Origin of the sequence: Aminobacter sp. BE322 (assembly GCF_050433525.1) — a bacterium.
Classification (GTDB): Bacteria; Pseudomonadota; Alphaproteobacteria; order Rhizobiales; family Rhizobiaceae; genus Aminobacter.
In genome coordinates this window covers 165,511-206,336 of record NZ_JBNPXB010000007.1, presented here as the reverse complement: position 1 = coordinate 206,336, position 40,826 = coordinate 165,511, and the positions used below count along the sequence as shown (strand labels likewise).

Annotated in this window: 50 protein-coding genes and 1 pseudogene (1 of these 51 running past the window's edge); 38 read left to right on the top strand and 13 right to left on the bottom strand. The window is 63.9% G+C overall.

Annotated features, from left to right (window positions below; translation table 11 throughout):
• Positions 1-90: 90 nt before the first annotated feature.
• The 17 genes and pseudogenes from J2X50_RS13260 to J2X50_RS13180 form a co-directional block, all read left to right on the top strand.
• A pseudogene (locus tag J2X50_RS13260) lies at positions 91-318 on the top strand (zincin-like metallopeptidase domain-containing protein); the annotation flags it as partial.
• Positions 315-686, top strand: coding sequence for a DUF2958 domain-containing protein (locus tag J2X50_RS13255; protein WP_429095549.1), 372 nt, complete (start codon positions 315-317; stop codon positions 684-686). The pseudogene J2X50_RS13260 and the gene J2X50_RS13255, both read left to right, overlap by 4 nt.
• Positions 687-902: 216 nt before the next feature.
• Complete coding sequence (locus tag J2X50_RS13250) at positions 903-1,301, top strand: hypothetical protein (protein ID WP_429095547.1); 399 nt, start codon at positions 903-905, stop codon at positions 1,299-1,301.
• Positions 1,302-1,377: 76 nt separating this feature from the next.
• Positions 1,378-1,719: a hypothetical protein gene (locus J2X50_RS13245; protein WP_429095545.1), complete on the top strand. Its 342-nt coding sequence runs from the start codon at positions 1,378-1,380 to the stop codon at positions 1,717-1,719.
• A 119-nt stretch (positions 1,720-1,838) separates the two neighbouring features.
• The gene (locus J2X50_RS13240; RefSeq protein WP_429095544.1) at positions 1,839-2,243 is read left to right on the top strand and encodes a response regulator; all 405 of its coding nucleotides are present in this window, start codon (positions 1,839-1,841) and stop codon (positions 2,241-2,243) included.
• Positions 2,244-2,357: 114 nt separating this feature from the next.
• Positions 2,358-4,505, top strand: coding sequence for a ParB/RepB/Spo0J family partition protein (locus tag J2X50_RS13235; protein ID WP_429095542.1), 2,148 nt, complete (start codon positions 2,358-2,360; stop codon positions 4,503-4,505).
• Between the two features lie 103 nt (positions 4,506-4,608).
• A complete protein-coding gene (locus tag J2X50_RS13230; RefSeq protein WP_429095540.1) occupies positions 4,609-5,085 on the top strand; it encodes a hypothetical protein in 477 nt (158 codons plus the stop codon).
• Between the two features lie 68 nt (positions 5,086-5,153).
• A complete protein-coding gene (locus J2X50_RS13225) occupies positions 5,154-5,420 on the top strand; it encodes a DUF6117 family protein (protein ID WP_429095539.1) in 267 nt (88 codons plus the stop codon).
• Positions 5,420-5,713 (top strand): hypothetical protein, encoded by a 294-nt coding sequence (locus J2X50_RS13220; protein ID WP_429095536.1) that lies wholly within the window; start codon positions 5,420-5,422, stop codon positions 5,711-5,713. The genes J2X50_RS13225 and J2X50_RS13220 overlap by 1 nt, the downstream gene beginning before the upstream one ends.
• Before the next feature lie 426 nt (positions 5,714-6,139).
• Positions 6,140-6,304, top strand: coding sequence for a hypothetical protein (locus tag J2X50_RS13215; RefSeq protein ID WP_336741421.1), 165 nt, complete (start codon positions 6,140-6,142; stop codon positions 6,302-6,304).
• 176 nt (positions 6,305-6,480) lie between these two features.
• Positions 6,481-6,849, top strand: coding sequence for a thermonuclease family protein (locus tag J2X50_RS13210; RefSeq protein ID WP_429095533.1), 369 nt, complete (start codon positions 6,481-6,483; stop codon positions 6,847-6,849).
• A 127-nt stretch (positions 6,850-6,976) separates the two neighbouring features.
• Positions 6,977-7,534: a hypothetical protein gene (locus tag J2X50_RS13205; RefSeq protein WP_429095530.1), complete on the top strand. Its 558-nt coding sequence runs from the start codon at positions 6,977-6,979 to the stop codon at positions 7,532-7,534.
• Positions 7,535-7,603: 69 nt separating this feature from the next.
• Positions 7,604-8,020 carry a hypothetical protein gene (locus J2X50_RS13200; RefSeq protein ID WP_429095527.1) on the top strand — a complete coding sequence of 139 codons (417 nt, stop codon included), beginning with the start codon at positions 7,604-7,606 and terminating at the stop codon, positions 8,018-8,020.
• A complete protein-coding gene (locus J2X50_RS13195) occupies positions 8,013-8,657 on the top strand; it encodes an antitoxin of toxin-antitoxin stability system (protein WP_429095526.1) in 645 nt (214 codons plus the stop codon). The genes J2X50_RS13200 and J2X50_RS13195 overlap by 8 nt, the downstream gene beginning before the upstream one ends.
• A gap of 159 nt (positions 8,658-8,816) precedes the next feature.
• Positions 8,817-13,166: a strawberry notch-like NTP hydrolase domain-containing protein gene (locus J2X50_RS13190; RefSeq protein ID WP_429095523.1), complete on the top strand. Its 4,350-nt coding sequence runs from the start codon at positions 8,817-8,819 to the stop codon at positions 13,164-13,166.
• Positions 13,166-14,206 carry a DUF7146 domain-containing protein gene (locus J2X50_RS13185; RefSeq protein WP_429095521.1) on the top strand — a complete coding sequence of 347 codons (1,041 nt, stop codon included), beginning with the start codon at positions 13,166-13,168 and terminating at the stop codon, positions 14,204-14,206. Before J2X50_RS13190 ends, J2X50_RS13185 begins: the two co-directional genes overlap by 1 nt.
• A gap of 328 nt (positions 14,207-14,534) precedes the next feature.
• The gene (locus J2X50_RS13180) at positions 14,535-15,470 is read left to right on the top strand and encodes a DUF2493 domain-containing protein (RefSeq protein WP_429095572.1); all 936 of its coding nucleotides are present in this window, start codon (positions 14,535-14,537) and stop codon (positions 15,468-15,470) included.
• A gap of 119 nt (positions 15,471-15,589) precedes the next feature.
• Here the strand turns inward: J2X50_RS13180 and J2X50_RS13175 are convergent, their stop codons facing one another.
• Positions 15,590-17,485 carry a DUF4209 domain-containing protein gene (locus tag J2X50_RS13175; RefSeq protein WP_429095518.1) on the bottom strand — a complete coding sequence of 632 codons (1,896 nt, stop codon included), beginning with the start codon at positions 17,483-17,485 and terminating at the stop codon, positions 15,590-15,592.
• A gap of 309 nt (positions 17,486-17,794) precedes the next feature.
• On the opposite strand from J2X50_RS13175, the gene J2X50_RS13170 reads away from it, so the two are divergent.
• The 20 genes from J2X50_RS13170 (at position 17,795) to J2X50_RS13075 (ending at position 32,039) form a co-directional block, all read left to right on the top strand.
• Entirely contained in the window at positions 17,795-18,211 is a 417-nt protein-coding gene (locus J2X50_RS13170; protein WP_429095516.1) for a hypothetical protein, read from the top strand.
• Between the two features lie 726 nt (positions 18,212-18,937).
• Complete coding sequence (locus tag J2X50_RS13165) at positions 18,938-19,339, top strand: single-stranded DNA-binding protein (protein WP_279676833.1); 402 nt, start codon at positions 18,938-18,940, stop codon at positions 19,337-19,339.
• A gap of 308 nt (positions 19,340-19,647) precedes the next feature.
• A complete protein-coding gene (locus tag J2X50_RS13160) occupies positions 19,648-19,896 on the top strand; it encodes a helix-turn-helix domain-containing protein (RefSeq protein ID WP_429095513.1) in 249 nt (82 codons plus the stop codon).
• A 96-nt stretch (positions 19,897-19,992) separates the two neighbouring features.
• On the top strand, positions 19,993-20,268 hold the full coding sequence (locus tag J2X50_RS13155) for a DNA -binding domain-containing protein (RefSeq protein ID WP_429095510.1): 276 nt from the start codon (positions 19,993-19,995) through the stop codon (positions 20,266-20,268).
• A gap of 111 nt (positions 20,269-20,379) precedes the next feature.
• The gene (locus J2X50_RS13150) at positions 20,380-20,601 is read left to right on the top strand and encodes a transcriptional regulator domain-containing protein (protein WP_429095507.1); all 222 of its coding nucleotides are present in this window, start codon (positions 20,380-20,382) and stop codon (positions 20,599-20,601) included.
• Entirely contained in the window at positions 20,585-21,145 is a 561-nt protein-coding gene (locus J2X50_RS13145; RefSeq protein ID WP_429095571.1) for a DUF2285 domain-containing protein, read from the top strand. The genes J2X50_RS13150 and J2X50_RS13145 overlap by 17 nt, the downstream gene beginning before the upstream one ends.
• Positions 21,146-21,285: 140 nt before the next feature.
• Positions 21,286-21,570, top strand: a complete 285-nt coding sequence (locus J2X50_RS13140) for a helix-turn-helix transcriptional regulator (protein WP_279676837.1) — start codon at positions 21,286-21,288, stop codon at positions 21,568-21,570.
• Between the two features lie 18 nt (positions 21,571-21,588).
• On the top strand, positions 21,589-22,764 hold the full coding sequence (locus J2X50_RS13135; protein ID WP_429095503.1) for a replication initiator protein A: 1,176 nt from the start codon (positions 21,589-21,591) through the stop codon (positions 22,762-22,764).
• The gene (gene parA, locus J2X50_RS13130; protein ID WP_429095500.1) at positions 22,761-23,414 is read left to right on the top strand and encodes a ParA family partition ATPase; all 654 of its coding nucleotides are present in this window, start codon (positions 22,761-22,763) and stop codon (positions 23,412-23,414) included. Before J2X50_RS13135 ends, parA begins: the two co-directional genes overlap by 4 nt.
• Positions 23,411-24,154 carry a DNA-methyltransferase gene (locus J2X50_RS13125; protein ID WP_429095498.1) on the top strand — a complete coding sequence of 248 codons (744 nt, stop codon included), beginning with the start codon at positions 23,411-23,413 and terminating at the stop codon, positions 24,152-24,154. Before parA ends, J2X50_RS13125 begins: the two co-directional genes overlap by 4 nt.
• Positions 24,151-24,405: a hypothetical protein gene (locus tag J2X50_RS13120; RefSeq protein ID WP_429095496.1), complete on the top strand. Its 255-nt coding sequence runs from the start codon at positions 24,151-24,153 to the stop codon at positions 24,403-24,405. The genes J2X50_RS13125 and J2X50_RS13120 overlap by 4 nt, the downstream gene beginning before the upstream one ends.
• Entirely contained in the window at positions 24,402-24,887 is a 486-nt protein-coding gene (locus tag J2X50_RS13115; RefSeq protein WP_198475940.1) for a DUF2840 domain-containing protein, read from the top strand. The genes J2X50_RS13120 and J2X50_RS13115 overlap by 4 nt, the downstream gene beginning before the upstream one ends.
• Positions 24,884-25,429, top strand: coding sequence for a S26 family signal peptidase (locus J2X50_RS13110; protein WP_198475939.1), 546 nt, complete (start codon positions 24,884-24,886; stop codon positions 25,427-25,429). The genes J2X50_RS13115 and J2X50_RS13110 overlap by 4 nt, the downstream gene beginning before the upstream one ends.
• A gap of 67 nt (positions 25,430-25,496) precedes the next feature.
• A complete protein-coding gene (locus tag J2X50_RS13105; RefSeq protein ID WP_429095494.1) occupies positions 25,497-25,832 on the top strand; it encodes a DUF736 domain-containing protein in 336 nt (111 codons plus the stop codon).
• On the top strand, positions 25,829-26,599 hold the full coding sequence (locus J2X50_RS13100; RefSeq protein ID WP_429095492.1) for a lytic transglycosylase domain-containing protein: 771 nt from the start codon (positions 25,829-25,831) through the stop codon (positions 26,597-26,599). Before J2X50_RS13105 ends, J2X50_RS13100 begins: the two co-directional genes overlap by 4 nt.
• Before the next feature lie 243 nt (positions 26,600-26,842).
• A complete protein-coding gene (locus J2X50_RS13095; protein WP_037092212.1) occupies positions 26,843-28,582 on the top strand; it encodes a relaxase/mobilization nuclease domain-containing protein in 1,740 nt (579 codons plus the stop codon).
• Between the two features lie 24 nt (positions 28,583-28,606).
• On the top strand, positions 28,607-30,592 hold the full coding sequence (locus J2X50_RS13090) for a conjugal transfer protein TraG (protein ID WP_012092636.1): 1,986 nt from the start codon (positions 28,607-28,609) through the stop codon (positions 30,590-30,592).
• Between the two features lie 4 nt (positions 30,593-30,596).
• Positions 30,597-31,046: a CopG family transcriptional regulator gene (locus J2X50_RS13085; RefSeq protein ID WP_012092637.1), complete on the top strand. Its 450-nt coding sequence runs from the start codon at positions 30,597-30,599 to the stop codon at positions 31,044-31,046.
• Between the two features lie 140 nt (positions 31,047-31,186).
• On the top strand, positions 31,187-31,471 hold the full coding sequence (locus J2X50_RS13080) for a hypothetical protein (protein WP_036749074.1): 285 nt from the start codon (positions 31,187-31,189) through the stop codon (positions 31,469-31,471).
• A gap of 91 nt (positions 31,472-31,562) precedes the next feature.
• Positions 31,563-32,039 (top strand): hypothetical protein, encoded by a 477-nt coding sequence (locus J2X50_RS13075; protein WP_147307258.1) that lies wholly within the window; start codon positions 31,563-31,565, stop codon positions 32,037-32,039.
• 152 nt (positions 32,040-32,191) lie between these two features.
• Here the strand turns inward: J2X50_RS13075 and J2X50_RS13070 are convergent, their stop codons facing one another.
• Genes J2X50_RS13070 through J2X50_RS13045 form a run of 6 tightly spaced genes read right to left on the bottom strand, consistent with a single transcriptional unit; the run spans position 32,192 to position 36,578 of the window.
• Positions 32,192-33,388, bottom strand: a complete 1,197-nt coding sequence (locus J2X50_RS13070) for an MFS transporter (RefSeq protein WP_429095569.1) — start codon at positions 33,386-33,388, stop codon at positions 32,192-32,194.
• Between the two features lie 26 nt (positions 33,389-33,414).
• Entirely contained in the window at positions 33,415-34,131 is a 717-nt protein-coding gene (arsH, locus tag J2X50_RS13065; RefSeq protein ID WP_012092640.1) for an arsenical resistance protein ArsH, read from the bottom strand.
• Positions 34,128-35,216, bottom strand: coding sequence for an ACR3 family arsenite efflux transporter (arsB, locus tag J2X50_RS13060; RefSeq protein ID WP_012092641.1), 1,089 nt, complete (start codon positions 35,214-35,216; stop codon positions 34,128-34,130). The genes arsH and arsB overlap by 4 nt, the downstream gene beginning before the upstream one ends.
• Before the next feature lie 27 nt (positions 35,217-35,243).
• A complete protein-coding gene (gene arsC, locus J2X50_RS13055; RefSeq protein WP_012092642.1) occupies positions 35,244-35,669 on the bottom strand; it encodes an arsenate reductase (glutaredoxin) in 426 nt (141 codons plus the stop codon).
• Positions 35,670-35,677: 8 nt separating this feature from the next.
• Positions 35,678-36,226: an arsenate reductase ArsC gene (locus J2X50_RS13050; RefSeq protein ID WP_012092643.1), complete on the bottom strand. Its 549-nt coding sequence runs from the start codon at positions 36,224-36,226 to the stop codon at positions 35,678-35,680.
• Positions 36,219-36,578 (bottom strand): ArsR/SmtB family transcription factor, encoded by a 360-nt coding sequence (locus tag J2X50_RS13045; RefSeq protein WP_012092644.1) that lies wholly within the window; start codon positions 36,576-36,578, stop codon positions 36,219-36,221. The genes J2X50_RS13050 and J2X50_RS13045 overlap by 8 nt, the downstream gene beginning before the upstream one ends.
• 46 nt (positions 36,579-36,624) lie before the next feature.
• Here J2X50_RS13045 and J2X50_RS13040 point away from each other — a divergent pair, with 46 nt between their 5' ends.
• The gene (locus J2X50_RS13040) at positions 36,625-37,122 is read left to right on the top strand and encodes a DUF6428 family protein (RefSeq protein ID WP_012092645.1); all 498 of its coding nucleotides are present in this window, start codon (positions 36,625-36,627) and stop codon (positions 37,120-37,122) included.
• 105 nt (positions 37,123-37,227) lie between these two features.
• On the opposite strand, the gene lspA is transcribed toward J2X50_RS13040, so the two are convergent.
• From lspA to J2X50_RS13010, 6 genes are all read right to left on the bottom strand, one after another.
• Positions 37,228-37,692, bottom strand: coding sequence for a signal peptidase II (gene lspA / locus J2X50_RS13035; RefSeq protein ID WP_012092646.1), 465 nt, complete (start codon positions 37,690-37,692; stop codon positions 37,228-37,230).
• Positions 37,693-37,717: 25 nt separating this feature from the next.
• Entirely contained in the window at positions 37,718-38,461 is a 744-nt protein-coding gene (locus J2X50_RS13030; protein WP_012092647.1) for a cytochrome c biogenesis CcdA family protein, read from the bottom strand.
• A complete protein-coding gene (locus J2X50_RS13025; protein ID WP_012092648.1) occupies positions 38,461-39,081 on the bottom strand; it encodes an SCO family protein in 621 nt (206 codons plus the stop codon). Before J2X50_RS13025 ends, J2X50_RS13030 begins: the two co-directional genes overlap by 1 nt.
• Entirely contained in the window at positions 39,078-39,581 is a 504-nt protein-coding gene (locus tag J2X50_RS13020) for a copper chaperone PCu(A)C (protein ID WP_028034400.1), read from the bottom strand. Before J2X50_RS13020 ends, J2X50_RS13025 begins: the two co-directional genes overlap by 4 nt.
• Positions 39,574-40,191 carry a cation transporter gene (locus J2X50_RS13015; RefSeq protein WP_012092650.1) on the bottom strand — a complete coding sequence of 206 codons (618 nt, stop codon included), beginning with the start codon at positions 40,189-40,191 and terminating at the stop codon, positions 39,574-39,576. Before J2X50_RS13015 ends, J2X50_RS13020 begins: the two co-directional genes overlap by 8 nt.
• A 66-nt stretch (positions 40,192-40,257) precedes the next feature.
• Positions 40,258-40,826: the end of a heavy metal translocating P-type ATPase gene (locus tag J2X50_RS13010; protein ID WP_028034401.1), read on the bottom strand. Its footprint extends 1,564 nt past the window's final position; only the last 569 of its 2,133 coding nucleotides appear in the window; the start codon falls outside the window, past its right edge — the gene reads right to left on this strand; the stop codon is at positions 40,258-40,260.

Sequence of the window (40,826 nt, the reverse complement as noted above, 5' to 3'; positions counted from 1 at the left end):
GTCTCACCCGTTCTAAAACCGCGCAACGCCGCCAGATCGGCTGGTTTCGGCTGATGAAAGTCCGCTGAGACAGCTTGACTGTTCAGATAAGTCGCTGAGATGAGCGCCGCGTTCTGCTGCGCCTCACTCGGCATCGTGCCGACCGTGCGCCATGCCGACTACATCGGCGCCTGGCTCGAAGTGCTGCGCGAGGACAACCGCGCAATCGTCCGTGCCGCCTCGCAGGCGAGCAAGGCGGCCGACTGGATCTTGTCCTTCCTGCTGGACGATGAGGCTTCCGACACCGACGCAGATGCAATCGACAGGAGGGCGGCATGATCCTCCTGACCGACGAGTTGCGCGCGCAGCTTCTCGCCAATGGCCGCCAACGCGACACCGACCATGTGCCGGTCGTCAAATTCTTCAATCCCCTCGGCGAAGGCGTCTGGCTCGCCACCGAACTCGACGCCGACGGCGATACGATGTTCGGGTTGGCCGACCTCGGCGAGCCGGAACTGGGCTATTTCTCGCTCGAGGAGATGACGTCGGTGCGCCTGCCTTTCGGGCTCGGCATCGAACGCGACATTCTCTTTACCAGCGACTTCCCGATCTCGGTCTGGGTCGAGGCCGCGCGGGAAGCCGGCAGTATCCGCCGCGCCGAGCGGATCATTCGCACAGTGCGGCAATCGCGATGGGAGGGTGTGTGATGATGGGCCGCTCTGGCGGACGCTCCGCGCCGCCGATCCCGACCGCCGCCTTGCGCGGGTCGCGTTCCTCTCCGCCCGCCTTGGCTTTCGGGGCGCCGATACGCCGATCAAGCTCTATGACGCGCGCATGACCGCCGAGATCAATGGCCCGATCGGCCACATGCGTCGGGATCGGGCGCTAGCTGCTGGCCGGAAGGACCGGTGCGGGAGGCCGACATGACCGGACCTGCCAAACCCGGCCACAATGGCGGGCCGCCGCTCGACGATCCGGTGCCGGATCGGCCGGGCCGCTGCCGCGACTGCCGTCATTGGTCGCCGCCGCCCGAAAACCTGGAGCGCGACTACGAGCTGTTCCGGCTCGGCCGCTCCCGCCGCCGCGTCAGGAAACCCGCCGGAACATGCGACCGCGTGCTGCTCGGCAACTCCACTATCCCCGCCTTCTCGGGGACGGCTGGGAATTTCAGTTGCCGCAATTTTGAGCCCGCGCCGCCGAAGCCTGCTCCCAAGGGCGGCGGCTTCGTCACCATTTGGCGCGGCGACCGCGTGCTCTGGCAAGGCCCGGAGGACGAGATACCGCCGCGCTTCCGTGACGACGACGATCCGGCCGGTCCCTGACGGCCGGCCGTCGCTTTCCACGCAACCGCGCCGCACCCACTCGGCGAGCCGGCGTCCCATCGACATGGAGATCATCATGATGACCCGCGACGCGCTGCGCGCCGCCCTGGCACGCATGGAAGACGCGCTGGCCCAAACCCGGCGCAACATCGCCGGCATCGAGCGCCGCATGCGCGACCATGCCGAGGCCGAGACGATCCGCAGGCGGCCGAAGGCACGTTACTACCATCGCCGCATGAGCCGCTGGACCGGCGCCGACGAGGCCGAATACCAGCGCATCCTCGAAGCGCTCGCCGGCATCACCTCCGCCGAACTGACGCGGCTCGACCGCAAGGCCGAGCGGCAGGATCGCGCCATCGAGGCGCTGCGCCGCAAATACGGCGTCAATGCACCTCGACCGCGCATCGTAATCGGCTAAACGCCGATTTGCCGGAACTTTTATCTGTTTCGGCAGTTGCTGTTCATAACCGAAGAACGACTATTGCAGTCGTCGGTGGCGCAAGTGATCGGAGGTGGGCAATAGCGGGGGGAGCACGCTTGCCTACGGCATCAGACCAACCACAAACCATCCTCGTCGTCGAGGACGACTTTCCTATTCGCATCGACATCGCAGGCTATCTGCGCGGCTGTGGCTGGCATGTCATCGAGGCGGGCAATGCGGCCGAAGCGGTTGCTGCCCTTGAATCCGATCAGATTATCGATCTGTTCTTCTCCGATATCCAGATGCCGGGCGCCATGGACGGCTTCGGCCTCGCCGCATGGGTCCGTGAATACCGGCCGGGCGTTCGTATCATCCTCACCTCCGGCGTCGTCCAGCAAATCGAGGCTGCCATGTCGCTCTGCGACGAGGGGCCGATCGGCAAGCCTTACGACCACCAGCGCCTTGCCGAGCGCATACGTCATCATCTCGGATCTGCCGCCACGGGACCGGCTGGGAGGTAAACCGCCGGCCACAGCTTGCCGCCACGGCGGCGAGAGTGAGAGAGCGGAAGGGGTTTTCGTGACGGATTAAGGGTCGAGAGAGAGGCTCTCGGCGTCCGTCGCGGAGAAACCACCATGGCTCGTGCCAAGAAGAAGCCCGCCCTCCAGATGATCGAGTTCTCGCGGGCGCGTGACATTCCCTTCAACCGTATTCGCCTATCCGCCGACAACGTGCGCGAGATCGACGTTGAGGCCGGACTGGACGAACTCACCCATGACATCGACCGTCGCGAGGATCTCGTCCAGGGCCTCAATGTTCGTGCCATCCTCGATGAGGACGGCAACGAGACCGGCGATTTCGAGACCCCTGCCGGCGGCCGGCGATACAGGTCCATCGCGCGCCTCGTGGAAGCCGGTCGCTTCCCGGCCGATGGCCTCGTTCCCTGCATCGTCAAGAAGGCCGATGCCAAGACCTCGGCCGTCGACGACTCGCTGGCCGAAAACCTGCTGCGCCTTGCGCTGCATCCGCTCGACCAGTTCAAGGCGTTCAAGCGGATGTTCGACATGGGCATGTCCAAGGAGGAGATCGCCGACGCCTGGCGGACCACGCCGCGTTACATCATGCAGCGTCTTCGTCTTGCGACCGTCGCGCCGTCCCTGCTCGACGCCTATGCGCGGAATGAAATGACGCTGGCGATGCTGGAAGCCTTTACCGTAAACCCCGACCATGAGCGCCAGCAACAGGTTTGGGAGCGCGTCAGCAATTCCTGGCAGAAGGAGCCCTGGCAGATTCGCAACATGCTGACCGAGACCACGGTTCCGGCCGCCGACAAGCGCGCCCGCTTTGTCGGCGTCGAAGCCTATGAAACGGCAGGCGGCCCGATGCTGCGCGACCTCTTCTCCGACGAGAACGGCGGCTGGTTGCAGGACGTCACGCTTCTCGATCGTCTGGTCGACGAGAAGCTGCGCACCGTTGCCGACGAGATTGCGGGTCAGGGCTGGAAGTGGATCGACGCCGCGGTCGAGCTTCCCTACGGCTACGCCAACGGCCTGCGCAGGCTGGTCGGCGTGACCCAGGAGCTGACCGACGAGGAACGCGCCACCCGCGAGGCGCTGCGCGACGAGTATGACGAACTCGAATCGCAATACGCCGAGGCCGAGGAACTGCCCGATGACGTCGACCAGCGGCTCGGCGAAATCGAGGCCGAGCTGGAAGCCTTCGAGAACCGGCCCGTCACCTTCGCGCCGGAAGACATCGCCCGTGCCGGTGTTTTCGTCAGCATCGGCCGCGACGGCGAATTGATCGTCAGCAGCGGATACGTCCGCCCCGAGGACGAGCAACCCGAGACCGTCGATGGCGAAGATGCCGGAGACGATGCGGACCCGTCCGATCCCGATGCCGTGCAGCGCGCCGTCATTACTGTCGGCGGCGAGCCGGTCCCGGACGGCGACGAGGAGGAGGACGATGCCGTCAAGCCGCTGCCCGAGCGGCTGGTGACGGACCTGACCGCCTGGCGGACGTTGGCGCTGCGCAATGCGCTCGCCGGGAATCCGCACGTCGCCATGACGGCCCTGCTGCACAAGCTCGTCCTCGACACCTTCGAGCGCACCTCCACCTCGGGAACGAGCCTTTATGCCGCCGTGCGTCACATCTACCTCCCGGCCGATGCGACCGGACTCGCGGACAGTGCCGCCGCGAAGATGATCGACGAGCGCGGGGAAGCCTGGCGGGGCAACATCCCCTCGGGCGATGACGATCGCCTCTGGGACTGGATCGACGGCCTCGACGATGCCAGCCGCCTGGCATTGCTCGCCCATTGCGTCAGCTTCGGCGTCAACGCGCTCTACGAGCGGCCCAACCCCTATTCTGGGAATGGCATCTCCCAGCACGGTCTCGACCGCCGCATGGCCGAGGCCGAACGGCTGGCCCAGGCTACCGGCCTCGATCTCGTCGAAGCGGGCTGGAGGCCCACGGTCGAGAACTACCTGGGCCGCGTGACCAAGGCCCGCATCCTTGAAGCGGTGCGCGAGGGTGCTGGCGATCGGGCCGCCGATCTCATCGCGCATCTCAAGAAGGGCGACATGGCGAAGGAGGCCGAACGCCTACTGGCCGATACAGGCTGGCTGCCCGAACCGCTGCGCCCCGCCATGGACGCGCAGGCTGTCGATGGCGCGGTTGATCAGGATGAGGACACCGTGGCTCTGCCCGACTTCCTCGCCGGAGACGACGAGGACGCGGCCGAGGCCGCCGACGATCCGGCGGCCCTCGTCGCCGCCGAGTGATGCGCGCACCAGCGGGGCGGCTTCGGTCGCCCCGTTTTCCATCCCGTTCCACCTCAAGGCCCGGCATCTCGCCGGGCCTTTTTCGTTTCAGGAGACCAGTTTCATGTCCGCTTCCCTCATCTTTGACATCGCCCCCCTTGGCTCGCTCGTGGCCTATAGTGACGGCCAACCGAAGCCGCCCGCGCGCTTCACGAAGAAGCTCGCCGCGTGGAAATCCCGCAACGGGGTCGGCCGCCTTGTGCGCAAGGAGCCCGGCCGCGAGCGTCCGACCTACACGACCCCGCCGTCCTTCACCCTGCATGAGGGCGATTTCGGCGAAGGCGGTATCATCCTCATCACTGTCATGCGCAGCTACGGCATCAACAGCGATCTGAGGTTCCGGGTGATCGAGCGCCCGCAGATCGGTCAGGTCCGCGTGGTTCAGGATGTCGGAGAGAACGTCGAGTTGCTGCACCTAGCGGAAAACCGCGAGGCGGCCGAACTTTGGCTGGCCAAGAAAGGATATAGCCGCGCCCGTGTCGAGGAGATCACCGCCGACGAGGCTGGCGCCGATGTCGTCGAAGGTCGTGCCGCCGCGTGATCCACATAACCCCATCCACATGGCCCGCTGTCTTTCGACAGCGGGCCATTTTCGTTTCAGGAGAAGCCATGGCCATTCCCGATCCCGTCCGAACGAATTTCAATACCCTGCTGCGCGCCGCCGGTGACGGCAACGTGGCGCTTATGGAATGTCTCGACGCCGCAACCCGCGAGGTCCGCTACGTCTTGTGCGCGGTCGGTCGCGACCGCGGCGATTACGTCTTCACGCCGTTCGGCCATCTGGCCGATGGCAATCCCTATGACGCCTATCTGCCGCCGGACCCTGACGATGCTGCCGGCTTCATCGAGACCGCCGGAGATGGAGGCGCATCTTGATGACGCTCGATGAAATCCTCGCCGACGACCGCCGCAATCCTGCCTCGGAACGCTCACTTCCGTGGGAGGAAACACGCGGCGGCATCACCGTCGTTGTTGAGCCGAAGCCGCATTGGGCCGAGGACATGCGTGCGTTCCGGCTCGATGCCCGCGAATATTGCCGCTATGCCGACTGGGCGGCATGTGGCGCCCAGGCGCGGTTCTACGGTCATATCGACACCTCCGGCGACGATGTGATGATGAAGGCCCGCGCGATGATCGCCCGCGAGATCGCCGAAGGGCTCTGGAACTGACCGGCCCTGAAAACCGCACCTGGGCACCGGAACCGTCGGATATCGCTGCGCAGGCAGCGATGGATCGAGTTCCAGTTTCACCATTGCGCCGTCCGTTTGCCGTTGCCGGGGTAACGGGTTCGATCCCCGGCCTGAATCACATTCTGAAAATCAGCGCGGAAACGAGGCTGGCGCGGCGGGACATCTACGACGGGTTTCCGGCATCTGTCAGAGGCAAAGCACCACCCCCGCTTCCATTCGCGAACCTTGGTCCGACCGTCTCTTCGTCAATCAACCCGTGGAGGGTCGGCTTACGCGCGCGTGCCGCCCTCGGGGATTCGGGACAAGCCCGAACGCGCGAGGGTGATTGCAGATCCGGTCAGACACGTCGGGCGCCTGTCGCGCGGGGGATGGTCCCCCGCCTCCAAAGACAGGAGCCGGAACGAGATGTCCTATGCAGATGCCACCGCCTTCGCCGCCAGCCTCGCCACCACGCTGATGGTCCCGATCGTCGTGTTCCAGGCCGGGGACGGAACCCATGCCGCCATGCCGGCCGACGAGTTCGACGGTGACGAGGACATGGTGAAGCTGGAACTCGATCCCTGGAGCTGAGGCGCGAAAGCGCCTCACCCCCACGGCCAGGTGCCCAAGCGCCGCCGGGCCTTCATCCCGTCAATCGCCGCCGATTGCCGCTTGCGTGCCGGACATCGTTGCGATTTCGGTCCGCATCGGAAAGAACCGTCGACAATCACGCCGATTTCGCACCTTCAAGATGAAAGCCATTCGCCATGCTCAGCCATATCGTCGTTTCAGTTCTGCTCTGCACGGCATCCTGCGAACCGGCCGAAATCCGGGTCTGGGATGGAGATTCCATCCGCCTGGGCACAACACAGCAAGCGGAAGCGATTCGGATCTTCAATATCGACGCCCCCGAGATCGAGGGGCAATGCGCCTATGAATCCGATCTCGCGCTGCAAGCGAAGACCAGGCTCGCCGACCTCCTGCATGGGCGGCGCGTTGAAATCCTGCGTCAGGGCACGGATCGCTATGGCCGGACCCTGGCGGCGATCCGCGTCGAAGGCCATGACGTCGGCGATATTCTTGTCAGCGGAGGACTCGCTCGAACCTGGACCGGACGGCGCGAGCCCTGGTGCTGAGCGTCGGATCATTCCGGCGCAGACCGGAACCATCCTCCATCGCGAAGGAGAGAGAGTGCGGCTGGGTTGGCCGTGACGGGTTGCAGGCGGGAGAGAGGCTCCCGCCGTCCGTCGCGGAGTATTTCCCATGACCCTATCCCGCCAAACTGCGTTCGCCCCCATCGGCGAAATCGTCGCGCAGCAGGTGCTGCCTCGGCTGCCCCGCGCCCAGAGGCTGCCCCTGCGCATCTCCTGCATTGGCACCGCCCGTTACGATGGTCTCAGTGATGCCGATGGTTTCGACCGCTCGGTCGTAATCGGCGAGTGCCCGTCTCCCGAAGACGCCATGACCTTCGCCAGCCAGCGCGTCGCGCGCGGCGACGTCCGCATCGGCTCGGACGATACGCTGCGCTTTCGCCCGCGCATCATGATCATTCAGGACAGCGACAACAGCCTGGTTCTCGCCGGAGAGATCCGGGCCGGGATCGTCCTCTGGCAGCAACCCGTCGCTTCCGACGCCGAGGCCCGCCGTGTCGTCACCGAGGCCAGCCATCTGCGCGGCATGGCGTTTGCCGCATCCGGGCGCGGCGACGCGGCATCCGCCCGCGATCTCCGCTTCCGTGCCAGCCTGCTCGAGGCCCGGCTGGTTGATCCCTTCTGGCGCGAGACCGCCGCCGAGCTTCTGCGTCTACCACAGGCCGCCTGATCCCTCTCGCTGCCTTCCACTCATCCTCGCCCGGCCTCGCGCCGGGCTTTCTCGTTTCAGGAGCCTGACATGGCCGACTACTTCACCCATTTTTCGTGCCTGCTCGATGTAGGCACGCCCGAGAACGTCGCCCGCGCGCTCGACCTCTTCAATAGATTATCCGAGGAAAACGCTGCCGAAGATCCCCCTTCCGAAGGTTTTCTTCTGTCGATCCAGCCCGAGCTTGGCGGCACGCAGCTCTGGATGCGCGATGACGTCACCGGCGATCCCGAGCATGTCATCCAATTCGTCAAACGCTGCGCCCGTGAATTCGGCCTGACTGGATTGTGGGGTTTTCAGTACACCAACACCTGTTCGAGGCCGCGAATCGACGGCTTCGGCGGCGGTGCGCATGTGCTCGATCTCGCCACCGGAGAAACCGTCGGCTGGACTTATACCGATGGCTGGCTCGCCGAAGTGCTGGATGGAGGTGATCCCGATGCCTGAGGTCATCGAAACCACCGTCTATCGGCTCGACGAACTGTCCGACGACGCGAAGGAGAAGGCCCGTGCCTGGTATCGTGAGGGCGGCTTCGACTACGACTGGTATGATGCCGTCTATGAGGATTTCCAGCGGATCGCGGAGATCCTCGGCATCCGCTTCAAGACGCGCACCGTCCGGCTCTTGGGCGGCGGGTCGCGGCAGGAGCCCTGTATTTGGTTCCGGGGCTTATGGTCTCAGGGCGATGGCGCGTCGTTCGAGGGCAATTACGCCTACCGGAAGAACGCCTCGGCCGAGATTCGATCCTATGCGCCCAAGGATACGATCTTGCACGGCATCGCCGATGCCCTTCAGAGCGTCCAGCGGCGCAATTTCTACCAGCTTCGCGCCGAGGCCAGCCATCGTGGGCATTACTACCACGAGTATTGCATGGCGATTTCCGTCACCCGCGACAGTCCGACATATCAGGACATGACCGCCGATGCCGAGGAAGTCATCACCGAGGCGCTGCGCGATCTGGCCCGCTGGCTCTACCGCCAGCTTGAACGCGAATACGACTACCTCTCCTCGGATGAGGCGGTGGATGAGACCATCACCGCCAACGAATACACCTTCACCGAGAACGGCCGCCGCTTCGGCTGATCCCGACAAGCGCCCCACCTCGCGACCGGGCGCTCGTTTCATGCCTGCTTACGCCGCGGCTTGAGAGGGAGAGAGCGGCCGGAAGGGATTTGAGCCGGTGCGGTCGAGAGAGAGCGCCGCTTAGGCTCGATCCTGTCCCGCTCTCCCGAGGTTCTCCCGATGAACATGATGTCCGCCTCCGTGGCTGCTGATGCGGCCACGGCGATCCAGCTCGCCTCCGAGCCCGACACTGCCACCGCCATCCTCGCGGCTGCTCAGATCCTCCTTCCTCATCTCGAGCGCGGCCAGCGCATCGACGCTCCGACGCTGCGTCACGCAATGGAAACCGCCTTCGGCGCGTCCGATGCCGCCGGCGCGTGGTCCTGGAAGACCGCCTATGACGCGTGCGAGGCGGCCACCGTTCTTTTCCTGCGCAAATACGGCACTGCGCTTTTCCGCAAAGCCGGGTCTCCGGCTGCGATCCTGCCGCAGCTCGGCAAGGTCGCCGGACTTCTGCCGACGCATACGCGCCGCTCCGAGGAAGCGCAGACGTTCCAGCAGTTCTCGACGCCGATCCCGCTCGGCTTCGCGGCGATGACCGCGGCAGCGATAAGGCCCGCCGACCGGGTGCTGGAGCCTTCGGCCGGCACCGGACTCCTCGCCATCCTGGCCGAGATCGCGGGCGGAACGCTTCTCCTCAACGAGCTTGCCGATATGCGCGCCGGCCTCCTGACCTCCCTCTTTCCGGCCCTTTCCGTCACCCGCTTCGACGCCGCCCAGATCGACGACCATCTCGATCCTGGCCTTGTCCCGACCGTCGTGCTGATGAACCCGCCGTTCTCGGTCATGGCCAATGTCGAGGGTCGCATGGTCGATGCCGCCTTCCGCCATGTCACCTCGGCGCTGGCGCGCCTGGCGCCCAGCGGGCGGCTCGTAACCATCACCGGGGCGAGCTTCGCCCCCGACAATCCGGTATGGACGGCTTCCTGGACTCGGCTGCAGGAACGCGGCCGCGTGGTCTTCTCCGCCGCTATCGATGGCTCGGTCTATGCCAAGCACGGCACAACGATCCCGACGCGGCTCACGGTCATCGACAAGCTGCCCGCCGAAGACCCGTCGGAATTCCCGGCCGTGCCTGGAGTCGCACCGGACGTGGCGACCCTGATGGAATGGCTGGCCGAGCAGCTTCCGGCCCGGCTCCCGGTCGTTTCCATCGTGGCTGTGCCAGTCGCACGGCCTGCCGCCCCGCGCACCGTGCGCGGCTATGTCAACCGTGCAGCTCGGGCCGCACCCGCTGCACCTCTGGCTGAGCCGGAGGGAGTACCGCTCGCTTATGAGACTGTCGATTGGGCACCAGCCGAGGGCGCGCGCCTCTCGGATGCGATCTATGAGGAATTCGGTCTTCAGACCATCCGCATCGCTGGGGCGCAGGCGCATCCGACCCAGCTTGTGCAATCGGCCTCGATGGCGAGCATCGCGCCGCCGAAGCCGAGCTATCGGCCGACACTGCCGAAAGACATCCTCGGCAAACTTTCCGAGGCACAGTTGGAGACCGTGATCTATGCCGGCGAGGCCCACGCCGGTTTCCTCGCCGGAGCCTGGACGGTCGATGACACGCTCGACAATCTCGCCGCCACGCCCGAGGACGCCGAGGGCGCCATCCGCTTCCGTCAGGGTTTCATGGTTGGCGACGGCACCGGCGTCGGCAAGGGCCGAGAATCCGCAGCGATCATCCTCGACAACTGGATGCAAGGGCGGCGAAAGGCGGTCTGGATATCGAAGTCGGACAAGCTCCTTGAGGATGCCCAACGGGACTGGAGCGCGCTCGGCATGGAGCGGCTGCTGGTCACGCCGCTGTCGCGCTTCCCGCAGGGCAAGCCCATCACGCTGAATGAAGGCATCCTATTTCTAACCTATGCCACGCTGCGCTCCGACGACCGCGGAGAAAGGGTTTCCAGGGTCAGGCAGATCGTCGAATGGTTGGGCTCCGACTTCGATGGAGTGGTGATTTTCGACGAGGCGCACGCCATGGCCAATGCTGCCGGAGGCAAGGGAGAACGCGGCGATGTCGCCGCCTCGCAGCAGGGCCGCGCCGGGCTACGCCTCCAACATGCCCTGCCGCAGGCCCGCATCGTCTATGTCTCGGCCACCGGCGCCACCACTGTCCACAATCTCGCCTATGCGCAGCGGCTCGGCCTCTGGGGCGGCGAGGATTTCCCTTTCTCCACCAGGGCCGAATTCGTCGAGGCGATCGAGGCCGGCGGCGTCGCGGCGATGGAGGTGCTGGCCCGCGACCTGCGTGCGCTCGGCCTCTACACCGCCCGGTCCCTGTCGTTCAAAGGCGTCGAATACGAGTTGCTCGACCATGAACTGACGCCCGAGCAGGTGCGCATCTACGACAGTTATGCCGATGCCTTCGCCATCATCCACAACAACCTGGATGCGGCGATGCAGGCCGCCAACATTACCGGCGGCGATGGCGGTTCGGGCACGCTGAACCGGCAGGCCAAATCCGCCGCCCGCAGCGCCTTCGAGTCCGCGAAGCAACGCTTCTTCGGCCATCTGCTGACCAGCATGAAAACCCCGACGCTGATCCGGTCGATCACGGCCGATCTGGAGGCGGGCCATTCGTCCGTCATCCAGATCGTCTCGACCGGCGAGGCGCTGATGGAACGGCGGCTGGCGGAGATCCCCACCGAGGAATGGGGCGACCTGAAAATGGACCTTTCGCCTCGCGAATACGTCCTGGACTACCTCGCCCATTCCTTCCCGGTCCAGCTCTACGAGCCGTTCACGGATTCGGAAGGCAACCTGTCCTCGCGCCCGGTCTATCGCGACGGTCAGCCGGTCGAGAGCCGCGAGGCCGTGGCGCGGCGCGACGAGATGATTGCCAGCCTCGCCAGCCTGCCGCCGGTCCCCGGCGCGTTGGATCAGATCATCCAGCATTTCGGCACCGATACGGTGGCCGAGGTGACGGGCCGCTCGCGGCGCATCGTCCGCAAGCGCGGCGTCACCATCGATCGGCTCGTGGTCGAGAACCGCGCCGGTTCGGCAAACCTGGCCGAGACGCAAGCCTTCATGGACGACCAGAAGCGCGTCCTGGTCTTTAGCGACGCCGGCGGCACCGGGCGCAGCTATCACGCCGAATTGTCGGCAAAGAACACGCGCCTGAGGGTCCACTACCTCCTCGAAGCAGGCTGGAAGGCGGACGCCGCCATCCAGGGCCTCGGCCGGACACACCGCACCAATCAGGCACAGCCGCCCCTGTTCCGGCCGATCTCGACCAATGTGAAAGCCGAGAAGCGGTTTCTCTCGACCATTGCCCGCCGCCTCGACACGCTGGGCGCGATCACGCGGGGCCAGCGCCAGACCGGTGGCCAGGGCATGTTCCGGCCCGAGGACAATCTGGAATCGCACTACGCGCGCGATGCCCTGCGCCAGCTCTATCTTCTCTTGGTGCGCGGCAAGGTCGAGGGCTGCTCGCTGGAGCGGTTCGAAACCGCCACCGGCCTGAAGCTGATGGACTCGAACGGCATCAAGGACGAACTGCCGCCCATCACGACCTTTCTCAACCGGCTGCTGGCGCTGACCATCGAGCTTCAAGGCGTTCTCTTCACCGCCTTCGAGCAGCTTCTGACCGCGCGTATCGAGGGCGCCATCGCATCGGGCACTTATGATGCCGGGCTGGAGACGCTGCGCGCCGAGAGCTTCACCGTCACCGACCGGCAGGTGATCTACACCCATCCCCGCACCGGGGCGGAAACCAGCCTGCTGACGATCACCGAGCGCAGGCGCAACCGGCCGGTGACGCTCGACGCCGCCCTGGCCGAACTTGATGACCCGCGTGCGAAGCTCCTGATCAACGAGCGCTCGGGCCGTGCGGCGGTGCAGATCCCCACCACCAGCGTCATGCTGGACGATGGCGAGATCGAACGCCGCGTCCGCCTGATCCGGCCGATGGAAGCCCACAATATCCCGGTCAGGATGATGGGCGAAACCCATTGGGTCGAGGCGGACCGGGACGCTTTCGCATCGGCCTGGCAGGCCGAAGTCGCCGAGGTGCCCGAGTTTGCCGACAGCACCCTGCATATGGTGACGGGCCTGTTGCTGCCGATCTGGAAGCGGTTGCCGAACGAGTCCACCCGCGTCTATCGCCTCCAGACCGATGCGGGCGAGCGCATCATCGGCCGCAAGGTCTCCCCGGCCTGGGCCGCGAACGCCACCGCGACCGGCATCGCGAAGGTCACGCCGGACGACGCCTTCGTGGCGCTGATGGAAGGCCGCACGATCCTCGATCTCGCCGAGGGACTCCAGCTTCGCCGGGTCCGCGTCATGGGCGCGAACCGTATCGAACTCTCGGGTTTCACCGATACGATGCGCCAGCGCCTCACGGCCTATGGCCTCTTCCACGAGATCATCTCCTGGAAGCTGCGCATGTTCGTGCCGGTCGATGCGAACGGTCCCGCCATCCTCGGCAAGCTCTTTGAGCGCTGGCCGGTCGAGCGCATCGGCGAGCGGGAGGCAGCGTAATGCCGCGTCACGATGCCTCGGAACTGGCGATCCGCCTTGGTCGCGAGGCCGAGGCGGTCTGCCGCCACTATCTGTCGTCCGGCCACCGAGCCGGACGATACTGGCTGGTTGGCGATGTGCAGAACACGCCGGGTCGTTCGATGTTCGTGCGCTTGACCGGGCCGGAATCCGGAAAGGGCGCGGCAGGCAAATGGACCGACATGGCCACCGGGGAGCATGGCGATCTGCTCGACGTCATTCGCGACGCGCTCGGCCTGGTCGACTTCAAGGACGTGGCCGAGGAGGCGCGCCGTTTCCTCTCGCTCCCGCATCCCGAACCGGAAAAGACAAGGACACCGACCGGCAGGCCGTCCAGCAGCGCGCCCGGTTCGCCTGAAGCGGCACGGCGGCTCTTCGCCATGGCGCAGCCGATCAGCGGCACGCTTGCGGAGATCTATCTGCGCGGGCGGGCGATCACGTCCCTCACGGGCACCGCCGCGCTCCGCTACCATCCGCGCTGCTATTACAGGCCCGACGATCATTCGCCCACGGAGATCAGGCCGGCACTCGTCGCCGCCGCAACCGATCTCTCCGGCCACCAGACCGGCGCGCATCGCACCTGGCTCGCCTCGGACGGTTCCGGCAAGGCGGCTGTCGAGACACCGCGGCGGGCGATGGGCGACCTTCTCGGGCATGGTGTCCGTTTCGGCGTCGCCGGTGAGGTGCTCGCGGCTGGCGAAGGCATCGAGACCGTGCTGTCGCCTCGTCAGGTTCTGCCCCATATGCCAATGATGGCGGCGCTCTCCGCGGCTCACCTTGCTGCCATCCTGTTCCCGTCGTCCCTGCGCCGGCTCTATGTCTTGCACGATCGCGACCCGGCCGGGGACGGTGCAAGAGACAGCCTGGTCGCCAGAGCAGCGAGCTTCGGGATCGAGGCGATATCGCTCACGCCGGTCGAGGGGGATTTCAACGATGATCTGCGACGCCATGGCGCCGATGGCCTCCGCGCGGCCCTGAAGGTACAGCTTCATCCCGAAGACGTCCGCCGTTTCATGGAGTGACAGCGTGATCGGCCCCGGAGGCGTTGCTCTGCTTCATCCCTGCCGGTTTCGCTCTCCCGTCATCGGCAGGCGCGTCCCTTGTCGGAGAGTCCCGCACCCACGGCCTTCTGAGAGGGCGATCGGCGCACGAACGGGCCGGGCAGGCAATGGCGGCGCCCGGCTATTTTCCGCCGCGCCCTCCGGGCGCTTTGCAGCGCGAAACAAAATAGCCGGGCTTGGCCATCAAGGCCCTCGCGGAGGAGCGAGGGCTGCCAGCCCGTCTCGCCCGTGCGCTTCGACGCCTGCGAAGGCCGCGATGGGCGCGGTCTCCAGACGAAGGACGCTCCCGATGGAAAACGAAACCGAATACGCAGGGACCGAGCCGGTCCACACCTCTTCCCAGACCGATCACGCTCTCACCGAACTCCAGCTCTATGGCTGGCGCCCGTTCCAGGACGAACCCGATCCCCGGCCGCTGCCCGAGGGCAACACCGTCGCCGCCGCCGTCGCCGACATCTTCGACGCCCTGGTCGCGACGCTCAGTGACACTCGCCTCGAACCCGATCTCGAAGAACTGCTCTGGGGAACCGTCAATCTCTTCCACCGCGCCACCAGCCGGGTCGAGCGCGATCTCGACGACAACGAGCAGGCGCAGCGCCGGATGCAGCGGGAACAGGATGGCAGCGAGGTCAAGTCGGTCGAACTCGAACGTCTCACGGCAGAGGGACAGACCCTGATCGAGCGGCGCGACAGCATGGAACTCTTCCGCGATCTCGCCGCCGAGGCTTTCGAGCACCACACCGGCAGCGCCTGGCGGCCGCGCACCGGCTCGATGGTCAACCATCGCAACCTGACCGCGGCGATGATCGACAGCCGCGACTTCCTGGCCGCGAAACGCCGGGCCGAGACCGAGGTGATACTGCCCGCCGGCCCCAAGGTGGCCGTGACCGGCGGCGCCGACTTCAACGATCACCGGCTGATCTGGGCGAAACTCGATCAGGTCCATGCCAAGCACGCGGACATGGTTTTGCTCCACGGCGGCACCCCGAAAGGCGCGGAACTGATCGCCTCCCGCTGGGCCGATCACCACAAGGTACCGCAGGTCGCCTTCCGGCCCGACTGGACGAAGCACGGCAAAGCCGCGCCGTTCAAGCGCAATGACGCGATGCTGGACGTGCTGCCGGTCGGCGTCCTCGTCTTCCCCGGCACCGGAATTCAGGAGAACCTTGCGGATAAGGCCCGCAAGCTCGGCATCCCCGTCATGAAGTTCGACGGCGGCGCGTAAGCGCCGCCGTTCGGCGGCTGTTTCAGCCGGGTGTGAATGCCCTTGAATCTCTGCTTCCGACCCCGTGACGGTCGTTCCCGGCTAGACTCTCCAAGCGGTAAAAGCGGACATTCGCAAAGTCAGAATGAGCCGGCTTCAATCGCAGGCCCCACATACTGGGCCCACCCTGGCAACAAGGGGATGCATACCAGCAGGTAGATGAGGCAACAGGCGTAGTAGATTGCCGGATCAGTGTAGCTGCGATCGCCAACCTTCCCGTGAGCGAATTCATGTCGCAGTGCCGGACCGGGACGATGATTGAATATCAAGTCTATATGCAGGACGATATCCTCCCCGAAGATAGCGACCAGTTCGTCCCGATAGGTATCGAGCAAGGTGGAGAGAGATCTATCCTCTTGCGTCAGATCGTTCCGCATCTTCGAAGTGTCGGTGCTGCTGTTGATCAGCACGTGTCGCAGGCAGTGCTCCAACTGCGGAACCAAAATCGGCGCCGCTGAGAGCATATCCCCCTGCATCAGGCGAGCGAAACCGAGCGCAAATGTTTCTGCATGATGGTGAGGTACGAAGGGACTTTGCAGCACTATGAAGCGGAAGTGTCGTTCGGACAGCGGGAACTCTCCAGCTAGGAATCGGCGGGCAGGTTCAAGCTGTCCCCTAACCGCAATATCCATCGTGAACTGTAGATGCTGGATCATCTTGCTTTTGATCCATTCATCGCTTGGCGGTGAGCCATCGAGCGAGGCACCTTCGACCTCGGCGATAATCTTGCCCTCGCTGTCGAGGTGAGTGGTCGCGAACATGCCTGCGATGCCGGGGTCCGCCTCCACAGCCTCCGTTCTCATCTGCGCTGCGCTATTTGGGCGAACTAGCAACGCGAACTGTTTGAGCCCCTCCGGCAGCGTTAGCTTTTCGAACACCTCGATCGTGCCGCTGACTACGTCGGACAAATCGATGGGAATTTCGAACGAACCCATCTCTTCTAGCGACTTCTCCTGCAGCGTTCGCATCTCCTTACGGAGTTCTTCGCGACGCTCCTCGGTACCGGGGATCTGCCGTAGTTCCCCGATAGCTTGGCGATACCAGTGTGCTGCCCCCGATGAGGAGCCGGTCTGCGGTGCCATTCTTAGCGTCTGCTCGACACCAGCGAGTTGGCAGCGCCGCCCGTCGTCAGGCCGTTTCGCCTCCCCATGAGCGAAGGCAGCCAAATCCCATAGTTCCTTGATGGCGAGCGGATACGAATTTGGCCTTTGCTCTGCGGCAGCCGCAGCGGTCTCCATCTCGGCAGCGAGCTGATCCATCGTGATCAGTGAATATCGCGAAAGGAGTGTCGCAATCCGGCGCAACGGTACGACATCGACGTGGCTTAGTGCCTTGTAATAAAGCGAACTCAGCAGCCCGGAGACCCGCTCGTGCATCGGTGCCGCACGCTTGTTCGATCTTGCATGTATCTGGGATGCACGCTCTATGAGGTCGACTTCTTCCAAGGAGACCTCGCTATCGGTGGGGAACCGATCTTCATAGGTTCCGCTAATCAGGCCTTCGACACACTCGCAATACGCCATCACGGCAATCGCAGCGGCTTTGCCCTTCTTGCGGTCGTTCGTCCACACTACATCAGCCAACCGAGCACGTAGCGCCGGATGCTCGACCTCTTCCAAGATTTCAAAGAAGTGCTCGGACTGCTCTCCAAGCCAATCCTCGGGAATAGGCGTGCGGCGATTGCCAAACGTCATCTGCGCACCGAAAGCACCCGCCTTATCGTGCAACCGAAAGTGTAGGCCGCACGCCGACGCCAGCAGGCGGAAGACGCTGAACGCTGGCTCATTGTCCCGGTGCTCCCGTGTAGCCTTCATGAATTCGGTTTCTAGCCGGTGGTCGTAAGCGGACTTCACATCGCGCACGATGGAGTTGTAATCAACGCTCCGAAAATCCGTTGGCGTGACAATGGCTTGGGGCGGCCACGGTGCCTCTGTTTGCTCTGATGGTTCTTGGTCCTCGGTCGTGTCGTCTTCCATCTATTAGTCTCGATTCCAATGAAAAATATTCATCACCATAGCAGAACAGTAGAGATGGCGCAGTTGTCGATCAATTGCACATGCTATGGCCGCTTCTTAACTCGCAGCAATCAAAACCTGCCTTTCCGCTTCCCACCCCGTGACGGACATCCGACTGAAGTTGTTATCGTCGTGCGCTACCACTTGACGGAGACGCATTTTCGTCGTCGGATGAAACATCCTTGCAGAACCGGCAAAGCAGCGTAGTCGCAGGCGGAGCGTATCTCCCGGCAGCCTGTCGTGATCCTCAACCGTTCGCTGGAGGTTTCCATGACGTTGATCCTGCTCGCCATCTCCCTGACCATCACGGCCTGCGTGATCGCCTACAATCTCGCGATCTACGCTTTGCCCGTCATGGCAGCCATCACTGCCGCGCAATACGCCTGGGGCGCGGGAGCCGGAGTCCTGATGTCGGGCTTCGCCGCTGGCGCCGCCGCCCTGCTGTCGATCGCCCTCGTGATCGGGGTTCTCGGCTTAGCCAAAAACCCGGTCCTGCGCTTCATCGCACTTGTTCTCTTCGCGGTGCCCGCCGTCATCGCCGGCTATGCGCTTGTCTATGGCATCACGAAAAACGCCATCGACTCGACGATTGCGCTCAATCTGCTTGGCGGCATCGGCGGCCTTGTCATCGGCGTCTCGGCCATCATCAATCTGAACACGCTCGGCGAGTCGGTCTTCTCGCGCTGAAACGGGGATTGCGAACGTCCGCTTCCAAGGAGAAAACCCGGCGGCTAGCGCCGCCGGGCTCCGGGTTTCCGCACAGATGCCGGACAGGCATGTCATCGTCGTCGATGAACTTGCCACAACCGTTCTCAGACCGCTCAGCCCGGCCTGGAAATCTGTGGTCGGCATGATCCCGCAGCCATAGCGGTCAACCCCTGCGGCGTCGGACGCTTCATTCCGGGAGTGCAGCCACGAACACCTTCATTGCCGCTTCTCGCGATGTCGCGGAACCGGGCCTTTCGCCGTCGAAACCGGGACAGTGCCCTGCCGTGCCCGGAAATCCGATAGCTGCGTCGTTCTCATCCCGGACGACATAGCCTTCCTACAGGCAGCCCGAGGGGTGGCCGGGAAAAAGAAGGCGGGTGAGCCGGTGCTGTGCCGAATGGTCCGGGTTTCGGGAGCCTGTCTGTTCGCTGTTGTCGGCGAGGATGATGGTTCTGCTGTGCATCCCCGTATCCGTGCTTTCAGAGGCACCAATCCCTCCGACTGACTGATCCCCTAAGTCAGTTCGGTTTCCACCAGCAACCCCCGCGGCTCCGGACCGTGTTGCCGCGCAAGCGCGGCTGCCCGCCCCACTCCGGGCCTTAGGGGCAAGCTGCCGTCAGAACGGCAGTTGCGGGAGTCTCCCGACGGCCTTGGCCGGGTCTCGTCGGAGGGATGGTCCCTCCGAGAAGCAACGGAGACTTGAAAATGCAGAACATCGTCATCCTCGCCGGCAACATCGGTCAGGCCCCCGAGACCCGCACGACCCAGGGCGGCACCGGCATCACCCACTTCACCCTGGCCACCTCGCGCCCCCGCTACTCGGAAGGCCGCGTCGTCCGCGACGAAAACGGCTATCGGGTCCAGGACACGGAATGGCACCGCATCACCTGCTTCAACGGCCTCGGCAAGACGGTCCAGCAGCATTGCGACAAGGGCATGAAGGTTCTGGTTCGCGGCCGCATCCACTACACGAAGTGGACCGATCAGCAGGGCGTTGACCGCTATGGCTGCGAGATCATCGCCGAGACGGTCGATTTCCTGAGCCGGGCCAAGCAGACCGAGAACGACGACGGCAAGTTCATCGACGACGATGACATCCCGTTCTGAGCGGGAAGTCCGGAGCCCGGCGGCGCCAGCCGCCGGGTTTTTTCCATGTTCGCTTGCGATCGCACCCGCAGGCGACGGATCCCTCGTCCTTCCTCCCATCCCTATTCCCCCTTCCCTGTTCCGGTGACCTCGGTTTTCAAGCGATGAGGCCGGGATTTGCTGGCGACCGAATCAGTCTCGGGGCGTTGGGGCGAAATCTCGCCGGAAAAGGCAGTTCCGCCCCGATTCCGGGTGACGCTCGATCCAAGAACGACTAAAATAGTCGTAGTTCTGGAGTGCGTGCAGGTCTCGGTGGGAGGTGATCATGTATGATCACCGCCCGACAATCGCGGGCCGCGCGTGCGTTGCTGGGTTGGACACAGGAGACGCTCGCTGACAAGGCCCGAGTATCGCTGACCGCACTCAAACGCCTCGAATCCGAAAACCGGCTTCAGGTGTTTGAGTCCACGCGCGATGAAGTGCGCCGCGCACTCGAGGCCGCCGGGATCGTTCTCCTGTCGACGGACAAGGGCGAAGGGGTGTTGCTCCTGCATGACAGGATCGATGCCCAAAGGTAGCGTCGCCGGTTGGGCATTGACCTGCTCTCGTCAAAAAGAATGGCTATCTCTCATCAGAGATGGTTAACAAACACGTTACCCGATCGTGAGCGAGTGATGGGACACGCGACGCAGACATTTCTTGATAAACCACCGTCCAGCCAGACGCTGACGTCCTATGATCGCGAGCACATGAAGCTCTACTTGCGGCTGCTCGATGCCGAGCGCGATGGCGCTGACTGGCGTGAGGCGGTGCGAATCCTCTTCGGCCTCGACCCCGCGCGGGACCCCGAGCGCTGTCGTTCCATCCATGACGCGCACCTTTCCCGTGCGCATTGGATGACGGAGTACGGCTATCGCGAACTGGTCCGCGACAGCCAGCGGCAGGCGTGATCGTGATGCGCCGCACGCATCGCCTGTTGACCTCCACCTGACTTCCCCAATTCAACCCGAGCGGGAATCGTAGATATCCCAACTTCCTGGGCTGAAACTTGGGAGACCGCGATGACCCCTGACGCATCGACCTGGCGTTCTTCGGAATATGACCATCTGGATACGTTGACCGCATCTGATCTGGCCTGGGAATGGCTCCGCCGCAACGACGCCTATGATGCAGATTTTGAAGCTGTGGCCTCTGGCCATGGAGACCCCGAACCGCTGACCGAACAAATCCGGCAGCGGTGGGGGTTGCGATTTCCCTGTCGATCCACTGATCTCGCCTCCTGATGCGCCTGTCTTCTGGCTCCCGCAGGAGGACACCAGCGTCGTCGTCCTGACGGAGGCTCCGCCGGAACTCGGCGCCAGCCCCGCTCGTGAGCCGGTCGAGCCATGGCGAGACGATACGCCAATCGGCGATGACGACGCAGCATTCCGCTTCGCCCTCGGGAACGGACAACGTCTTCAGATCATCGACTGCGCCATCGGTGGGCAGGCGGTCGCCGTCATCCCTCTCGGTATGGAGGGCTTTGACCGGATTGAAGCCATATATCGATTTCTTTCGGCCTTGCACGGCCGCGCCATCCCGCCAGACACGCGCCTGACGCGCCAGCAGCGCGCTCGTCAGCGCAGAATGGTTCGTGCCTTTGACGGTGAACGGGCTGGCGCGACGCAGCAGGAAATCGCCGAAGTCCTTTTCAACATCGGGCATCTCGGCCGCGACGAATGGCAGGCTTCGTCCGCGCGTCATCGCATCAAGACGCTCCTGCGCGATGCCCGTGCCATGGTCGCGGGCGGCTATCGAAAACTCCTGCGTCATCGCCGTCCACGCTAGCGCGATTCCACGCGCCCGATGGTGGGCGATTTCGATACCCCCCAACTTCGCCCTGCATCTCTCCGGTTTTTCTTCGCCACCGTGGTCGTTGCCCGCCGCTGATCCGCAGCGGCCGTCCCGACACCACGGAGGCCCGTTCCATGCCGCACGCACCCGTCGTTTTGCCACCGCGCTTTCTGCGCACAAAGGAAGCCGCCGAGTTTCTCAGCCTCTCGGCGCGCACGCTCGAAAAGCATCGCACCTACGGGACCGGCCCGGCCTATCGCAAGCTCGGCGGCCGTGTCGTCTACGCCATCGACGATCTCGAAACCTGGGCTGATCGCGGCGCGGTGACGTCCACATCCGATCCGCGTGGCTCCGTTCTGCCTGCCAAGCGCCATGCGTCCCTTCCGTCCGGCCCGCGGGCCGGTCGTTATGCGCGCTGATCGCGGCCGGTTCCCTACATGGCGGTGCGACATCGATCTCCTTCCGAGCGCGGGCAGCTCGACCTGTTCAGGGCGCTCCCCGGCGATTTCGCGCCACGAGACGCGCAGGATCTCATGGCCTATCCCTTTTTCTCCCTTTCCAAGACCCATCGCATTGCGCCGATCGATTTCTCGGCCGGTGATATTGCGATCCGCGTCGAAGCCGTTCCCGATCACGGCATGGCGACGATCTGGGACGCCGACGTCCTGATCTGGGCGGCGAGCCAGATCGTCGAGGCTCGCGACGCCGGGCTTCGCACCTCGCGGCTCATGGTCGCCACACCTTACGAAATCCTCCGCTTCATCGGGCGCGGCACCTCGGCGCGTGATTATCGGCGCCTGAAGGCCGCACTCGACCGACTCCAATCCACCACTGTCACCACCACGATACGCCAGCCGGCGGAAGGTCGGCGCCACCGCTTCTCCTGGATCAACGAATGGAAGGAGCGCACCGATCGTTGCGGCAAGGCCGACGGCATCGAGATGATCGTGCCGGACTGGTTCTATCAGGCGGTCCTCGATGATGCGCTCGTGCTCACCATCGACCGAACCTATTTCGATCTGACCGGCGGGCTCGAACGCTGGCTCTACCGCATCGTCCGCAAACATGGCGGACGCCAGCGCAGAGGCTGGCGCTTCGATTTTCGTCACCTGCACGAGAAATCCGGCAGCCTGTCGCCGTTCAAGCGCTTTGCCTTCGAGTTGCGCGACATCATCCGCCGCCAGCCGCTGCCCGGCTACACCCTGTTTCTGGAGATCGAACTCGGCGGCCGCGCGCTGCTCGCCTTCGAGCCGATCCTGCCCTCTGGAAAACCTGTGCAAGGCGTCGTGCCATCCGGAACCCGGAAAGGCGTGCCATCGGGAACCGGGGTCGCGTGCTATGGGGAACCGAAACCGGCCCTAACATCTGACAAAAAAACACGAAATCTCGCCCTTAACTTAGAGTCTAACGTAGACTCTAACCTTGAAGAGCGCGCGCGCGATGTGGAAAACCTCATCCGCGACGCCGCCAGGAGCCTCAGCACAGCTGCGAGGAAAAGGGGATCTGTTGCCCCTTCACCGTCCCGATCGGTCCCCGATCGAGGCGACGCTGGCGCATCCGATGATCCCGATACGCCCCGCCTTCCTCCCGATCCATCGGGAGGACGCCGATGATCATCGCGCTCCTCAACCAGAAGGGCGGGGTCGGCAAGACGACGCTGGCGCTGCATCTCGCCGGAGAACTGGCGCGAGAAGGACAGCGCGTCACCCTGATCGATGCCGACCCACAAGGCTCGGCACTGGACTGGTCGCAGCAACGCGCGCGTGAGGGCCTGCCGCGCCTGTTCGGCATCGTCGGCCTGGCAGGCGATACGCTGCATCGTGAAGCGCCGGAGATCGCCCGCGACGTCGATCACGTCGTCATCGACGGCCCGCCACGTGTCGCCGGGCTCATGCGCTCCGCGCTCCTCGCCGCCGACCTCGTGCTGATCCCGGTACAGCCGTCGCCGCTCGACGGCTGGGCTTCGGCCGAGATGCTGTCCCTCCTGTCGGAGGCCCGCATCTACCGGCCGCAGCTCGCCGCCCGTTTCGTGCTCAACCGCTGCGGCGCCCGCACCGTCATCGCCCGCGAGACGGCCGAGACGCTGGCGGACCACGATCCTCCTGTCCTCACCAGCACCATCGGCCAGCGCGTCGTCTTCGCCGACGCCGCACAGACCGGGCGGCTCGCAAGCGAGATCGACCGCCAATCTCCTGCCGCGCGTGAGGTCACCACTCTCACCGATGAGATCGCGCGGCTGGGCATCGGGAGGGTCGAACCATGACCATCCTGACCGGCGACTGCCGCGAAGAAATGCCCTGGCACGCCCCCTTCGACATGATCCTCGCCGATCCGCCTTATGGCGATACGTCACTCACCTGGGACCGGCGCGTCGAGGGCTGGGTCACACTGGCGCGCACCGCCCTCCGACCGACCGGCTCGCTCTGGGTCTTCGGCTCGTTGCGCAGCTTCATGGCGACAGCCGACCGTTTCGCCGACGCCGGGTTTCGGATCGCCCAGGAGATCGTCTGGGAGAAGCAGAACGGCACCGGCTTTCATGCCGACCGCTTCAAGCCGGTGCATGAATTGGCCGTTCAGTTCTACCCGGCCGAGACGGCATGGCGGGACATCTACAACGACGTCCAGACCACGCTGGATGCGACAGCCCCTACCGTGCGGCGCAAGCAGCGTCCGCCCCATACCGGCCAGATCGACGCCGGCCACTATGTCAGCCACGACGGCGGGCCACGCCTCATGCGCTCGGTCATCTATCTGCGCAACTGCCATGGCCGCGCCATCCACCCGACCGAGAAGCCGGCGGCTCTGCTGGAAATCCTGATCCGCACGAGCTGCCCGGTAGGCGGTCTGGTCGGCGACTGGTTCGCCGGTTCAGGCGCGGCCGGGGAAGCCTGCCGGCTTTCCGGCCGGCGCTATCTCGGCTGCGAGATCGACCCTGACATGGCCGAGCGTGGGCGGGCGCGCATCGCCAGCGTGCTGCCGTTCCATGACGGAGTTTCGTCATGACGGCGCGCAACGGGAAGCGCGGCTTCGCCGCCCGTCCGATCGATCCCGATAGCTGGATCAGGGCCGGTGACACGCCGCTGGAACGCAGCGGCGATGCCGCGGTCTATTCCGCCCGCCTGACGATCGACATCACGCCCGAGCTTCGCGGGCGAATCAAGATCGCAGCGATCAGACGCGGCGGCACCGTCACCGACATGCTGCGCGAACTGCTCGCGCGCGAATTTCCCGACACATCAGGAGACCGCTCATGATCGGCGCCGCAGCCCATGAAGACGATCTGACCCGCGTGGAACTGACGTGGGTGGAGAAGAAGGTCGAATACTGGATCAGGTTCGGCCACGAAGCCGGAACGCAGATTCTCGACCGCAACCGCCGCATCGTTTCCTTCCGTCCCGGCGCCGTCTTCGCATTCGTCCGCTGGGCGGCGAACGACTACGGCACCGTGATCTCGCGCATCGACATCCTGCGCGCCGTCGCGCCCGGCTGCGCCTATCAGACGCTGCCCTTCGTGCGTCCCGGCGGCGAAATCCTGCTGAAGGCGGAAAGCTGGCCGAAGGTCGAGGATGTCCTTCGTCATGTCGATGCGATCGAAGCCCTCGGCGTCGATCCCGCCGAGGCCGATCACGATCACTGGCGCCATGTCGCCCACTGGATGAACGCAGGCGAAACGCCGCATCCCTACACAACCGAGCGCCATCAGGCGTGGCTCCGGCGCCGGGAGATCGCACCATGAACCGCGCCGGCTATGTCATCGTGACGGCGGCTACTACGCTGGGGATCGCCATTGCCGGATTCGTTCCGACGGCGCCAAGGCTGGTCTGGAACGCATCGGCCAGCGTGCCGATCGGGTTCTACACCATCGCATCCACCGAGCGGATCGAGGTGCCCGATCTGGTCGCCGTCATGCCGCCCGAACCCTTCACCTCCTTCATGGTGGAGCGCGGCTACGTCGCCCGCGACGTGCCGCTTCTGAAACGCGTCCTCGGCCTGCCCGGACAACGCGTGTGCCGCGATGGCCCCGCGATCACGGTCGATGCCGTTCCGCTCGGCGAGGCCCGCCTGCGCGACAGCCGGGGCCGAGCCCTGCCGATCTGGCAGGGCTGCCGCACCATCGCCGAGGGCGAGATTTTCCTAATGAACCTCGACGTCGGCGACAGCCTCGACGGCCGCTACTTCGGCCCGTTCCCCGCATCGGCGGTGATCGGCCGGGCCACCCCGCTTTTCACCGACGAGGACGGCGACGACCGCTTCGTCTGGCGCGCGCCGACGCGGTGACGGCGCGTCCACAGCGGAGCGTGCGAGCGCCCCGCATCTGTTCCACCGCATAGGAAAGGAGCCTCCAATGGCACTGATCGGACAATTCACCCGCACCCCGTCCGGCTATTCCGGGCGTGTCCGCACGCTCTCGCTGGACATCGAGCTGGCATTCGTTCCGACCGAGAACGCGGACGCCGAGAAGGCACCCGCCTATCGCATTCACCTCGGAGATGACGATGGGCCGGACGTCGGCGCGGGCTGGAAACACTCCGGCGAACGCGCGGGCACCTTCATCTCTGTGCTGCTCGACGACCCCGTCTTCGAGCAGCCGATCCGCGCCCGCCTGTTCCAGTCGGACGAAGACGGCCGCGACTGGGGCCTGCACTGGACCCGTCAGAAAAAGCGCGACGAACAGGAATGATCATGATCATCTCCTGCACTTGTCCCGCCACCGAGAGATGCGGCGTTCGTCGCCGCATCATCCTTCTTCTTCTTTCCGGCCTCTTCAGCTCAGCCATCGCGACGTCGCCCGTTGTGGCGCAGACCGCCATCCTGGTTCGTGCCATCGCCGCGCATCCGCACAACGCCTATATCGCCGAAGCATCGCAGCGCTTCGGCATTCCGGTGACATGGATCGTCGCGGTAATGCGGGCGGAAAGTGCGGGCGATGTGCGCGCCGTTTCCTCGGCGGGCGCAATGGGCTTGATGCAGGTCATGCCCGACACCTGGGCGGAACTGCGCAACCGCCACCGCCTCGGTAGCGACCCCTATGATCCGCGAGATAGCATCCTCGCAGGGACCGCGTATCTGCGTGAGATGTGGGACCGCTACGGCAATGTGGCCGCCATGCTCGCCGCCTACAATGCCGGTCCCGGCCGCTACGACGAATACCGCGCGACGGCTCGTCCGCTACCGGCCGAAACGCGCGCCTATGTCGCTGCACTGACCCCGATCCTGCTCGGCGAGCGGCCTTCCGACGACGGCTCGGCGATCGCTCCCCCGCCCGACTGGCGCGAGGCGGCGATCTTCGTGGCGCGCGAAATTGGCGTTTCCGCTGCCGATCTCACGTCCCCCGACCGCGCGCCGGACGATACCCCCTCCCCCGTTCCGGCGACACCAGACGCAATCACCGCCTTGCAGCCGGAGGGCCTCTTCGTCGCCCGCAATGCCGGTGGGAACCGGCCATGAGCGGCTCCGCGCGGTTTCGCATCTTGTCGGGCGCTGGCGTGTCATGGAGGGCGCGAGGGGTGGCGGCAGGCACCACGACCGAAGGATGGCGAGATAAAAGGCCGCACGGTGCGGCTGTGGCGGGCGGTTGTTTTTGTTCAGGTTTCCGGCGCGTCCCGCACCGTGCGGCGCTGGCGCGCACCGTGCGCTGCGCGCTCCTCTTCCTGATTTTCCTTGATGATTTGCACCGTGCGGGGGCGCCCCATGTCCGATGACAACGAGTTCCGCATCCGTCCGGGCCGTATCCGCTCGACCCGCGCGCAACAGGCGAGGCCCTTTGTCGCCCAGGCGCTCGCCGCCGCCCAGAAAGCCGGCGGACGCGTCTCGCGCTCCGGCAAGATCACCTCGGGCAACCGCTCACGCTTCGGGCGCGGTCAGCGCGCCAGCATCCAGGCCAACCGGCTTCTCACCGGACGCTCGCGCATCGCCGTCATCAAGACCCGCGTGGTTCGCCAAACGGCACGCTCGGCTCCGCTCGGCGCACACCTTAATTATCTGCGCCGCGATGGCGTGACCCGCGACGGGGAAAAGGCGCGGATGTTCGGCCCGGAAAGGGACGACATGGATGTCGGCGCTTTCGCGGAAAAGTGCCAGGACGACAGGCATCATTTCCGCTTCATCGTCTCGCCCGAAGACGCGGTGGACATGGCCAATCTGAAGGATCACGCCCGCGAGCTGATGGGGCAGATGGAGAAGGATCTCGGCACGCGCCTCGATTGGGTCGCCGTCGATCACTGGAACACCGACAATCCCCATATCCATATCATCCTGCGCGGCCGCACCGACGATGGCCAGGACCTGGTGATTTCCCGCGACTACATCAAGGAGGGCATGCGCGCCCGTGCGCAGGATCTGGTCACGCAGGAACTCGGGCCCCGCACCGATCTGGAGATCCACCGCAATCTGGAGCGGCAGGTCGAGGCGGAACGCTGGACGCAGCTCGACCGGCAGCTTGTGCGCGACGCCGGCAAGTCCGGCATCATCGACCTTGCCCCGCTTCCCGACCGCCAGCCGGACGAGTTTCATACTCTGAAGGTGGGGCGGCTGCGAACCCTTGAAATCCGCGGGCTTGCCGAAGAGATCGGCCTCTCGCAATGGTTCATCAAGCCCGAAGCCGAAGCGGTCCTGCGTGAACTGGGCGAGCGCGGCGACATCATCAAGCGCATGCACCGTGCCCTGACCGAACGCGGCATCGAACGCGGCTCGGCCAGCTATGTCCTCGCCGGCGAAAGCCTTGACGTTCCCGTCATCGGCCGCCTGGTCGAGCGCGGCCTCGACGACGAGTTGAAGGGCACCGCTTATGCCGTGGTCGACGGCACCGACGGGCGGACCCATCACATCAAGCTGCCGCATCTCGACGCCGCCGGCGACAGTCCGCCCGGTTCCATCGTCGAGTTGCGATCCTGGGAGGACCCGCAGGGGCAGCGCCGCGTCGCGCTCGCCGTCCGCGCCGATCTCGATCTTGGTGCGCAAGTCGGCGCCTCGGGCGCGACCTGGCTCGACCGGCAGGCCATCGCCCGCGATCCGATCGCGCTGTCGGACAGCGGTTTCGGCGCTGAGGTCCGTCAGGCTCTGGACGAACGCGCTGAACATCTGATCGGCGAGGGCTTTGCCGAGCGGCAGGGCGGTCGCGTCGTCTTCGCGCGCCGGCTGCTCAGCACCTTGCGCCAACGCGAACTCGACAACCTCGGCGAGAAGCTCGCAACCGAGACCGGCATGTCCTTCGAGCGCGCAGCCAGCGGCGAATATGTCGCCGGCTCCTATCGCCAGCGTTTCGCGCTCGCCTCCGGCCGCTTCGCCATGATCGACGACGGCCTCGGCTTCCAGCTCGTGCCCTGGTCGCCCTCTCTCGAAAAACAGATCGGCCGTCACGTCTCCGGCGTAGCCCGCGATGATGGCGGCGTAGATTGGGACTTCGGGCGCAAGCGCTCCCTCGGCCTTTAGCCTCAACCAGAAAGGACCATCGCAATGTCCGCGACCAAGATCCTCTGGGGACAGATCACCATCGTCTTCCTCATCATCCTCGCCACCACCTGGGGCGCGACCCAGTATGTCGCCTCGAGCCTCGGTTATCAGGCGCAACTCGGGCCGCCCTGGTTCGTGATGTTCGGCGTGCCGATCTATTATCCGCCCGCGATCTTCTGGTGGTGGTATTTCTACGAAGCCTATGCGCCGCCGATCTTCGCCAAGGGCGGGATCATCGCGGCATCGGGCGGCTTCATCGCCATTGCCGTCGCCATCGGCATGTCGGTCTGGCGGGCGCGCGAGGCGAAAAACGTCGCCACCTATGGCTCGGCGCGATGGGCCGGGAAAGGAGAGATCAAGGCGGCGGGCCTGCTCGATCCCGATGGTGTTGTTCTCGGCCGTTACGAGAAGGACTATCTACGCCATGACGGGCCGGAGCATGTCCTGTGCTTTGCCCCGACACGTTCGGGCAAAGGCGTCGGCCTCGTCGTCCCGTCGCTGCTGACCTGGCCGGGGTCGGCCATCGTCCACGACATCAAGGGTGAGAACTGGCAGCTCACCTCCGGCTTCCGCTCGCAGCACGGCCGCGTGCTGCTCTTCGACCCGACCAACCCGAAATCCTCGGCCTACAATCCGCTGCTGGAAGTGCGCCGCGGCGAGTGGGAGGTGCGCGACGTCCAGAACATCGCCGACATCCTCGTCGATCCGGAAGGCAGTCTCGACAAGCGCAACCATTGGGAAAAGACCAGCCATTCGCTGCTGGTGGGCGCCATCCTGCATGTGCTTTACGCCGAACCCGACAAGACCCTGGCAGGTGTGGCCAAATTCCTGTCCGATCCGAAGCGCCCGGTGGATTCCACGTTGCGCGCCATGATGAAGACCGCGCATCTGGGCGAAGCGGGGCCGCACCCGGTCGTTGCCAGCGCCGCGCGCGAGCTGCGCAACAAGTCCGAGAACGAGCGCAGCGGCGTGTTGTCGACGGCGATGTCGTTTCTCGGCCTGTATCGCGATCCGGTCGTGGCCGAAGTCACACGCCGCTCCGACTGGCGCATCAGCGATATTGTGGGAGGCGATCAGCCGGTCACGCTTTACCTCGTCGTGCCGCCCTCCGACATCAACCGCACCAAGCCGCTGATGCGATTGCTGCTCAATCAGATCGGCCGTCGCCTGACCGAAGACCTGCAGGCGAACGCCGGGCGGCATCGGCTCCTTCTGATGCTGGACGAGTTTCCGGCGCTGGGCAGGCTCGATTTCTTCGAGACCGCGCTGGCTTTCATGGCCGGCTACGGTCTGAAATCATTCCTGATCGCGCAGTCGCTGAACCAGATCGAGAAAGCCTACGGGCCGAACAACTCGATCCTCGACAACTGCCATGTCCGCGTCAGCTTCGCCACCAACGACGAGCGCACGGCGAAACGGGTGTCGGATGCGCTCGGCACCGCCACCGAGATGAAGGCGATGAAGAACTATGCCGGCCATCGCCTGTCGCCCTGGCTCGGGCACCTTATGGTCTCGCGCTCGGAAACCGCGCGCCAGTTGCTGACGCCGGGCGAGATCATGCAGCTTCCCCCACATGAGGAGATCGTCATGGTGGCGGGCATCCCCCCGATCCGGGCGACGAAGGCGCGCTATTACGAGGACGCCCGGTTTCGCGAGCGCGTTCTGTCACCGCCTGAATTGAAAGGTCCCGAAGAAACGCGGCCCGACGACTGGACCAAGCTTCCGATCCCGGCGCGACCGGAAGGCGCCACGGATCACGGCGACCAGAGAACCAATGACGAAGATCCGACCGAATCCGAACGCCGATTGCAGCCTGAACTCAGCCGCGTAAAGCCCGTGGAGAAGAAAAAGCCCCTCGAGAACGAATTCGAGATCGCGCCGCCCGATGAAGTTGAGGAAGAGGCCATGCAAAATCGGCGCATGATCCGCCAGGTGCAGGGCATTGCCCGGCAGGTTGCCATGGACCCGAACGACGGCATGGAGCTGTAGCGCCATGGCCAATCTCCGGAAGAAGAAAAAACTCACCGTCTATCTGGACCCCGATGTCGAAAAAGCCCTGACCGAGTTTGCCGCGCGGCGGGACCGGTCGCAGTCGATGATCGGCGAGGCGGCCATCGCCTCATTCCTGTCTCCCGACGATGCCGAACGCCGAGAGGCGATAATCGCCAAGCGCCTCGATCGACTCGATCGCCGCATGGACCGGCTTGAACGAGACGTCGGCATCGCCGTCGAAAGCCTGGCGGTCTTCATCCGCTTCTGGGTCAACACCACACCGGCCTTGCCTGAGCCGGCGGCAAAGGCCGCGAAGGCCAAATCAGCGGAGCGATACGAGGCGTTCATCACCGCGCTCGGTCGCCGCCTCGCACAGGGACCGAAGCTGCGGCAGGAGGTGTCGGAGGATGTGACGGATCAGAGAGTTGAATTTGGCCGCCTTAGTCGTTGACACGAGTTCCCGCTCCCGGTTGGCTGAGCAGTAACAAGGATCCGCCGGAAGCGGCCTTCGCGACTGTCGCGGTCTTTGGGATTTTCGCGAATTATCCTAAGGTGATGGCTGTATATTCACTCGACTTTGGAGGAACAGCCTTGAGACTTGCCATTGCCAGCCTGTTCGCCATCGGTCTCGCCGTCCCTGCCTTCGCCCAGACGGAACCGCCCGCAGATTTTGACGAAGCCGCATGGCAGGCCGAATGGGACGCGGGCGACACGGATGGCGACGGCAAGCTGAGCCGGGAAGAGGCGAAAGCCGGGAATCCGAACATGACCGATGAAGTCTTCGACCAGATCGACACCGATGGCGACGGTTTCATCAGCCCCGCGGAAGACAAGGCCGCGCTCTTCGAAGCACGCGGCAAAACCACAAATGAATAGGGTATGGGCGGGGGCTTTTGGCGCAACGGTGTTTGTCGCGGCAGCATCCGTGGCAGGCGCGGAGGCGCCCACGTCCGCCAGACCGGCCGGGTTGCCTGAGAACTATGTTCCTGAAATCCCCTCGCATGAGATGGAGCCGGACACCGGCCCGCTTTCGGCCGCCCTACAGGAGCGTTTCCGCGACCGTATCGCCGGTATCTTCATCGAGCGCGAGCCCGATTTCCATGTCGTCGTCAGGCTAACGGGAGACCGGGATGCGGGCACGCTTCAGTACCAATTGGGCGAAGATCGGGTGCGTGTCGAAGTCCTGACAGGCGCATCCCATACCGTCGATCAACTGGTCGCCGCGTTGGATGACCGCCAGATGATTACGCGCGTTCTTCCCGATGGCTACGGCGGATATGTCGATGAGCGCACCGGATATGTGGTTCTTACGGTTCTCCCCGGAACAGAGCTTGCCGGTGGCAGCGAAGCATCCCTTTCGGCTGCTTTGGGCGTGCCGATCCGCATCATCGAAGGGGAACCCGCTACAATCGGTCCAGCACCACAGCAGCGGGAAGAGCGGTAATCCATTGCGGCCCGGATTCCGGGCCGCGACGTGTCGCAAAAATCAGTCGCACAATTTTGACTTTCGCACGCGACATTTGCGACAGAAATTCCCCTGAAAATTCAACGTTGGCCTGACCTGCTACAAAAATCAGGGATCTTCGTGACGGCTTCTCAAAACTTATCGTTGCTTCCCGCTTCTCCTTTGATCGGCCCCCATAACAGCGCGACGAGGGCGAGATTGGCGATGGCGAGAGCTGCCAGCGCCACAAGAGTTTGATCGGTGCCCCCGACCGAAAGCAGGATCGCACCCACGGTTGGGCCGGCAGCTTGGGCGACGAGACTGGGCCGGGCAAGCCGCCCCATGATCGGCGCATAGCGGGAAGGTCCGAACAGGGCGAGCGGGAGCGCACCCTTGGCGATCGAGAAGATGCCATTGCCGGCCCCGTAGAGGATGAGCGACAGGCCGATGATGAGAAAACCTGCCGCGAGCATCGTCACCCCTGCCGCGCTCAGGACGGAGGCGGCCGCGAGTGTCCAGAAGGGATGATGCCTCCCCCCGCTCGCCATTTCGCCAATTCGGCCGGCGACTTGGGCCGGGCCTATCAGCGCGCCGAGGGCTACAGCTTCGCCCAGCGACAGCCCGCGTTGCTGCAACAGGGTCAGCAGATGCACCGATATGATGGTGACGCCCAATCCGGCCAGCACCACGATCGCCATCATGATCAGATAGGCCCGGCGCTCATGGTCGCGCAGCTTGATCGTAGGAGCTTGGTCTTTGCCACCGATCGGCCTGGGCTTGCCGTTGCTCGGAAGGACCAGCAGCACGAGCGGCAGGCAGATCGCGAGATGAATGCCGGCATAGGCCATGCAGGCCCCGCGCCATCCCAGATGCTCCAGAAACAAGGCCGAGAGCGGCCAGCAGACCGTGCTTGCGAAGCCGCCCCACAAGGTCAGTGTAGTGATGGCGGATCGCGCGGAACGGCCATAATAGCCCCCGAGCGTGGCAAATGCCGCATCATAAAGGCCGGCCCCCATGCCGATACCGAGCACGATCCATCCGGCGACGAATACCCATAGGGACGGCGCAGCCGCAAGGATGACGAGGCCGGCAGCGAACAGCAGGCAAGCCAGAGCAAGGATGGGACGCCCGCCGTGCTGGCCAATGGCGTCACCCACGCGCGGGGAAACGACGCCGGCCGCGAGCAGGCCAATGGAGAGAGCGCCGACGATCCATGAAAGCGGCCAACCCGTATCGGCCGCGATCGGGGCGGCGAGAACGGCGAGCAGGTAATAGGAGCTGCCCCATGCAAATATCTGTACGATGCCGAGCGCGGAGATGACGGGCCACCTTCTCGCGTCGGGAGACAGGCCCGTTTGAGCCGGCAGGTTTGTCGTCACCGGACGCGCTTGAGCGCCATACGCTCTTCCAGCTTTTGGGCGGTTTCCTTGCGCTCGCTGTAGCGGTCGGTGAGGTAAGGAGCGACGTCGCGGGTCAGAAGCGTGAACTTCACCAGTTCCTCCATCACATCGACCACCCGGTCGTAATAGGATGAAGGCTTCATTCGACCCGCTTCGTCGAACTCCTGATATGCCTTGGCGACCGAGGACTGGTTGGGGATGGTGATCATCCGCATCCAGCGGCCGAGGACGCGAAGTTGGTTGACGGCGTTGAAACTCTGCGAGCCGCCAGAGACTTGCATCACGGCCAATGTGCGGCCCTGGGTGGGGCGAACTGCGCCAACCGCGAGCGGTATCCAGTCGATTTGCGCCTTGAGGACTCCGCTCATGGCACCGTGACGTTCGGGGCTGGTCCAGACCTGCCCTTCGGACCATTCCGAAAGTTTCCGAAGCTCCTGCACCTTCGGATGATCAACGGGCGCACCATCAGGCAGCGGCAGGCCGTGCGGATCGAACACACGGGTTTCCGCGCCGAAGTGGTTGAGGAGCCGTTCGGCTTCGAGCGTGAGCAGCTTGCTATAGGAGCGTTCACGCAACGAGCCGTAGAGCAGGAGAATGCGCGGCGGATGAGCAGAGGGCGTCGTTCGTAGGCGTTCAGCCGATGGGCTGTCGAGCACCGCGCGGACCACATTAGGAAGGTCGGAAACCGTCATGGCTTGGCCTCGGCCGGAACGGCAACGGGCGTCCCTTTCTCGGGAAACCACTTCGCGCCGAGCCTGAGCGCGACATGAACGAGCAGGATCAGTGCGGGCACTTCCACGAGCGGGCCGATGACGGCGGCGAAGGCCACCGGCGATGCGAGACCGAATGCCGCGATGGCGACCGCGATGGCCAACTCGAAATTATTGCCGGCAGCGGTGAAGGCGATGGCCGTGGTGCGCGGATAATCCGCCTCGATCAGCCGGCCCATCGCGAAGCTGATGAGGAACTGGATGACGAAATAAAGCGCCAGGGGAATGGCTATGCGCAGGACATCGAGAGGCAGCGACACCACGTCCGCGCCCTTGAGGCTGAACATGGCGACAATGGTGAACAGCAGCGCGGCTAGCGTTATGGGGCTGATGCGCGGCAGAAATTCGTGCTCATACCAGCCCGCGCCTTTGCGAGCGATGAGGATGCGGCGCGTCAGGAACCCGGCGAGGAAGGGAATGCCGAGATAGATCAGCACCGCTTCGGTAATGGTCCAGAAGCTCACGTCTATGACGCTGCCCTCAAGGCCGAAGAGGGGTGGCAAGACGGAAAGGAAAAACCACGCATAGGTGGAGAAGAACAGAATCTGGAATATCGAGTTGAAGGCAACCAGACCGGCGACATATTGATTGTCGCCGCGCGCGAGTTGGTTCCAGACCAACACCATAGCGATGCAGCGGGCGAGTCCGATCAGGATCAGTCCTGTCATGTATTCCGGGTGGTCGCGCAGGAAGATCACGGCCAGCGCGAACATCAGCGTCGGGCCGATGATCCAGTTTTGTACCAGCGAAAGGATCAGCACTCGCTTGTCGGAAAAGACCCGGTGCAGTTCTTCGTAGCGCACCTTGGCGAGCGGCGGATACATCATCAGGATCAGGCCGATGGCGATCGGTATGTTGGTGGTGCCGACCGACATGGCGTTGAGAGCTTCCGGCAAGCCGGTGAATATCGTGCCCAGCACGACGCCGAGTGCCATCGCGGCGAAAATCCACACCGTCAGATAGCGGTCGAGGAAACCAAGGCGGGAAGCTGGCTTGAGGGAAGCCATCAGTATTCTCCAATCGCAGGCTGAAAGTCAGGCGGAAGCAACGCGCCGTCCATGTTCGTCAATGATCCGCTCGCCATCCTCTTTGACGAACTCGCCCCGTTGTGGGGGCAGCAGATCAAGAACGGCTTCGGACGGTCGGCAGAGCTTGACCCCTTGGGGGGTGACGACGAGGGGGCGATTGATGAGGATCGGGTGCGCCATCATGGCGTCGAGCAATGCGTCATCGCTCAATTCTGGATCGCCAAGGCCGAGGTCGGCATAGGGCGTTCCTTTCTCCCGCAAGATCGAGCGGGCCGTCAGGCTGGCGCGCTCGATGAGTTGCGCGAGCAGCGCCCGTGAGGGCGGGGTTTTCAGATATTCGATGATATGCGGCTCGACGCCGGAATTGCGGATCAGGCCGAGCGTATTGCGCGAGGTGCCGCAATCGGGATTGTGGTAGACAATGACATCCATGGATTGCCTCACGCCGCGCCAGAGCGGGGCGAGGCTGCCCCTTCGGATTGACCGATTTCGTTGAGCTTCATATTGAGCGACGATTTATCGAGGCTGGCGACGGGCAAGGCCACGAAGACCGAAATCCGGGTTTTCATGTAGCGAAACGCCGTGACAAAAGCCGCCATGCGCTGAATCTCGGTGCCCTCGACGGTGGCGGGGTCTTCGATACCCCAATGCGCGGTCATCGGCTGGCCCGGCCAGACCGGACAGGCTTCGCCGGCCGCGTTGTCGCAGACGGTGAACACGAAATCCATCACCGGCGCGTCGGGGCCGGAGAATTCTTCCCATCCTTTCGATCGGAAGCCTTCAGCCGGGTAGTCGTAGCTTTCGAGTACCTTCAGGGCGAGCGGGTTCACTTCGCCTTTGGGCTGGCTTCCAGCCGAATAGGCCCGGAAGCGACCCGCACCATCCTTGTTCAAGATGCTTTCGGCAAGGATCGAGCGGGCGGAATTTCCGGTGCAAAGAAACAGCACGTTGAAGATTCTATCGGAGTGATTGGCCATAGGCTCAGGCATGGGTGACGCCTTTCGTCGGTTTGCAGCAGGACAGCGCGGCGACTGCCGGGTTGCACACGTCCGGGTGGCCTTGGCAGCAATCGCGCATGAGAAATTCGAGCAGGCCGGACAGCGCCGGATAGGAGGCGCTGTAGATGATCGAGCGCCCGTCGCGCCGCGACTCGATGAGGTCGGCTTGTTCAAGGTGGCTCAGGTGGAAGGACATGCGCGACGACGATGCGCCGTCCATCGCTTCCCCGATCGCGCCGGCCGGCATCCCTTCCGGGCCGGCCGTCACCAGCAGGCGCACGATGCGCAGCCGGGTTTCCTGCGAGAGCGCCGCGAAGGCAGAGAGGGCTTGCTTTTCGTTCATGTATGCCTCAACATCTCAAGAGTAGTTGAATCATGGATACACGGACATGAACGCTTACGCCAGCCCCTTAATCACAGAATTTCCTGATGTTGCCTCGCTCGGGGCGATCCTCGATATTTTGGAGGGCCATGCCGACAAGGTTCTTGTGCTCGCCTATGGCGACGGGCAGCAGGTGCAGGCCGGCTATCACATCACGGAGGTCAAGGCCGGTTCCTTCGTCACGCTCGATTGCGGCGGCAATCCCGATGCGTGGCGGGAGACGGTCTTGCAGGTCGAGGATATTCCCCCGACCGAAGGCAGCATGCCGATGACCGTCGCCAAGTTCCGGTCAATCTTGGGAAAGGTCGGCAGCAGGGTCCAGCTTGACACGGACGCGCGGTTGACATGGGAGGTGAGCCGGCCCGGTGAGCCGATGCAGGTCTATGACGGGGCCGGAATCGAGATCGAGAAAGACCGGACGATTGTGCGTCTCAGCCCGCGCCCCGCAATCTGCAAGCCGAGGCATCGCGCGCAGCAGACGAGAGCGTCTGCCTGCTGCGGCTAAGCCCGCCCGAGCCATTGCCATGTCGCACTACTTCTAAAGCCCGCTACGTTGCAGGTTCCGGGAATTTTGCGGCGATAGTTTCGGATAGCTGGCGAGGACTTCTGTTCATGCAGCCTTTGTTTTGCCTCGTGCCAGAACGCTCTCCACCAGCAAAAGCCCGACCCCACAGACAATCGCCACGTCGGCAAGGTTGAAGGCGGGCCAATGATAGCTGCCAATGTAAAAATCCAGGAAATCCGCCACCGCACCCTGCCGCAGCCGGTCGAGCAGATTGCCGAGCGCCCCCCCAACCACGAGCCCGAGGGCGGATGCCGTCAGGCGGCTGTCGCTTCGATGGATCCAGACAAGGAGGCCAGCGACTATAGCGAGCGTGAACGCCATCAGGAGCCAAGCCGGCGCCTGGCCGAACAATCCGAAGCTCACGCCGGTATTGAAGCCGAGCACGAGATTAAAGAAGCCGGTGACGGGGATGACCTGAGGCGGGTTCATAACATGGTTCAGGACCCACCACTTCGTCGCCTGATCAAGGAAAAATCCGCCAAGGGCGATGGGAAGGCCGAGCCTGAGCATGTCCAAATGTCCTTTAAACTCCGGCTTAGCCGATCCGGCCGAGGGCCGGGAAAGTCTGGAGCAGCCATATCGCAAAGCTGGTTAGATGGCCGGTGATCATGGCGATGCCCATCACCACCATCACCCCACCAGCGACGATTTTGAGCACCCGGCCAGTACGGCGCATCGACATCATCCGCGCCATGAACCCGCGCATGAACAAAGCGGCCAAGATGAAAGGGAGGCCAAGGCCGAGCGAGTAGACGGCGAGCAGCGTCGTTCCGCTTGCGACCGTGGCGTTGGCGGCGGACAGGGTCAGAATCGCGCCCAGCACTGGTCCGATGCAGGGAGTCCAGCCGAACGCGAAAGCGAGACCGAGGAGATAAGCCGCGCCGGCGCTTCCGCTGCCCGGATTGGCATGGAACCGCGCTTCACGATTGAGCCAGGGCATTGGTACGAGGCCTGTCGTGAACAGACCGAAGAGGACGACGATTACGCCTCCGATCAGGTTCGCTTCGAAAAGATACATGCGCAGGAGCCGGCTCAACACGGTTGCGCTGGCCCCAAGGAGGACGAACACGGTCGTAAAGCCGAGCACGAAGCAGAGGCTGAGGCCGAGAGTTCGGCTTGCCGCCTTGAATTCGGCATCGGCCGCAGTGCCATCCGGGCTAATCGTGCGGCCTGCGACGTAGGAGATATAGCCCGGCACCAGCGGAAGGACGCAGGGCGACAGGAAGGATACGACACCTGCGGCGAAAGCCGTCGCTATTCCGATACTGGAGAACTCCATCAGCCAATCTCGCCCGCCAGGCGGCGGAGCTTCTGCAATCGAATCTCACGCGGCTCGTGCATGTCGAGCGTGCCGACGAATTGGCTCTCGGCATCCATCAGGTAAACGCCGGCGGTATGATCCATTGTGTATTCGCCCCCTTCCAGAGGCACTTTTCGCGCATAGGCCGCAAAGGCCTTCACCACAGCGTCCGTTTCCTGTCGATTTCCCCGCAGTGCGAGGATGCGGTTATCAAAGGCTGTCATGTACTGAGCCAGCAATTCTTGTGTGTCCCGTTCGGGATCGACGGTGAAGAACAGGACGTTGAACTGGTCGGCCACCGGCCCGAGCTCGTTCATGAGATCGCTCAGTTCATAGAGCGTCGTCGGGCACACATCGGGACAATGGGTGAAGCCGAAGAAGGCGAGATAAGGCTTTCCGGCCAGCGCAGCATTGTCGATCGTTTCGCCTCGATGGGATGTGAGCTGGAACGGGCCGCCGATGGCTGCCGTGCCTGTCGAGGACGCGACCGCCACGGTTTGCTGTTGCCAAGGCTTGGATACGGACAGGCCGATGAAAAGCCCGCCGACAGCGGCGACGGCAACCCATGCAACAAGGCGGAAAAGTTTGACGCCGCTCATTGGACAGCCTCTCCGTGTCCGTCATGTTCGTTCGCAGATTCCGGACGAGCGCCCATGTTCTGCACAACGAACTCAACGTCGATCGCACCGGCCTGCTCGAACACAAGAGTCGCGGCAAACCGCTCCCCATCCTTCAAAGGGCGCGATGGCTTCAAGAACATGATGTGCATACCGCCAGGTTGAAGCTCGACGGTCTCGCCAGCTCCAATTTCGATGCCATTTTGCACAGGCCTCATGCTGGCAACCCCATCGCTCACGGTCGACTCATGGATTTCCACCCGGTCTGACAGAGGTGATGAGATTGAAACCAGGCGATCGGCCATATCGCCATCGTTTGTCAGCGTCAGATAGCCGCCGGCTACCGGCGTGACCGGCGGAGTCGCGCGTGACCACGGGTGATTGATGGTGATCGAACCAGCTTGGAAGTCGTGACCCACAGCAGGAGAGATCGACACTGCAAGGGCAAGGAAGGCGGCGGATAGGGCTCGCAAACTAGTCATGTTCCTTTTCTCCTTTTCCAGCTTCGCCGGCCTTCTCAAGGATTTCGAAGCCGCTTCTGACAACGACTACAACCACACCCAAGCCAATGATCAGATCCGGATAAGGCGAATTGAAAAGAATTACTGCAAGACCAGAAACAGCGATCGCCGAGTTCACGAGCATATCGTTTGTCGTGAATATCCATGAGGCTTGCAGATGCACGCCACTTTCCCGATGTGATTTCAGGAACCACATGCAGATCATATTCGTAAGCGCGCTCGCGATTGCCACGGCGATCATGACCGGCCCGATCGGATCGGAGCCAGTGAAGAAGCGTCGGCCAACCTCAAACAGAAGCAAACCGGCGAATACTATCAGGAGCATACCCGACAGCCGCGCAACGCGAACCTTCGCCGCCAAACCGCGACCTACGACGAAAAGGCTGATGGCGTAGACACCGGCATCGCCAAGATTATCGAGTGCAGAGCCCATCAATCCTGTTGACTGAGCCCACCAACCTAATCCTCCCACAATGGCTGCCTGGGCAGTATTAATCGCAAGTACCCATGCGAGCGCCCATTGTTCGCTCTTCTCGGATGAATTGGCACTGCCCTGGGACTGATTACTCATAAATTATACCTCGGCTTTCTTGGCGAGAAGTGGAAGCCGCGACCTGCATGTGCGCACTGTTCAAGCTCATTTGTCGCGGGTGCCGCGCCAGGTCAGCAGGCGCAGCGCATTGGCCGTAACGAGGACAGTAGCGCCCGTATCGGCGAGGATGGCCATCCAGAGCGTGGTAATGCCGAATAGAGTCGTCACGAGGAAGACAGCCTTCAGACCAAGCGCTATTGCGATGTTCTGCCAGATATTGCCGAGCGTCGCCTGCGACAATCCGATGAGATCAGCGATACCCGTCACCCGGTTTCTGAGCAGCGCGGCATCAGCGGTTTCCAGCGCGACGTCGGTGCCCGCACCCATGGCAACGCCAACGGAGGCAGCAGCGAGCGCCGGAGCGTCGTTGATACCGTCTCCCACCATGGCAATCGGTCCATCAGCCCTGAGGCGGCCGATCTCGGCGAGCTTGGCGTCGGGCAGAAGTTCGGCGCTCGCCTCAAGGCCGAGATGAGCCGCAATGGCGTCGGCCGTGCGCTTGTTGTCGCCGGTCAGCATCAGAGGGCGCACGCCGCGATCTGTCAGCCGCTTCACACCTTCGATAGCGTCGTCGCGCGGCTCGTCGCGCAAGGCGATCAATCCCTCGATGGTCT

Bases quoted from the DNA above. Each gene is read 5' to 3' on its own strand.
- lspA (WP_012092646.1), bottom strand. From the start codon at position 37,692: ATGCTCAGGCTCGGCCTTCCCATCGCCCTTGGCGGATTTTTCCTTGAT.
- J2X50_RS13140 (WP_279676837.1), top strand. From the start codon at position 21,286: ATGCCGCACGCACCCGTCGTTTTGCCACCGCGCTTTCTGCGCACAAAG.
- J2X50_RS13045 (WP_012092644.1), bottom strand. From the start codon at position 36,578: ATGAACGAAAAGCAAGCCCTCTCTGCCTTCGCGGCGCTCTCGCAGGAA.
- J2X50_RS13160 (WP_429095513.1), top strand. From the start codon at position 19,648: ATGATCACCGCCCGACAATCGCGGGCCGCGCGTGCGTTGCTGGGTTGG.
- J2X50_RS13230 (WP_429095540.1), top strand. From the start codon at position 4,609: ATGTCCGCTTCCCTCATCTTTGACATCGCCCCCCTTGGCTCGCTCGTG.
- J2X50_RS13115 (WP_198475940.1), top strand. From the start codon at position 24,402: ATGATCGGCGCCGCAGCCCATGAAGACGATCTGACCCGCGTGGAACTG.
- J2X50_RS13165 (WP_279676833.1), top strand. From the start codon at position 18,938: ATGCAGAACATCGTCATCCTCGCCGGCAACATCGGTCAGGCCCCCGAG.
- arsC (WP_012092642.1), bottom strand. From the start codon at position 35,669: ATGGATGTCATTGTCTACCACAATCCCGATTGCGGCACCTCGCGCAAT.
- J2X50_RS13105 (WP_429095494.1), top strand. From the start codon at position 25,497: ATGGCACTGATCGGACAATTCACCCGCACCCCGTCCGGCTATTCCGGG.
- J2X50_RS13235 (WP_429095542.1), top strand. From the start codon at position 2,358: ATGGCTCGTGCCAAGAAGAAGCCCGCCCTCCAGATGATCGAGTTCTCG.
- J2X50_RS13175 (WP_429095518.1), bottom strand. From the start codon at position 17,485: ATGGAAGACGACACGACCGAGGACCAAGAACCATCAGAGCAAACAGAG.
- J2X50_RS13100 (WP_429095492.1), top strand. From the start codon at position 25,829: ATGATCATGATCATCTCCTGCACTTGTCCCGCCACCGAGAGATGCGGC.
- J2X50_RS13135 (WP_429095503.1), top strand. From the start codon at position 21,589: ATGGCGGTGCGACATCGATCTCCTTCCGAGCGCGGGCAGCTCGACCTG.
- J2X50_RS13125 (WP_429095498.1), top strand. From the start codon at position 23,411: ATGACCATCCTGACCGGCGACTGCCGCGAAGAAATGCCCTGGCACGCC.
- J2X50_RS13110 (WP_198475939.1), top strand. From the start codon at position 24,884: ATGAACCGCGCCGGCTATGTCATCGTGACGGCGGCTACTACGCTGGGG.
- J2X50_RS13210 (WP_429095533.1), top strand. From the start codon at position 6,481: ATGCTCAGCCATATCGTCGTTTCAGTTCTGCTCTGCACGGCATCCTGC.
- J2X50_RS13120 (WP_429095496.1), top strand. From the start codon at position 24,151: ATGACGGCGCGCAACGGGAAGCGCGGCTTCGCCGCCCGTCCGATCGAT.
- J2X50_RS13090 (WP_012092636.1), top strand. From the start codon at position 28,607: ATGTCCGCGACCAAGATCCTCTGGGGACAGATCACCATCGTCTTCCTC.
- J2X50_RS13180 (WP_429095572.1), top strand. From the start codon at position 14,535: ATGGAAAACGAAACCGAATACGCAGGGACCGAGCCGGTCCACACCTCT.
- J2X50_RS13085 (WP_012092637.1), top strand. From the start codon at position 30,597: ATGGCCAATCTCCGGAAGAAGAAAAAACTCACCGTCTATCTGGACCCC.
- arsH (WP_012092640.1), bottom strand. From the start codon at position 34,131: ATGACGGTTTCCGACCTTCCTAATGTGGTCCGCGCGGTGCTCGACAGC.
- J2X50_RS13190 (WP_429095523.1), top strand. From the start codon at position 8,817: ATGAACATGATGTCCGCCTCCGTGGCTGCTGATGCGGCCACGGCGATC.
- arsB (WP_012092641.1), bottom strand. From the start codon at position 35,216: ATGGCTTCCCTCAAGCCAGCTTCCCGCCTTGGTTTCCTCGACCGCTAT.
- J2X50_RS13225 (WP_429095539.1), top strand. From the start codon at position 5,154: ATGGCCATTCCCGATCCCGTCCGAACGAATTTCAATACCCTGCTGCGC.
- J2X50_RS13040 (WP_012092645.1), top strand. From the start codon at position 36,625: ATGAACGCTTACGCCAGCCCCTTAATCACAGAATTTCCTGATGTTGCC.
- J2X50_RS13030 (WP_012092647.1), bottom strand. From the start codon at position 38,461: ATGGAGTTCTCCAGTATCGGAATAGCGACGGCTTTCGCCGCAGGTGTC.
- J2X50_RS13215 (WP_336741421.1), top strand. From the start codon at position 6,140: ATGTCCTATGCAGATGCCACCGCCTTCGCCGCCAGCCTCGCCACCACG.
- J2X50_RS13095 (WP_037092212.1), top strand. From the start codon at position 26,843: ATGTCCGATGACAACGAGTTCCGCATCCGTCCGGGCCGTATCCGCTCG.
- parA (WP_429095500.1), top strand. From the start codon at position 22,761: ATGATCATCGCGCTCCTCAACCAGAAGGGCGGGGTCGGCAAGACGACG.
- J2X50_RS13255 (WP_429095549.1), top strand. From the start codon at position 315: ATGATCCTCCTGACCGACGAGTTGCGCGCGCAGCTTCTCGCCAATGGC.
- J2X50_RS13170 (WP_429095516.1), top strand. From the start codon at position 17,795: ATGACGTTGATCCTGCTCGCCATCTCCCTGACCATCACGGCCTGCGTG.
- J2X50_RS13020 (WP_028034400.1), bottom strand. From the start codon at position 39,581: ATGACTAGTTTGCGAGCCCTATCCGCCGCCTTCCTTGCCCTTGCAGTG.
- J2X50_RS13155 (WP_429095510.1), top strand. From the start codon at position 19,993: ATGGGACACGCGACGCAGACATTTCTTGATAAACCACCGTCCAGCCAG.
- J2X50_RS13220 (WP_429095536.1), top strand. From the start codon at position 5,420: ATGACGCTCGATGAAATCCTCGCCGACGACCGCCGCAATCCTGCCTCG.
- J2X50_RS13245 (WP_429095545.1), top strand. From the start codon at position 1,378: ATGATGACCCGCGACGCGCTGCGCGCCGCCCTGGCACGCATGGAAGAC.
- J2X50_RS13250 (WP_429095547.1), top strand. From the start codon at position 903: ATGACCGGACCTGCCAAACCCGGCCACAATGGCGGGCCGCCGCTCGAC.
- J2X50_RS13050 (WP_012092643.1), bottom strand. From the start codon at position 36,226: ATGCCTGAGCCTATGGCCAATCACTCCGATAGAATCTTCAACGTGCTG.
- J2X50_RS13015 (WP_012092650.1), bottom strand. From the start codon at position 40,191: ATGAGTAATCAGTCCCAGGGCAGTGCCAATTCATCCGAGAAGAGCGAA.
- J2X50_RS13205 (WP_429095530.1), top strand. From the start codon at position 6,977: ATGACCCTATCCCGCCAAACTGCGTTCGCCCCCATCGGCGAAATCGTC.
- J2X50_RS13195 (WP_429095526.1), top strand. From the start codon at position 8,013: ATGCCTGAGGTCATCGAAACCACCGTCTATCGGCTCGACGAACTGTCC.
- J2X50_RS13150 (WP_429095507.1), top strand. From the start codon at position 20,380: ATGACCCCTGACGCATCGACCTGGCGTTCTTCGGAATATGACCATCTG.
- J2X50_RS13025 (WP_012092648.1), bottom strand. From the start codon at position 39,081: ATGAGCGGCGTCAAACTTTTCCGCCTTGTTGCATGGGTTGCCGTCGCC.
- J2X50_RS13185 (WP_429095521.1), top strand. From the start codon at position 13,166: ATGCCGCGTCACGATGCCTCGGAACTGGCGATCCGCCTTGGTCGCGAG.
- J2X50_RS13200 (WP_429095527.1), top strand. From the start codon at position 7,604: ATGGCCGACTACTTCACCCATTTTTCGTGCCTGCTCGATGTAGGCACG.